Here is a 55144-nt window from a genome sequence, read left to right as displayed (position 1 = left end):
CGGCGTATCGAGGCCTGACATGGGCCAAGGTTAGAGCCCGACCGGGCCGTCTCCGGGTGAAACGAACGACTCGGCCGCCGCGGGTCAGCCGATGGCCCTGATCCGGATCGGTCCGCGCCAGCCGGCGTCCGGGTCGAGGACCGTGCCGCGCTGGCTGATCTCGACCACACCGTCGCGCGCCAGGTCGCGGGCGATATCCCTGGCCGGCTCCATCAGGTCGCGCCACCGCTCACCGCCGACGGCACGCGCGGCATCCGACGGGCAGATGGTCTTGTCCGGCCCCCGCTCCCGGGCCAGCGACAGGATCGCGCGTCGCAGCTCGAGGTTCTGGCTCACCCCTCCAGTGAACACCGGACCTTGAAACTAAATCTGTAACACGTTCTAATCTGATGTCATGAGCGACTCCCAGCTGCGCCATTTCCTGCACTCCGGCCACCTCACCGTGGGCGCGCTGAAGCGCCACAAGGACCGGCCGGTGCTGTTCCTCGGTGACACGACGCTGACCGGCGGCGAGCTCGCCGACCGCATCAGCCAGTACATTCAGGCCTTCGAGGCCCTCGGGGCCGGGACAGGGGCGGCGGTCGGCCTGCTCTCCCTGAATCGTCCCGAGGTGCTGATGATCATCGGTGCGGGCCAGACCCAGGGCTACCGCCGCACGGCACTACACCCTCTCGGTTCGCTGGACGACCACGCCTACGTGCTCTCCGACGCCGAGGTCACCTCGCTGATCATCGACCCGCAGCCGATGTTCGTCGAACGAGCGATCGGACTGATGCAGAAGGTCCCGTCGCTGCAGCAGGTCCTGACCATCGGGCCCGTCCCCGCCGAGCTGACCGAAGCCGGCGTGCAGGCCGTCGACCTGAGCGCCGAGGCTGCCAAGTACGACCCCACGCCGCTGGTCGCCGCCGACCTGCCTGCCGATCACATCGGCGGTCTCACCTACACCGGCGGCACCACCGGCAAGCCCAAGGGCGTGATGGGTACGACGCAGTCGATCACGACCATGACCACCGTGCAGCTGGCCGAATGGGAGTGGCCGGAGAATCCGCGGTTCCTGATGTGCACGCCGCTCTCGCATGCCGGCGCCGCGTTCTTCACCCCCGTGATCGTCAAGGGCGGCGAGCTGATCGTGCTGACCAAGTTCGATCCGGCCGAGGTACTCCGGGTGATCGAGGAACAGAAGATCACCGCGACGATGCTGGTGCCGTCGATGATCTACGCCCTGATGGACCACCCCGACAGCCACACCCGCGACCTGTCGTCGCTGGAGACCGTCTACTACGGCGCCTCGGCTATGAACCCGGTGCGCCTGGCCGAGGCGATCCGGCGGTTCGGACCGATCTTCGCCCAGTACTACGGCCAGTCCGAGGCGCCGATGGTGATCACCTACCTGGCCAAGAAGGATCACGACGAGAAGCGCCTGACCTCGTGCGGGCGGCCCACCCTGTTCGCCAAGGTGGCCTTGCTCGGCGAGGACGGCACCCCGGTGCCCCAGGGTGAGGTCGGCGAGATCTGCGTGGCGGGCCCGCTGCTGTCGGGTGGCTACTGGAATCTGCCGGAGGCCACCGCCGATACGTTCAAGAACGGCTGGATGCACACCGGCGACCTGGCCCGTGAGGACGAAGACGGTTTCTACTTCATCGTCGACCGCACCAAGGACATGATCGTCACCGGCGGCTTCAACGTGTTCCCGCGTGAGGTCGAAGACGTTGTGGCCGAACATCCTTCGGTGGCCCAGGTGTGCGTGATCGGCACGCCGGACGAGAAGTGGGGCGAGGCGGTGACCGCGGTGGTGGTGCTGCGTCCCGATGCCGCGTCCGACGAGTCCGCGGTGGACGTCATGATCGCCGAGATCCAGGCGTCGGTGAAGGAGCGCAAGGGTTCGGTGCATGTGCCCAAGCAGGTGGTCGTGGTGGATTCGGTGCCGGTGACCGCGCTGGGCAAGCCGGACAAGAAGGCGGTGCGTGCGCAGTTCTGGGAGGGTGCGGGCCGCTCGGTCGGCTGAGTTCTCCCGTCGAGGATTGGGGCGGGGCGCTCCGGGGTACAGATGCGCTGACAACGTAGGCATCCCGAGATAGGAACCCCGACGATGGACGACCGCGTCGCAGTCGCCTCCCGCCCCGCCTCCTCCGAGGCATTGAGCACCGGGGCGCTGTTCCTGTCGATGATCGGGATCATCGGGTTCGCCCTGACCATCGGAGCCTTCGGCCTGGAACGCATCGGTCTGACCTTCGGAGTCGGCCTGCTGTCGCTGACCAGCTTCGTGGTGAGCATGTTCTTCTTCCGGGCCGAGGCCGACGAGTTCGGTGAAAGCTGATCGGCGGTCGACCCATCCGTCACCCGATCTGCCGCGAATACCTTCATCAGGAAGGAGCGTGGCCGTGAATCTCGTCAAACTGGCAGGTCAGATCGTCGAATCGGTGCCGTCGTTGGTGGGCGTTCGAACCGTGGAGGAACCGCGCTACATCAGCCGCCCGCTCACCGGCAACGTCGAGATCAGGCGGTACGGCCGCCGCATCGCGGCGCAGACCACCGTCACCGGCGACCGCGAACGGGCCCTGAACGCCGGATTCCGCAAGCTGGCGTCCTACATCTTCGGCGGCAACCAACGCAGTACCGAGATCGCCATGACCGCCCCGGTGAGCCAGCAGGGCGGTTCACAGGAGATCGCCATGACCGCGCCGGTGAGCCAGCAGGGCAGCGCGAAAGAGGGCTGGACCATCCGGTTCTTCATGCCGTCGGAGTGGACGCTGGAAACCCTGCCCGAGCCCGACGACCCGGACGTCGACCTGGTGTCCGTGCCGCCCGAAACCGTCGCGGTCATCCGCTTCACCGGGGACCGCAGCCCGGCCGCCGTCGCCCAACAGGCCGCCGATCTCGTCGACACACTCGGCGCGAACGGCATCGAACCGGCGGGCGAGCCGATCGCCTGGTTCTACGATCCGCCCTGGACGCTGCCCTTCCGGCGCCGCAACGAGGTGGTCGTGCCGATCTAGGCAGATCGGCGGGCGAGAAAATGACGCGCGCCCGATCACCCCGTCACGGTAGACATGGGTATGTGCCCGAGCTGACCCTGCGCGCCCTGCGCGACGAGACCGACTACCAGGACTTCAACACCGCGATGGCCTGGGCCTTCCTGGAGGACCCCCAGCCCGACGACATCAGACTCGCACGTGCCTTCACCGATCTGGATCGGATGTTCGGGTTTCACGACGGAACCCGATGGGTGTCCACCGCCGGGGACTACCGCAAGAACGTGGTGCTGCCCGGCGGTGAACGCACCGATGTGGCCGCGGTGACCGGTGTCAGCGTCGCCTCCGACCATCGCCGCCGCGGGCTGCTGACCCGGATGATGCGTCACCAACTGAACACCATCCGTGACCGCGGCACCGAGGCGGTGGCGATGCTGTTCGCCTCCGAGACGACGATCTATGGCCGTTTCGGGTACGGGTTGGCGAGCCAGAACGCCACGCTGTCCGGCCCGGTGCGTGATCTCGGTTTCCGCCCCGACGTCGATCTCGGGGCAGGCACCGTGTCGCAGATCGACGTCGACACACTGCTGGACGTCGGACCCGCGATCTATGACCGGGCGGTGGCCGCTTTGCCTGGCCGGATGGATCGGCCGCGTCCGTGGTGGGACTACCAGGTCTTCGACAATGACGAGCGCCGCAAGGACAGCGGTAGCATCAGATTCGCCCTGCACCGTGAATCTGACGGTACGCCAAGCGGATTCGCTCTGTACCGGACGAAGTCGTCGTGGGATGCCACCGGCCCCACCGGAGAGGTGCACGTCGAGGAGGTCCGCGCCACCAATCCGCGTGCCTATGCCAGGGTCTGGCGATTCCTGTTGGAGATCGACCTGGTTCGACGCGTCATCGTCAAGGACGCCGCGGTCGACGAACCGCTGCGCGCGCTGGTGGCCGACAGCCGAGCGCTGCGCTGCGAGATCGCCGACGGCATCTTCGTCCGGCTCGTCGACGTCGAGCGGGCACTCGCGCTGCGCCGGTACGCCGCACCGGTGGATACAGTTCTGGACGTGCGCGACGAGTTCTGCCCGTGGAACAGCGGTCGGTACCGACTTCGCGGCGACGCCGACGACGCACACTGCGAAAAGACCGATGCGCCTGCCGATATCGCTCTCAGCGTGCGTGACCTCGGCGCGGTGTACCTCGGTGGGATCAGCCTCGCCCGACTCGCCGCAGCGGGTCTGGTCGAGGAACTGACCGCCGGGGCGGTGCACCGCGCGGCCGTCGGCTTCGGCTGGCCGGTGGCCCCCGCCATCCCCGACCACTTCTGAGAAAAGGACGGCCCATGATCCGCGCGGTACTCTTCGATTTCTCCGGCACCCTGTTCCGCCTCGAGGAACAGGACGACTGGTTCGACGGCATCACCGTCGACGAACAGGCGGTGCAGGGTCACGTGCAGGCCGAGTTGATGCGTCGCGTGACCGCACCGACCGGAAGCACGGTGCCCATGAACACTCAGCAGCAACACAATTGGGCCAACCGGGACTTGGAACCGCATCTGCACCGCGAGGCGTATCTGCACGTGCTGCGCGAGTCCGGTCTCACCGGCGAGGATGCGGCGGCCCTGTACCCGAAGCTCGTCGACCCGGCCTCCTGGACGCCGTACCCCGACACCACGGCGGTGCTGAACGGTCTGCGCGGCAACGGGATCAAGACGGCCGTCGTGTCGAACATCGCCTTCGACCTGCGACCTGCGCTGGCCGCCGCAGGCACCGGGGCCGACGAATATGTGCTGTCATTCGAGGTCGGTGTCGTCAAACCCGATCCGGCGATCTTTTCGACCGCGCTGCAGCGGCTCGGCGTGGACGCCGAAGAGACCCTGATGGTCGGCGACAGTGAGGAAGCCGACGGCGGCGCACGCGAGGTGGGTTGCGCCTTCGCCCTGGTGGACCCGCTTCCCACCGCTGCGCGTCCCGACGGGTTGCGCACCGCGCTGCGCTCACACGGCATCACGCTGTAGGGGCGGCTACCGCGAGTCGACGGACAACTGGTTGCGGTACCCGACGACGACGCTGGTGATGAGCGAGACCGCGATCACCGCCTCGGCGATGAAGAACGCGGAGAAGTCGATCAACGACCCGATCGGCGGATCGCCGGGTATGGCGTTGCGCAGCGGGACCATCGCGAACAGCAACGCGGCCATCACCGAGTACGCGCCGTACTCGACACCCCTGCGGGTGCGCACCACGTAGGAGGCCAGCACCGCGGCAGAGGCCGCCAGGCCCAGCATCAGCACCATGATGAACACGCCGAAAACCATGGTGGGCACGCTGCGTTCGGCCTTCAGGGTCAGTGACAGCCAGCCCTGGTCGGGTGACAGGGTCGGTGTCACCGCGAAGAACGCGTCACCGTTGGACACCGTCACCTCAAGCGGCAGCGGTGCGCCGTCGGCACCCAGGACCTGGATGGCCGGGAAGGATTGGTAGGTGTCGAACGGGAAGTCGGTGCTGCTGCCACCGATGGCGAACTCCTGGATCACGGTGTGGAACCGGTCGCCCTCGCTGAACTTCACGACGCTGGAGCGGCGCGAGTTGGTCTCGACGGTGATGTACTCGGTGAGCCCGTCGCTGACGCCGCCGACGGGATCGTCGCTGACATCGAGTTCCACCGTCATCGACTGGTCATGAACGTCGACCCGGGTGATGTACATCGACATCAGCACGACGTCGGGGCTGTCGGCGTCCTCGGTGCCGAAGGGAACCGAGGCCTGCTCGGTGTAGGAGCGGCTGGCCAGGAATCCACCGACGCTGCACACCATCACGATCGCGATGACGGCCAGGACCACCAGAATGCGGGCGCCACGACCCAGGCGGCCACCGGTCGACTTCATGGTCGGCACGCTACCGCCGGCGTGGCGTTCCCGTGCCTTGAGGCGTCGAACAGCAGAACGGCGGCCCTGCGAACAGGGCCGCCGTTTCCGACTGAGGGGTGATCAGCCACCCGGCTCCGCTACAGGTGCGGAGCCTCCTTGATCTTGGAATCCGGGGTGCCCAACGTCTGGCACCAGGTCTGAACGGCCAGCCGGGTGCCGCTGATCTCGACCTGCTGCGGGTCGGATCCCTTCTCGTCCTTGAGCATCTTGGTGACGGCCTCGTTCTGGGTCTTCTCATCGGCACCGGTGAAGTCCTTGCACGCGGTGTCACCACCGGTGACCGACGGTGAACAGCCGACCAACATCGCGGTCGCCGCACCAGCCGCCATCAATGCCGCCGCTGTACGCCTCATCGTGTCCTCCTTGTCATGGCGCCGAATCACGCCCCAAACACTTCGTCGCCGCGCTTTGTACCCCGCACTGTCTTCGGCGAAACACCGTGAATACAGTCGGGGAATGACTTTCGACCCTGCGCTGTGGCAGCCGGTCGCCGGCTTCGAGCTGACCGATATCACCTATCACCGGCACGTTGTCGACGGAAAGCCGCAACCGACGGTGCGGGTGGCCTTCGACCGCCCGGAGGTGCGAAACGCGTTCCGTCCGCACACCGTCGACGAGCTCTACCGCGTGCTCGACCACGCCCGGATGTCTCCCGATGTCGGGGTGATCCTGCTGACCGGCAACGGCCCGTCACCCAAGGACGGCGGCTGGGCGTTCTGCTCCGGCGGTGACCAGCGCATCCGCGGCCGCAGCGGGTACCAGTACGCCGACGGCGAGACTGCCGAGACGGTCGATCCGGCGCGGGCAGGCCGGTTGCACATCCTGGAGGTGCAGCGCCTGATCCGGTTCATGCCCAAGGTCGTCATCTGCCTGGTCAACGGCTGGGCCGCCGGCGGCGGGCACAGCCTGCACGTCACCTGCGATCTGACGCTGGCCAGCCGCCAGCATGCCCGCTTCAAGCAGACCGACGCCGACGTGGGCAGCTTCGACGGCGGGTTCGGCAGCGCCTACCTGGCGCGCCAGACCGGGCAGAAGTTCGCCCGCGAGATTTTCTTCCTCGGCCGCGCCTACGACGCCGAAACGATGTATCAGATGGGTGCGGTGAACGAGGTCGTCGACCACGATGAGTTGGAGAGCACCGGCCTGCAGTGGGCTGCCGAGATCAACGGCAAGTCCCCGCAGGCGATCCGGATGCTGAAGTTCGGTTTCAACCTCATCGACGACGGGCTGGTCGGCCAGCAGGTGTTCGCCGGTGAGGCAACACGGTTGGCCTATATGACCGACGAGGCCGTGGAGGGCCGGGATGCGTTCCTGGAAAAGCGCGATCCCGACTGGAGCGGCTTCCCCCGCTACTTCTGACGATTTCGGCGCGCTGACGCTCGGTGAGCGAGCGTTTGCGCGCCGAAATCGTCGGGGATGGAACCGGACGCAGCGCGCCTGCGTCCAAAGTCCTGTGCTCGAGGACTATCTGCGCGACCACGACGGTGTCATCACCCTCGCCCAAGCCGGCCGGTGCGGGCTCAGCCCGCAGGCCGTGCGCAGGCGCATCGATTCCGGTATCTGGCGGCGGTGTTCACAGGGGGTGTACTTCGTCGACGACCGCCCGTTCACCGATGCTGCCCGCATTCGTGCCGCGGTCTGGGGTTATGGCGATGGCGCGGTCGCCAGTGGCTTGGCCGCCGCATGGTGGTACGGATTCACCCAGTACCCGCCGGCGGTCGCCGAGGTCACCGTGCCCCGTAACAGCCATGGGCGCACCCACCCCGGCAGCCGCGTTCGTCGCCGTGACCTCGACCCGGCCGATGTCGCCGTGCACCGTGGCCTTCCCCTGACGGCGCGCCCGCTCACGATCGTGGAGGCGGCGGTGCGTCGGGGCGGTGGCGCCCGCATCATGGACCGTGCCCTGCAGGGCGACGCCGAGCTGCGTGATCTGTGGCGTGCGCAGTCGCGCAACAAGGGTCGCTACGGTGCACCGGCAGCGCGGCGCTTGCTCCTGGCCGCGGCGGACGGTTCTCGATCCGCCGCGGAACGATTGCTGATCAAGCTGCTGCGGCAGGCGGACATCACCGGCTGGCGGGCCAACTTTCCGGCGGGGCCGTACTTCGTCGATGTCGCCTTTGCCGAACGGATGATCGCGATCGAGGTCGACGGCTGGGCCTTTCACAGTGACCCGGACGCGTTCACCAACGACCGGCGTCGGCAGAACTACCTGATCGTGCACGGCTGGCAGGTGCTGCGCTTCACCTGGCTGGACCTCTCGGAGTACCCCGACCGTGTCATCGCGACCATTCTCTCTGCGATTTCGGCGCGCTGACGCTCGGTGAGCGAGCGTCAGCGCGCCGAAATCTAGACTGTCGCGGTGAGCAAGAACCCCCTGCGCCGGATCTCGGACGCGGTGCTGTTGACCAGCATGCGGCCCCCACTGACCGAGTACCTGGGCCGCGGCCCCGAGGTCGAACTGCGCGGCAAGCGCATCCTGATCACCGGAGCGTCGTCGGGGATCGGCGAGGCGTCGGCGCTCAAGCTGGCCAAGCTGGGTGCCAGCGTCATCGTGGTGGCCCGCCGTGCCGAACTGCTCGAGACCGTCACCGCGAAGATCCGTGACAACGGTGGTATCGCCGAGGCGGTCACCGCCGACCTGTCCGATCTGGACGCCGTCGACGCGCTCGCCGCCAAAGCCCTCGAAAGCCACGGCGGCATCGACATCCTGATCAACAACGCCGGCCGGTCCATCCGCCGCCCGCTGATCGAGTCGCTGGACCGCTGGCACGATCTCGAGCGCACCATGACGCTCAACTACTACGCCCCGCTGCGGCTGATGCGTGCCCTGGTGCCCGGCATGATCGCCCGCGGCGACGGCCACGTCATCAACGTCTCGACATGGGGTGTGATGAACGAATCCTCCCCGCTGTTCGGGGCGTACCAGGCCTCCAAGGCCGCGCTGACCGCGATCAGCCGGGTGGCCGAGACCGAATGGTCGGGAAAGGGCGTGCACTCGACGACGCTGTACTACCCGCTGGTGAAGACGCCGATGATCGAGCCGACCAAGGAGTTCGTTGCCATGCCCGGACTGTCTGCCGAGGAGGCCGCCGATTGGATGGTCACCGCGGCGAAGACCCGGCCGGTGCGTATCGCCCCGCGCATGGCGGTGACCGCCAAGGCGATCGACAGCGTGGCGCCGGGTCTGCTCGGCGTCTTCATGAAGCGCGGCGTCACCGATTCGTCGTAGACACTCGTCACCGATGCGGATCCTGGACTGGCTACAGCAGCGCGACCCCGAGTACGACGCGCTGCGCCGAGCCGCCAGGGCCGCGATCGTCGTGCCCCTCGCCGCGGCCGCCAGTTTCCTGGTCGCCGGCGACAGCCAGGCCCCGATGTTCGCCATCTTCGGTTCCGTCGCGCTGCTGATCATCACCGACTTCCCGGGGAACCGGGAGGCCCGCGCGCTGGCCTACGCGGGCCTCGGATTCAACGGTGCGGTGCTGATCACCGCGGGCACGCTGGTCGCGCCGTACCCGTGGCTCAGCGTCGGGCTGATGTTCGTGCTCGGTATGACTGTGATGTTCAGCGGGGTGCTCAGCGAAACCATCGCCGCCGGGCAGCGTGCCACCCTGCTGACCTTCGTGCTTCCCGCCTGCACCCCGCCGGGGCCCATCGATGAACGCTTGACCGGCTGGCTGGTCGCGCTGGCCGTGTGTGTGCCCGCGGCGTTGTTCCTGTTCCCGCCGCGGCATCACGACGACCTGCGCCGGCACGCGGCGGGAGTGTGCCGCGCACTCGCCGACTGTCTGGAGGGGGCGGGGTCGACCAGGGATGTCACCCGCGCGATGAACGCCCTATGGGCCAACTTCGTCAACGCCGACTTCCGGCCGGTCGCCCTCACGGCGGGCAGCCGGGCGCTGGTCCGCGTCGTCGACGACCTCGGGTGGCTGGCCGATCAGATCACCGACCACACCGGCGCGGCACTCGGCGATATGCGGCCGGCCATCGTCGCGGTGCTCCGCGACTGCGCGGCGGTCCTACAGATCTCCGATCCTCGGCTGCGCGCCACCCGGGGTGCCGAACTCAGCACCGCCCTCGACGAACTGCGCAAGGTCGCGCAGGGCCGCTACCGCGAGGACATCGAGCAGATTCTGGCGATACCCGATGACGAGACCGCCGTCGAGGTCGGGCGCAGCCTGTTGGGCCGCCGAACGTTCTCGGCGACGGTCGGGGTCACCGGGCGCATCATCCGCAACGCCGCGCTGGCCGATGCCCGGCCGGTCTGGGCGCGTGTGCTGGGCCGGGGCCTGCCCCGCACCGGCGCGGCGGACTGGGTGATGCCCGAGACCACCGCCGTCGCGCAGATCACCAAGGGATTCCTGGCCGGGCGCGCACTCGTGGTGCGCAACAGCGTGCGCACCGGCCTGGGTCTGGCCTTGGCCGTCGCGGTCACCCACGTGTTCCCGGTCGAGCACGGGTTCTGGGTGGTGCTCGGCGCGTTGTCAGTGCTGCGCAGCAGCGCATTGACCACAGGTACCCGGGTGCTGCGCGCCGTGGCGGGGACGGCACTGGGTTTCGCCATCGGGGTGGCGGTCATCGAACTGGTGGGCGTCGATCCCGTCGTCATGTGGATGTTGTTGCCGGTGGTGGCCTTCGGTTCGGCCTTCGTACCCGAGGTCGCCTCGTTCGTCGCCGGCCAGGCCGCGTTCACGATGATGGTGCTGATCATCTTCAACCTGATCCAGCCGTCGGGGTGGGCCGTCGGATTGATCCGGGTCGAGGATGTCGTGGTCGGGGCGCTCGTGGGTGTCGCCGTATCGGTGCTGCTGTGGCCCCGCGGCGCGTCCACCCAGGTCAGCAAGGCTGTCGGCCGGGCCCACGCCGCCGGTGCCGAGTTGCTCAAAGCCGGTGTGCTGCGGGTCATCCGGGGTGCTTCCGAAACGGCCGACAACCGTGTCTTCACGCTCAGCCGCCGCGCCCTTGAGGCCAGTCGGATACTCGATGACACGCTGCGACAGTATCTTTCGGAGAACGGCGGGCATGCCGACCGGCGTGCCCCCACGGTGCGTGCGGCCAATCGGGTGGTCCGGCTGCGTGCGGCCGCCGAGTTGATCGCCGATGTCATGCCACCGCCGCTCGGGGTGTACCCACGAGCGCGGGAACTGCTCGAAGAGCACGCCGCTGCAGTATGCGAGCAGGGTCTGTCGGGGCCGCCGATCAGCGATGATTTCGTATTGGCGCTGCGCGCCGAGAACACCCGCGACGAACTCGCCGTATCGGCGGCGCTGCCACTGCTGACCGTCGCGGCCCATCTAGGCGAGCTGGAGCTGCTGTATCCGCGTGGCTGATGTCAGGGGCGGGTGATGGTGCGCGGCGTCAACCCGAGCGTGCGCACGTGCTCGGCGATCTCACCCAGACTCGCCGTCCACACGTCGGTGTGCGCCACGACGTAGCGCATCAGGTCACCGAGTTCGGCTGCGCGCGAAGCCCTCCCGCTCAGGAACGGGTGATTGGTCAACACCCAGCACGCGCCGGCGCTCCGCAGCGCATCGAACTCCAGCTGCCACAGTTCGCGGGCCTTGCGCGGGCTCTCGATGGTTCCGCTATAGATGTCCGGCAGGTAGCAGTACTGCTCCCAATCGTCGAGTGCCCACTGGATCGGGATCTCGACCAGCGACCGCTCCCCCACCGCCAGCTCGTAAGGATGGTCGGAATCCATCAGCGACGAGTCGTACAGGAATCCGCGCTCGGCGAGCAGTTCCGGTGTCCGCCAGGACAGATCCCACATCGGCGCGCGGTAGCCACTCGGGCGCACCCCGGCAACCTCGGCCAGCGCCTCCAGTCCGCGGTCGAGCGCCTCGATCTCCTCCTCCAACGTCAGCGCCGTCGGCTGCTCGTGCAGATACCCGTGGTGGGCGATCTCGTGCCCCGCCGCCACGATCGACCGCACCGCCTCGGGATAGCGATGCGCGGTATGCCCCGGCACGAAGAACGTCGACCGGATCTGATGCCGGTCCAACAGATCGAGAATCCGCGGCATACCCACCAGCGGGCCGTAGGCCTGATGGCTCATCACACTCATCCTGGCGGCAACCGTTTCGTCGCCCCACAGCACCGCAGATTCGGCGTCCACGTCGAAGGTGAAGGCCGCAGCCGCCACTTTCCCGACAGGCCAGGGCATTTTCCCGTCGCTGCGCTCGCCCGGACCGAACTCAGACATCTTCGGCCATCAGGGTGATCAGCTCATACCCGATATTGGCCGCGGCCACCGCCGTCACATCGGCGCTGTCATAGGCCGGTGCCACCTCGACGATATCGGCGCCCACGATCTGCAGACCGCGCATCGCCCGCAGGATGGCCACCAGTTCCCGGCTGGTCATCCCGCCGATCTCCGGGGTACCGGTCCCCGGCGCGAACGCCGGGTCGAGAACATCGATATCGATCGAGACGTAGACCGGATGCTCACCTACCCGTTCTCGGATCCGTTCGATGACACCGTCGATACCGATCCGATCGATATCGCGGCAATGCACGATGGTGAATCCCAACGACTCGTCGTCGAGCAGATCGGCTCGATCATAGAGCGATCCGCGGATCCCGACGTGCGCGGAATGTCCCTTGACCAAGAGACCCTGCTCGGCAGCCCGGCGAAAAGGCGTGCCATGCGTACACGGCGCGCCGAAGTAGGTGTCCCAGGTGTCCAAGTGGGCGTCGAAGTGCACCAGGGCAACCGGACCGTGCACCCGATTGACGGCCTGCAGCGCGGGCAGTGCGATGGTGTGATCACCACCGAAGGTCAGTACCCGTTGTTGCGGGGTGGTCAGCAGGGCAGCGATACCCTCGCGCACCTCGTCGACCGCGGCATCGATATCGAACGGGTTGGCCGCGATATCCCCGGCATCGACAACCTGCGCCTGCGCGAACGGGCTGATATCCAGTGCGGGGTTGTAGGGCTTGAGCAACCTTGACGCCTCGCGGATGGCGGCGGGACCGAACCGAGCCCCGGGCCGGTAGGTCACCCCACTGTCGAACGGCACCCCGACGACGGCGATGTCGTACCGCGACACCTCATGGCGCTGCGGCAGGCGGGCGTAGGTCGCCAGCCCGGCGTAGCGCGGGACCTGCTGTGCGTTCACCTGCCCGACATGGCCCGACGCCGACCGCACGTATCTGTCCTGGCCGTCCACCGGCTGCCTTTCCGTCATGCTCTGCTCCTGGTCGATCCGCCGTTGCAGGAGATGATCTGCCCGACGACGGCCGCCAGCTCGAAGTCGGCGAGCAGTTCCACCGCGGCCGAGATCTCATCGGGTCGACCGATGCGGCCCAACGGAATTCCCTCCGCATACCGGGCGTGCATGTCCGCCAGGTCGATTCCCGCGGCATCGGCGTCGACCTGAAGTTGCGGGGTATCGGTGACCCCCGGCGCGACGGCGTTGACGATGATCCCCTCCGGCGCCAGTTCACGGCCGAGTCCCTTGACCAACGCGATCAACCCGGATTTGGCGGCCGCATACGCGGTGGCCATCGGCCATCCGGTGACACCCCATTCGCTGGCGATCACCACGATGCGCCCCTCGGCCCTGGCCCGCATGTGCGGCAGCACGGCCTGTATCAGGTGGTAGGTGCCACCGAGGTTGGTCTCGACGATGCGCCACCAGTCCTGCTCGTCGTGCTCTAGGAGCGGGGCCATCGTCATGTAGGCGTGGTTGGCCACCAACACATCGAGGCGGCCGGTGCGCTGCGCCACCGCGTCGGTGATGCGCAGACACTCCCCCGGATCGGAAACGTCACCGGGAACAGCGAATCCGCCGATACCCTCGGCCAGCGCGTCCAGCTCAACGCCGGGGCGAATATCGTTGATGGCGACCGTCATTCCCCGGCCGGCCAGCCGGCGCGCGTGCGCCGCGCCCATCCCCTGCGCCGCACCGGTGACCAGCGCGACCCTGCTCATATCACCGCTCCGGAGTTGACATTGACGACATCGCCGACGCTGAACGTCGCATCACAGACCAGGTATTCGACGCAGCGGGCCACCTCGGCGGGGGTGGCAAGCCGGCGCAGCGGCAGAGTGTCCAGATACTCCTGTGCCCGCCATGGGGAATCGGCATCCAGCAGCGGGGTGTCGGTAGGCCCTGGCGCGACGGCGTTGACCCGCACCCCGGATCCGGCGACCTCGGCGGCCAGGCTGCGGACCAGACCGATGATCGCCCCCTTGGCCGCGACGTAATGACTCTCCTGGTCACCACCGCCGACGGCGAGTTCACTGGCCACCGCGACCACCGCGCCCGATCCGGCCGCCAGCATGTCGGGCAGGCACGCGCGCGTCGCGTTGAACAACCCGCCGAGGTGCACCCGCAGCATGCGCCGCCAGGCCGCCGCATCGATCTGGTCGATCAACCCCGTCTCGTAGTAGCCGGCCGAGGTCACCAGCGCGGCCACCGGGCCCAGAGTCGAACGGATCTCGGCGACCGCATCGGCCACCGCGCCGTGATCGGAAACATCGACGGCCACAGCATGATCGGCGTCCGCACCGGCCGACAGGTCCAACGCACCGATCCGGTATCCGCGCCGGCGCAGCGCCCCGGCCGCGGCAGCGCCGATACCGCTGGCGGCGCCGGTGACGACGGCCACCGGGCTCGCGTCACTCATGGACGTCTGCCAATTCGTCACGGGATTCCACTTCGTCGATCACCGAGGCTTCGACGATACGCGAGCGCACTCCTGCCAGGATCGCGGTGCCGAGCACCAGCAGCACCGCGATACCGATCCACACCGACCAATCCAGGTAGCGCTGCTCGAAAGCCACTCGCGGCCAAGCGATGTTGACGAACTGGAGCACGGTCCACACGACGGCCACCACGGCGACGGGCAGGGTGGCCCGGCCCAGCGAGAAGTTGGCCGGCGTCCATGCCCGACGCACCAGCACGACCAGGAACCCGATGAGCGGGAACAGGAATGCCAGATAGAAGCCGCCGGCGGTGAAGTTGACCATCAGCGAGTAAATATCCCCGGCGACGATGCTGAGGCCGAACAGGGCGGCGCCGACCACCGTGGTGACCCCGATCGCCACCACCGGGATGCGGGCCGGACCGCGCAGCTGGGACAGCACGGCCGAGGCCGGCAACGCCCCGTCGCGCGCATAGGCCCAGATGACCCGCGACGCCGAGGTCTGCAGCGCCAGGAAGCTGGCCAGGAAGCCGATGACGAACATCACCTCGACCGGGCGCGCGATGCCGTGACCGAGTGCGACGGTGAGGGTTTCGTATACCGGGTCACCGACCGCACCCGCGGCGACGGCGTCGAGGTCGGGGATGGCCAGGATGATCGCGAGGCTGGAATACCCGACGACCAGCGCGATGAAGACCAGTGAGAACAGCACGGCCTTGGGCAGGTAACGGCGCGGTTCATGCACCTCCTCGGCGATCGACCCGGCACTCTCGAAACCGACGAACGACCACCCGATGAAGGCCACCGCCAGCAAGAACGGCCCACTGAGCCAGGTCCAGATGTCCACCTCGGGGCCACCACCGGTGAACAGCACCGACAGCGAGTTCTGCCGATGGAACAGCAGCAGCCAGGTGCCCAGCACCACCGAGCCGATGACCTCGGCGATGATGCTGCCGACCATGAAGATCTTCAGTGCCTGCCGACCGGCCAGGTTGACCGCGGTGCCGGCCAGCAGGATGGCCAGCGCGATGAGCGCCAGCGTCGTCCCCGAGGGCTCCTCGACACCGAAGATGTTGGCGGTGAAGCCGGCCGCGCCGAGGGCCACGGTAGCCATCGCGATGACCAGCGTCCACATGTAGGCCCAGCCCGCGAACCAGCCGTAGGTGGTGCCCAGCAGTCGGCGTGACCACTGGTAGATCGATCCCTCCAAAGGCCAGCGCGACACCAGCATCGCGAACACCAGCGCAACCAGGAACTGGCCCGCGAACACCAGCCCGAAGCCCCACCAGAAGCTCGGACCGGCCGCCGACAACGCCAACCCGAAGATCCCGTACAGCGCGACGATCGGCGAGATGAATGCGAAGGCGAACGCGAACGCCGACCAGAGGGAGAACTCGCGGCGCAAAACCTGTGGCTCGGTCATCAACGAACTATCACGCGCCCGGACGCACCGCCGCCATCGTTGGCGGTGAAGACGCTGCGAACCCACCACCGGTGCTGCTCACCGTTGGAGGATCGCACAACCGAACCGGGTGCACAGATGACAACGACGTTACGATCGACCGATGGCAGGGTCCGGTCCCGACGACGAGTCGCGTGCGCCGACGTTCGCCGACCTGCTGGAACGCTCGGGACTCGGGCTGCACCGTATCGACACCGGGCCCGCCGCGACGGACCGCCCGATCACCTGGTCGCACACCACCGAGCTGCGCGACCCGTCGCGGTATCTGCGCGGTGGCGAGTTGGTCTGCACGGTCGGCATCAGCCTGCAGGCCCCCGCCGACAGTGCGGCCTTCGTCGAGTCGGTGCACGCCGCGGGGGCGGCGGGCATCTGTTTCGGGATCGGCGATGTGCATGATGGGGCGCCGCAGGCCCTGATCGACGCGTGCCGCGACCACGGGTTGCCACTGTTGGTCGCACCGCCGGAGGTACCGTTCGCGACGGTCAGCCGCTATATCGCCGATTTCCGGTTCGGCGGTGCGGTCGCCACCGCCCGGGCCACCAACGCGCTTGTGCCCGAACTGCTTTCCTCACAGCGCCGCCGTGAGTCCAGTCGGGAGCTGCTGGACCGGGCCGGGCACGTGCTGGGCTGCTACTTCCTGCTGGAGCCCCCGGGAGCCCCGATCGAATCCGACGCGGTGGCCGCGGCGGCCGACGGGATGGGCACGCTGGTGTGGGTCGGCCGCGGCGATCCTCCCGAGGCGGCGGTACTGGAGGTCATCGCCCGGTTCCTGGCCGCCTCACAGGGCGAGCGCGATATCGAGGCTGCGCTCTCCCGTGAACGCATCGGCCAGCTGCTCTCACTGGTCGAACGACGCATGCTGCTCCCCGACGCACTTCACCAATTGTTGGACTGGCCGGGACTGGCGGCGCAGGACATCGACTGCTCGGCCTGGCCCGCCGGTGCGGGAGCGCTGTTGTCGATGGCCCTCCCCGACGCCCTGGTCGCCGACGCCCCGGAGGTGTGTCTGGTGCTCAGCGCAGGGACCCACAAGCCGATCGAGACGGCCGCCGATCTGGCCATGCCCTCCGGGCACGCGACGGCGGCACCCCTGAGCGAACTGGGCACGTCGATCAGCCAGGCCCGGGTCGCGCTGGATCTGGCCAGGCAGCGCGGCGGCAGCATCGGGCCCGACCAGCTGAGCACCTTCACCAGCCTGCTGGAGGGACTGCCGCCCAGTCGGCTCACCCCGTTCAAGACACAGTTGATCGACCCGCTGTTGGCACTCGATCGTGATCGTGGCACCCAACACATCCGCACGCTGCGGGTGTTCCTGGCCGCGAACGGCTCGCTGATCGACACCGCGCGCGAGCTGTTCCTGCACACCAACACCGTGCGGCATCGGCTGTCGCGGATCCGTCAGATCACCGGGCGCAACCCGTTGGACTTCGAAGACCAGGCCGCCTTCACCATCGGCTTGCGGGCCGCCGACCGGGGTGCCTGAGAGAGGCCGTCGCTGCCGCCGGAACGCGGGATCGCGTGATAGACACATGGGTATGGAGATCCTGGCCAGCCGGATGCTGATGCGGCCGGCCGACTACCGGCGATCGGTGGAGTTCTACCGCGATCGCATCGGGCTGGCCATCGCGCGCGAGTACTCCGGCGGCACCGTGTTCTATGCCGGCCAATCGTTGATCGAACTGGCGGGCCACGGTGGGCCGTCGGCGGGCGGGAGCCTGTGGCTGCAGGTGCGCGATGTCTACGCCACCCAGGGCGAATTGGCCGGCCGCGGCGTCGAGATCGCCCGGGCCGCGGTCCGGGAACCGTGGGGACTGCACGAGATGCACGTCACCGACCCCGACGGTGTGACGCTGATCTTCGTCCAGGTCCCCGACGACCACCCGTTGCGCAGGGATACCCGGAGCTGACGGTGGCCAAATCGGTATTGGGACGCGGCACGGCACGGACGCGGGTGCTGGAGGCCGCGCTGACATTGTTCGGCGAGCACGGTGTCAGCGGCACCACCCTGCAGATGATCGCCGACAGCATCGGGGTCGGTAAGGCCTCGGTGTACTACCAGTTCCATTCCAAGGAAGAGATCGTCGCCGCCGCGGCGCAACCGATGTTCGACGATATGGCCCGGGTGGTGACCATCGCCGAGGCCGTTGCCGATCCGCGCACCCGCCGCGAGATCGCGATCAGCGGTTTCATCGAGTTCAGCGTGCGCAACCGTCGGCTGGCCGCGGTGCTGGCGGGCGATCCGGTGCTGGAGAGCATGGTCGAGGCCCGCGAGGACCTCAGTGATCTCGTGGAGCGCTTCACCAATCTGTTGTTGGGCGGTGGGCACGGACCCGCGGGGCGGGTGGTCATCTCGATGGTCACCAACGGGGTCTACGCCGCGGTCACCGACAAGGCGCTCGAGGATGTCAGCGACGAGGATCTGCACCGCACGCTGCTGGCCGCCACCCAGCAGTTGCTGCGGGACCCTGCGTATTTCGACTGACGAGCCGCACTCACCAGATCCAGACGCCGGGATCGGCCGGCGGGTAGCCGGCACACACCGCGGTCCCGTGCGCGACAACGCCCTTGTTGTTGAAGAACAGCTTGGCCCAGTTCGGCCAGTTCCAGGCCAGCTGCTCGTAGAACGCGTTGGTGGCGGTGTCCTCGGAGTATTGCCGCCGTCCCGCATAGTCCATCGAGAAGAACCAGGTGATCCGATCACGGGCGGCCCGTTGCACTTCCGGGGATTTGTTGTTGTAGTCGATCATGTAGCGCTCGTAGTACACCGGATCGGTATCGCGTACCGCGGCCATGTACTGATCCACCGTGCAGGTGGTCTTGAGCATATTGCTCGGGATCGGATACTCGTCGGTTGCATCGGCGGCCGCCACCCCGGGAGCCAACGTCACCACGGCAGCCGCGGCGAGCCCAGCCAGCGCACACCTGTTACGGGACATGCTGTTCACACCCCCGCCTGGCCGGCCTGCGTCAACAGGTGCGCCAGCTCGGGGCAGTAGGCCGGGATACCGGCACCGACGAACTGCCAGGCCTGCTCGGTGCTCGACCCGGTCTGCAATTGGTCGTGCACGAACTCGGCCGAGGCGAACACGTCGGCATCCACCCCACGATGCAGGCGCTTGCACATGATCTTGGCGATCCAGGCGTTGAAATCCTTCTGCCCGTAGATGCCGTAGCTGTGCAACTGATCGGCGAAGGCCTCGTCGCGGTCGGCCTGGGCGACCGGCGCGGCAGCGAACGCCGTCACCACGGCACCGGCGGCCAACATCGAAGCGATCCGTGAATTCCTCATCACACCAACACATCCTGGGGTCGTCGTTGAATGGGTGGCCACGCCTGCGGCTTGGGACGTTGACGCACCTGCTGCGGCCACCAGAACCACCTGCCCATCAGCGCGGCGATCGAGGGTGTCATGAACGACCGGATCACCAGGGTGTCGAACAACAGGCCCAGACCGATCGTGGTGCCCACCTGGCCCATGATGGTCAGATCGCTGACCGCCATCACCATCATGGTGAACGCGAACACCATTCCGGCCGCGGTGACCGTCGAGCCGCTGCCACCCATCGCCCGGATCATGCCGGTGTGCAACCCGGCATGGATCTCCTCCTTGAGCCGCGACACCACCAGCAGGTTGTAGTCCGCGCCGACGGCCAACAGGATGATCACCGCCATCGGCAACACCATCCAGTGCAGCTCGATACCGAGCAGGTGTTGCCACAGCAGCACCGACACGCCGAAAGACGCACCGAGGGAAAGCACCACGGTCCCCACGATGACGGCCGCGGCCACGATGGCCCTGGTGAGCAGCAACATGATCAGGAAAATCAGGCAGATGGCCGCGATACCGGCGATCAACAGGTCGTAGCGGGTGCCGTCGGCCATGTCCTTGAACGTCGACGCGGTGCCGCCCAGATAGATCGTCGACCCTTCCAGCGGGGTGCCCTTGATCGCATTCTTGGCCGCGGTCTTGATCGGTTCGATCTTCTCGATCCCCTCGGCCGACATCGGGTCGCCCTCGTGATTGATCATGAATCGCACCGCGTGCCCGTCCGGGGACAGGAACTGCTCCAAACCCTTTGCGAAATCCGGGTTGTCGAACGCCTCGGCGGGCAGATAGAACGAGTCATCGTTCATGGCGTCGTTGAACGCCTTGCCCATCTCGGTCGAGGTCTCGCTCATGATGCGCTGCTGCTCCTGCATACCCGCCTGGGTCTGCTGCATGGTCAGCATCATTTCCTTCATGTTGACCATCGTCTGTTTCATCTCGGGCATGATCGCGATCATCTGCGGCATCAGTTCGTTGAGCCGATGCATCTGCGGCATCATGTCGTTCATGTTCGCGGTCATCACGTCGATGCCGTCGAGCACGTCGAAGACCGACCGGATGGACCAGCACATCGGGATGTTGAAACAGTGCGGTTCCCAATAGAAATAGTTTCGCATCGGCCGGAAGAAGTCGTCGAAGTTGGCGATGCTGTCGCGCATCTCCTCGAGATCGCCGACCATGACGTCCATCGAGGACACCATCTTGGACGTGGTGTCGGCCATCTGCTCGGTGATGGTCTGCATCTTGTCCATGCTGGCGATGGTCCGGTCCATATCGGCCACTTGATTGGTCATATCGGCGGTGCGATCTTGGTTGTACTTCTCGTTCAACCGTTGCAGCGTGCTGTTCTGGCTGATCATGTACGGGATCGAGGTGTTCTCGATCGGGGTGCCGTCGGGCCGGGTGATGGTCTGCACGCGCCCGATTCCGTCGACCTGGAAGATGGCCTTCGCGATCTTCTCGATCACCAGGAAGTCGGCGGGATTCCGTAGATCCCGGTCACTTTCGATCATCAGGATCTCCGGGTTCAACCGGGCCGGCGAGAAGTGCCGTTCGGCGGCGGCATAACCCTCGTTGGAGCTGATGTCATCCGGCAGATAGAGACGGTCGTTGTAGCTGGTCTTGTAGCCGGGCAGTGCCAGCAGGCCGATCAGCGAGACCGCGATGCTGGTGATCAGGATCGGTCCGGGCCAGCGCACCACGGCCGCACCGACCTTGCGCCAACCCCGCACGCGGGTAGCGCGTTTGGGATCCAAGAACCGTCCACCGACGGTGATGATGGCAGGCCCGAAGGTCATGGCCGTGATGATCAGCACCAGCATGCCCACGGCCAGCGGCACTCCAAGGGTCTGGAAGTACGGCAGCCGGGTGAAGCTAAGACAGAACGTGGCACCGGCGATGGTCAGACCGGAGCCGACGATCACATGGGCGGTGCCGCCGAACATGGTGTAGTAGGCCTGCTCTCGATCCTCACCGGCGCTGCGCGCCTCCTGATACCGGCCGATGAGGAAGATCGCGTAGTCGACCGAGATCGCGATGGCCAATGTCACCAGCAAGCCGGTGGCGAACGTCGAGAGACCGATGACCTCGTAATACCCCAGCGCGGCAACCGCGCCCCGCACCGTCAGCAGGCTCACGGCCACCATCACGATCATCAGCACCATGGTCATGACGGAGCGGAAGATGATGAGCAGCATCACGATGATGACCAGGAAGGTCAGCGCCTCGATCAGGCGCATACTGCCGTGGCTGGCCTCGGTCTGCTCGGCCGTCATGGCCGCCGACCCGGTGACGAACACCTGCACACCGTCGGGCGGCGGCATGCTCTCGACGATGTTCTTGACGGCCTCGATGGACTCCAGAGACTTTGCTTCGCCCTGGTTTCCGGCCAGGTTCGCCGAGACGTAGACGGCCTTACCGTCACCGCTCTGTACGCCGGTCGCGGTGAGCGGGTCGCTCCAGAGATCCTGGACGTGCTCGACGTGGGCCGTGTCGGCCTCCAGCTTGGCGATCAGCTCCGAGTAGTACCGTCGGGTGTCCGCGCCGAGCGGCTGCTGCCCCTCCAGCACGATCATCACCGAGCTGTTGGATTCGTACTCCTGGAACACCTTTCCGATGTGCTCGGTGGCGATGACCGCGGGCGCTTCCTTGGGGCTCATCGACACCGAACGCATCTCGCCGACCGCTTCCAGCTGCGGTACCGCGACGTTCAGGAAGACCGCAACGGCGATCCAGCCGAGGATGAACGGCACCGCCAGCTTGCGGAACACCCTGGCGACACGGCCGAAATGTGCTGTCTGATGCGGTGATTGCACCGCGATGGGCCCGGTGGGTGCGTCACCGCCGTACCCCATAGGCGGCTCGCCGCCGTGCCCCATAGGCGGCTCGCCGCCGTGCCCCCCGCTCATGCGGACTTCACGATGCAGAAGGTCTGGACATTGGTGCCGGAGACGGTGCGCTCGTCCTTGAGCTCACCGTCGACGAGCACGCGGCAACCCAGGAAGCTCGTCTTGCCCTGCGCCACGATGTTGGCCGCCGCGGAGGGCTCGGTGGTTTGCAGGGTGACCGACCACGGCAGGACCGCGCCGTCCACCCGTTGCGGTTCACCGGCGAGGTCGACGTAGTTCACGTCCACAGCTGCACCTTCCGGACCGAAGATTTCATAGGTCACCACTTTCGGATCGAACGGCTCGGGGTCGTTGGCGAAGTTCACCGGCGTCACCAACGGGGGGTCGGAGGCGAAGACTCCGCGTATCCGGTCCACCGAAAAGCCGCCGATTCCGACGACCACGACGACCACGAGCGGTAACCACACCCGTTTGAGCAGCTGCATTCTCCCGACGTCCTTCCGCAGTGCCGACCAACACATGAGCCGATGACGCACCTCGGCCATCGGACTCACACAAGTTATACAGTTGGCCAACTTCAAGCAAGCCGAACGGCTAATTTTGGCAGGACCCATGCTTGAATATGGACAAGTCGATCGGCATACCGCGAAGGGGGCCAGATGCTCGGCGGACGCACCACCGCGCGCGGACAGGACACTCGGACCGCGCGCGAGCGGGTCATCGACGCCGCCGTCGAACTGTTCGCCGAGCACGGCGTGCAGGGCACGTCACTGCGCATGATCGCCGATCGGCTCGGCGTCGCCAAAGGTGCGGTGTATTACCAGTTCCGGTCGAAGGACGACATCGTCCTGGCCCTGCTGACACCGCTGTTCGATGCCTTCGCCGGGGTCGTCGAACACGCCGAGGCGCAACCGTCACCGCAGGGCCGTCGCGATACCGCGATCCGCGGCCTGGTCGACGTGGCCGTCGACCACCGGCGCGCCGGCTGCCTGTTCCGGGGTGACCCGGTCGTCGACGAACTGGTCACCCGGCACGGCGAGTTGGAGGCACTCGCGGACCGGCTGCGGGCCCTGCTGTCCGGTACCGAAACCACCGACGCGCAACGAGTGGCACTGTCAGTGGCCTGCACCGGGCTCTACTTCTGTACGACCGACCCGGGGTTGCGGGACATCCCGGCGCCCCACCTACGCGAAATCCTGCTGCGGGACTTCCGTGCGTGTGTCAGCGGGCCGGAGCCGGCGCCAGCGGCCAGCCCACCGAGGCCAGCCGCGAGGCAACCTGATGCATCTCTTCGGGGTTCGGTTCCTTGTCGGTGACGAGCTGGATGGCTCCGCTGATCTCGGCCTCGGTCACCGGGCTGATGCCGTCACTGGAGCGCAGCACCGACTTGGCCGCAGCCACGACCTCGTCTTCGCTCAGCGAGCGCTTGAGCAGTGCGAGCAGCGCGAAGTAATCGGTCGGTGGGACACCCTCGGGATAACCCTGGTGCAGCCAGTTCAGCACATTGTCGAGGACGTTCTTGTTTTCCGTCATCGCAGTCTCACTTCTTCGGCAGGAACGGGAACAGGTCGATTCCGGTGTGGTGGATGATCGTCGCCCTGGTGATCCACAGCACCGCGGTGAGGATCACCCATCCGACGAAGACGAACAGCCCGATACCGAGGAACTTGAACGCCGGGTTCGGCGCCGCGGCCGTCGCATCGCCACCGGCAGGACCGTCGGCACCGCGCGAGTAGGCCACCAGGCCGAGCGCGAAGACCGCAGGCAGACCCGCACCGAGCACCAGTCCGACACCGAGCACTTTGAGGATGCTCTCCAGGTAAGACATGTGAAATCCTTTGATTCAGTGAACTATCGGGGCCGGCTCAGACCGATGCGGTGGGCTTGGCGACGGCGTCGTCGCGCAGATCGGCCGGGATGACCGAGTTGGTCGAGTCGTCCCAATCGGCGTTGACGTTGCTGTGGTCGACCTTCTGCTGCTGCGCGCGCCACCACATGTAGCCCGAGAGCGCGACCAGGATGGCGAAGATGAGACCGTCGCCCACCAATGCCGAACCGGTCAGCGTCTTGACCCCGTGGGACAACCAGTAGGACAACGCGCCGACCAGGCCTGCGGCGGGCAGCGTGATCAGCCAGGCCACCGCCATCCGGCCGGCCACCGCCCAACGCACCTCCGCACCCGGCTTGCCGACACCGCTGCCCAGGATGGAGCCGGTGGCGACGTGGGTGGTCGACAGCGCCATACCCGCAGCGCTCGAGCTCAAGATGATGGCGGCCGAGGAGGCCTCGGCGGCAAAACCCTGCGGGGACTCGATCTCGACGAGGCCCTTGCCGAGTGTCCGGATGACCCGCCAGCCGCCCAGGTAGGTACCGAGGCCGATGGCCACCGCGCAGCTGAAGATGATCCAGAACGGCAGACCCTGTTCCTTCACGTCACCGGTCAGGTGGCCGGTGGTGATGAGCGCCAGCGCGATGACACCCATCGTCTTCTGCGCGTCGTTGGTGCCGTGCGAGAGCGCGACCAATGAGGCGGTGGCGATCTGCCCCCAGCGGAAACCGTCCTTGCGCCGCTTCTCGGCGACGTTGCGGGTCAGTCGGTAGACCAGCCAGGTGCCGCAGCCGGCGACCAGGCAGGCGATCGCGGGGGCGGCAACTGCCGGGATGAGCACCTTCTGGGTGACGCCGGACCAGTTGACCCCGGCCAGCCCGAGCGCGGCAAGGCCCGCACCGATCAGTCCGCCGAAGAGCGCATGCGACGAGCTGGAGGGGATGCCGAACAACCAGGTGAGCAGGTTCCACAGGATGCCGCCGATCAGGCCGGCGAAGATGATCGTCAAACCCGTCGAGGCATCGATACCGGGGAGCAACTGGCCGGACTTGCTGTCCTGGACCTTGAGCACCGAGGTCGTGACGGTGACCGCCACCTCGACCGAGAGGAACGCGCCGATCAGGTTCAGCACACCGGCAAGCAGAACCGCGGTCTTCGGCTTGAGCGCGCCCGTGGCGATCGAGGTGGCCATCGCATTGCCGGTGTCGTGAAAGCCGTTGGTGAAGTCGAATGCAAGTGCCGTGGCAATCAGTAGCACCAGGATGATCAGCTCTGCGCTCATGGCCCTAATCCTGAGACATCCCTCAGCATTTCGCGTAATTACGGACAACTTGCCCGTCATCGCTGAGCTGGGATTTCAGCTGTTTCGGTGACCGTGTTCACCAAACGTTCATCTGGACGCCGCGTCCCGTTCCGACTGGCGGGCCGACGCAGCGGATTGGGCTGGTATCTGGCAGGCTTCGGATGCGTGAACGGTTTCCTGGCGCGCATCGCCGCCTGGCTGACCGCCGGCTACCCGGAAGGGGTGCCGGGGCCCGATCGTGTCCCGTTGATGGCGCTGCTGACCCGCAGGCTGACGAACGAGGAAGCCGAGGCCGTCGCCCGGGATCTGATGAACCGTGCCCACCTCGACGGTGCGCCCGTCGATCACATCGACCTCAAGGTGATGATCACCGAGATCACCGACGAACTGCCCCGCGCCGAGGACATCGAGCGGGTGCGGCGCCGGTTGGCCAGGCAGGGCTGGCCGCTCGATGATCCGCGCCCGCCCGAACCCGAGGACCCGCCATCACCATCCTGACTCCGCTGCCCGTCGGCACCGGTTCCGCGGCCACGACGATCCTGCCGGAGCTGGAGGCCGCCCTGCGCGGGACCGCGGCGCGCCTGCCGGTGCCGGCAGACGATGCGCGCCAACGTGACCTGCTGACCGCCGCGCTGCGCGCGGGAGAGCCCATCGCCGACGATATTTCGGTCGTGGTGTCGACATCGGGAACCACCGGCACGCCCAAGGGTGCCCAGCTCTCGGCGGCCGCGCTGATCGCCGGGGCGACGGCCACCCATGACCGGCTCGGCGGCGCCGGAAACTGGTTGCTCGCCCTGCCCGCCTACCACGTGGCGGGGCTGCAGGTGCTGGTCCGCAGCATCGTCGCGGGCGGCAGCGTGGTCGCCCTGCCCGCGAGCTTCACCCCGACCGACCTGGTCGCCGCGGTCGCCCGGATGGGGCGGGGACGGCGGTACACCTCGCTGGTGGCCAACCAGCTGGACAAGGCGCTGGCCGATCCGGCTGCCACCGCGGCACTGGCCGAACTCGATGCCGTGCTGATCGGCGGCGGCCCGCTGCCTGCCGGGATACGCGAGCGTGCCGCCGCTGCCGGGATACCGGTCGTGCGCACCTACGGCATGAGCGAGACCGCCGGCGGCTGCGTCTACGACGGGCAGCCCCTGGACGGTGTGCGGATCCGGCTCGACGATGGCCGGGTCGTGCTCGGCGGGCCGGTGGTGGCCTCGGGATACCGCAATCCGGTGACACCCGACCCGTTCGCCGAGCCCGGCTGGTTTCGCACCGACGATATCGGCGTCCTCGACGACGCCGGGACGCTGAGCATCCTGGGCCGCATCGATGATGCGGTGAGCACCGGCGGACTCACCGTGCTGCCACAGCTGGTGGAGAATGCGCTGGCCACCCACCCCGCCATCGCCGAGTGCGCGGTCTTCGGGGTGCCCGACGAGCGGCTCGGCCAACGGGTCGTCGCCGCGATCGTGCCGGCACCCGGACATGGCGCACCGGATATCGACGCGGTGCGCACCCACGTCGGACTGACGCTGCCCCCCACGGCCGCGCCCCGCGAGCTGCACATCGTCGACGCCCTGCCCCGGCGCGGTATCGGCAAGCTCGATCGGCGCGCCCTGATCGAACGCTTCGGCGGGCATGATGGAGCGGGTGAGCGCAACTGAGGTGACCACCGTCGAACAACTCCGAGCGATCGTCGGGCACCCGCACCAAGCGGTGGCCGACAAGGTGTCCGGCGTGCTGGCCGATGTGCACCGGGTCTGGCTGCAGAACTCGCCGCTGTGCTTCGTGGCGACCACCGATGCCGATGGCCGCGTCGATGTCTCGCCCAAGGGTGATCCGCCCGGGTTCGTGCACATCATCGACGACTCGACGATCGCCATTCCCGAGCGTCCCGGCAACAAACGGGTCGACGGTTATCTCAACGTCCTGCAGAACCCGCATGTGGGCACGCTGTTCGTGATCCCCGGCCGCGGTGACACCGTCCGGGTCAACGGCACGGGCCGAATCGTTTCGGACGCAGACTATTTCGATGCGCTCGCGGTGCAGGGAAAACGACCGATCCTGGCCCTGGAGATCGCGGTCGAAGAGGTGTTCTTCCACTGTGCGAAGGCGTTTCTGCGTTCGGATGCCTGGAAGCCCGAGACCTGGAACCCGGAGTCGGTGCCCAGCACCGCGCAGCTGGCCAAGTCCTTCAAGGCCGAACAGTCACTTGCCGAGCTGGAGGCCTATTACAGCGAGGACAACTACCGCAAGCAGCTCTACTGATCGGGCGCGCGCACCAGGACGGCCCTGGTGTAGAGCAGGTGAAAACCGCTGCGCTGCACGTTCTGCTGCGATGTCGAGCCCGGCGAGGTGGTGACCACCGCGATATCGGCACCCGCGGTGGCGGCATCGCGCAGCCGGACCGCAAGTAACGCGGTCTGGATTCCGCGCCGCCGGTACGCCGGTGCGGTCGCGGCTCCCGTCAGTTGTGCCACTCCGGAGGTGAGGCGCAGGCTGCCACCCCCCACGACCCGCCCGTCGCGCATCGCGACATAGGCGGTGACGCCCGCGGTGGTGAAATCCCTGTGCGCACGCTCGATCACGTCACGGCCGAACTCCTCCGGGCTGGGCACCCCCGCACCATCGGGATGCGCGAACCCCTCGGCCATCACGTCCACCCAGGCGTCGATCTCCTCCGAGCGCGCCGGCCGGATCTCCATCTCGTCCGGAATCGCCTGTGCGACACCATCGAGGGCCCGACCCAGCACATCCTCGAATGCCAGCACGCGGTACCCGCGACCGGCGAGCAACGCCAGGATCTCCGGATCGGCCAGGTTGCTCAGTTCGACCACGGTGGGCGCGCCACGCTCGCTGTTGGCCTGTTCGACCGCGCCCAGTTCAGCGCCGGTGGGTACCCCCGCGAAACCCAGGCCGGCCACCTTGTTGAAGGGTGCGTCCGGTTCACCGTAGGCGGCGACCCCGCCTGCCACCGGTATCGCGAAACCGCCGGTGCCGCGCCGCATGGCCGCGGCCACCGCGGCGCTGATCAGTGCGGCCTCGGCATGTTCGATACGCCGGGCCAACTCGATGCCACAGAACGGGACACTCACGGCGCCACACTCTGTCAGGACAGCGACATCAGCGCCACATAAATAACGGTGCCCGCGAAGATGGACAACAGCGCGTGCCGCCGCCACAGCTGCAGACCCACCGTCACAAGGATCGCGATCAGCAACCAGAGTTGTTGACCTCCAGTGGCTTCCGGGGCATCACGCACGGTGTAGAGGGCCAGCATCACCATCACCCCCAGCGGCATGTGCAGGCTCAGGTACCGCACCACGGCGCTGTGGCGCATGGGCGCAAGCGCGGCGAACGGCAGTGCCCGCAGCGCCCAGGTGAGCGCGGCGGCCACCCCGACCAGCAGCGCGATATACGCGGTGTCAGGCACGGGTCACCCTCATTCGCACCACCAGCAGGACGGTGAATGCGGCGAACGCCCACAGCAGCATCTGCTCCGGCGCCAGCAGCCAGGCACCGACCGCACAGACAATCGCAGCCAGCGCGGTGCCACGGTCCGGGTGTTGCCGGTACGCCTCGATGGCCAGGACGATGAACAGCGCGGTCAACGCGAACTCGAGCCCGCTGAGCCGATCGATCGGCAGCGCCGACCCGAGCAGACCGCCGAGGCCCGCCGACAGGGTCCAGGTGAGGTGCAGACCGCACTGCATGCCGAGGATCTGCCGGGAGGTCCAGGTGGCGGCTTCCGGGCTGACCGCGACGGCGAACGCCTCGTCGGAGAGCACATAGGTGCTGTACGCCTTGCCGGCAAGACCGCGCACCCGGTGCAGCGGGAAGGACAGCGCATAGAACACGTGCCGCGAGTTGACGATCAGCGTCGTCAACGCCACCACGGCCACCGGGGCCGCGGTGGCGGCCAGCCCCACCATCAGGAACTCCAGCGAGCCGGCATAGATCACCGCGGCGAAGACCGGGGCCCACCACCACGCCAGTCCGGCGTGTACCACCAGGAATCCCAGCGCCGCACCCAACGGCAGGAATGCCAGCCCGATCGGGGCCGCCACACGCACAACCGACATCGGTTCAGTTTGGCAGCCCGCCTTCGTGGGTACTTCGACCGATCATGCGTACCGCATTCATCGCCCAGATCGATCGGCTGACAGCCGATCTGGGTGAGATGTGTGCGCTGGCCGCCGTCAGCGCGGTCGATGCCACGGCCGCCGTTGTGCACGCAGATGTCGACGCCGCACCCCGGGTACGTGCCACCTTGCACCGGCTCGACGAGCTGAACAGGCGCATCGACAGGAGTGCGTTCGCCCTGCTGGCTCTGCACGCGCCGGTGGCGCACGACCTGCGGGTGGTGATGTCGGCGTTCTCCATCGCCGCGAATGCCGACCGGATGGGCGCGCTGGCGGCGAACATCGCCAAAACCGGTCCCGCCCCGGAAACGGCGCGCGACCTGTTCGCCGAGATGGGCGAGCAGGCCATCACGCTGGCCGAAACCGCCTGCCGGGCCGTGCTCGGCGATGACGCCGCCGAGGCCGAGCGCCTGCTGCGCGACGACGCCGTGATGAACGACCTGCACCGTGAACTGCTCACCACCGTCTTGACCGATGGCTGGCCACACGGTGTGCAGTCCGCCTCCGATGTCGCGTTGCTCGGTCGGTTCTACGAGCGGTTCGCCGACAACGCCGTCGAGATCGCGCGCAAGGTGATCTTCCAGGCCCGCGGCGAGGCCCCACTGGCCGATCCCGCATTGCACTGATTTGCATCAGATCTGCGCTCAGAAATGTGTCCCGAACCACCGTTGTCGCGCGTGTCGGTGCCCACAAATAACTGTCACGGATGTTAATAGAGTGATTTTTGTGAATAATGGGAACTCATGAGGTGCCGGTAGAGGGCCGGCGCCACCCCGAGGAGAGAAATGGCCGCGCGACTCCCGACCATGCTCGCCACCGCCGGACTGGCGCTCATGTTGCTGCTCAGTCCGGCCACCGCCGCGACCGCATCGGCCGCCCCCGAGTGCTCCGACGTCGAAGTGGTGTTCGCCCGCGGAACCGACGAACCGGCCGGTATCGGCAAGGTCGGCAAGGCGTTCGTCGACTCGCTGCGCCCCATGCTCAAGGGCAAAACCATTACCACATACGCCGTGAAATACCCCGCCAGCTGGGACTTCATGAAGGCGGCGGTGGGCGCCAACGATATGAGCAAGCGGGTCCAGACCATCGTCGCGCAATGCCCGGACACCAAGATCGTGCTGGGCGGCTACTCCCAGGGCGCCGCCGTGGTCGACGTTGTCGCGACCGCCCCGATCGCCGGACTGGGCTACACCGCGCCGCTGCCCGCGGCCGCAGTCCCGCACATCACCTCGATCGTGGTGTTCGGCAACCCGTCGGCGCGGATCGGCAATCCGCTGACCCGCATGAGCACGATCTTCGGCGCCCGCACGGCCGATCTGTGCGCCCCGGCGGATCCGGTCTGCTCACTGGGCAGGGACTGGGACGCTCACGTCCAGTATCCGGAATCGGGCCTGGTCAAACTGGGTGCCGAATGGACCGCCAAGCTCGTCAAAGCGGCGAAGCCGGCAACTCGGCAAGCGGAAGCAGCGGATACAGCGAGTGCGTCCCGCGCAGCCCCTTGAGTTCGGTCTCCCGCGGTGACCCGAGCGCGATATCGTCCAGATCGCCGACCGCGGCGGCCACCGGCTCGCTGACCAGGATCTCCCCGCCGTCGGCCTGACCGGCGACCCGGGCCGCCATCGCCACGTCGAGTCCAAACAGATCGTCGCCGCGCCGTACCGAGGTGCCCATGTGCACACCGATGCGCACTCGGATGGACTCCCAGCGCGACGAGTCGGCCAGCGCCTCCTGGATGTCGGCGGCACACCGCACAGCGTTCTCCGGGTCGGCGAAGGCGATCATGAAACCGTCGCCCTGATTCTTCACGACGTGTCCGCCGTGCTTGGCGACCCGCGATTCGACCAGCTTGTTGTGCTTGCCGAGCAGTCGGACCCAGGCCCGGTCCCCCATCGCCGCGTTGGCCTCGGTGGAGCCCTCGATATCGGAGAAGACGATGACGACCCGGCCGTCCGCGGTGAGGCGGGCCAGATCCGGCCGCTCCACCCTCGCCCATCCGGCCAGGTCCTCGATCGAGTTGCGGACGGTGGCGCCCAACCCCTTGGTGATGATCATGTCCGCCGTCTGGAACACGGTCTTGATGGCCATCGGCGCCACCCCGCGCCGCCTGCGACGGCGCCGCCCCTCCTGCTCGGCCAGCAGTTCGGCCAGCTGCGCGCGTGCCCTGCCGAGTTGACGGCGGGTCACGAGGAACAGCACCAGGAAGGTGATCAGCGCCGCGCCGAGCAGTGCGACGACCACCAGCAGGACGATCTCGGTTGGCGGCACGCCTCGATTATCGCCCGGCGTCGCCGTCAGTCGGGTAGCGAGCCGCTCAGCCGTTCGGTCGCGGCCAGATAATCCTCGATGAACTCCAGCACCACATCGCGGGCGGGCTTGACCTTGGTCATCAGGCCCACGCCCTGGCCGACGAAATACGTCGACAGCGCCCGCGCACCCTCGTGCCCCTGATCGGCCAGGGCATCGATGCGCCGCAGCACCGGCTCGGAGAGCATGTTCTGCAACGGCAGCGGCAGCGGCTGCTGCCCACCCGGGTTGGGTGCCCAGGCATCGGTCCAGTCCGAGCGCAGCTGCCGCGAGGGCTTACCGGTGCGACCGGCCGAGCGCACGGTGTCGCGCGAGCTGGCGGCCAGCATCTTGGTGACGGTGTGGGGTTCGGTCTCGGCTTCCTCGGTGGTCAGCCATACCGAGCCGGTCCACGCGCCGACGGCCCCCAGCGCGACGGCGGCGGCCATCTGCCTGCCGGTGACGATGCCGCCCGCGGCCAGGACCGGGGTCGAACTGCCGATCTCGGCCAACGCGTCGAGCACCTCGGGCACGACCACCAGCGTGCTCACCTCGCCGCAGTGCCCGCCCGCCTCGGTGCCCTGCGCCACGATCAGGTCCACACCGGCGGCGGCCTGCTTGACGGCATGTTCCTTGGCCCCGACGAGCGCGGCGACCGGAATCCCGCGCTCACGGCCGGCCTCGATCATGTAATCCGGCGGCACACCGAGCGCGTTGGCCATCATCTTGATCGGATGACTCATCGCCACCTCGAGAAGCTCGGCACCGTTGCCGCCGGACAGCACGGGCTTGCCGGTGCGCACCCGGGGATCGGGTTCGATACCGTGGTCGGCCAGCAGCTTGTTGACGAAGTCGCGGTAGCTCTCCGGGATGCGCGAGGCCAGATCGTCGCTGGACAACGTCTCGCCCTTGCCCTCGAACTTGGCGGGCACGATGATGTCGATGCCATAGGGCTTGCCGTTGACGTGCTCGTCGATCCAGGTGAGTTCCTGGTCCAGCCGCTCTGGTGAGTACGCGGCACCGCCCAGGACGCCGAATCCGCCGGCATTGCTGACCGCGGCGACGACATCGCGGCAGTGGCTGAAGGCGAACAGCGGAAAGTCGATGCCGTAGGCGGCGCAGAAGTCCGACGTGGATGTGGGTGCCATCCGCCCATTATGGACACGTGTCAAGTTGGTTCGGCACCGGGTCCACCGCGGGCGCCCATAGTGTGGAGCCATGCGCATCGGCCGACGCGAACTCGTGGCGTTGACCATCGGAGTGATCGTGCTGGTCGCGGCCTTCGTGGTCCCGCACCTGGATCTCGGCACCATCACACCGCTGATCAACAGCACACCCGAGCGGATCCGCGATTTCGCGCAGACCGCGCCGATCTTCGGATGGTGGGATCCGCACGTCGGGTGGGGTTCCCTCGGCGCCGTGCTGATCGGTGCCGCCGCGGTGCTGTGGGGCCCGACGGTAGCTGCGCGCCTGCCGTGGCGGGCGCTGGTGGCCGTGGCGTGGGGCACCTCGGCGCTGTGGGCGTTCTCGCTGGCCATGATCGACGGCTGGGAGCGCGGCTTCGCCGGGCGCCTGACCGCACGCCACGAATACCTGCGCCAGGTGCCGAGCATTACCGACATACCCGAGGCGCTGCGCACCTTCTCGTCCAGAATCCTCGATTATCAACCGGATTCGTGGATCACCCACGTCTCCGGCCATCCCCCCGGCGCGCTGCTGACCTTCGTCTGGTTGGACCGTATCGGGTTGGGCGGCGGCGCCTGGGCCGGAATGCTCTGTCTACTGGTCGGATCCAGCGCCGCGGCCGCCATCCTGATCGCCCTGCGCGCCGTCGCCGACGAATCGATGGCGCGCCGGGCCGCGCCTTTCGTTGCGGTGGCGCCGACGGCGATCTGGATCGCGGTATCGGCCGACGGGTACTTCGCCGGGGTCGCGGCCTGGGGTATCGCGCTGCTCGCGCTGGCGGTGCACGGCACAGCGCGGTGGCCCGTGCCGACGGCGGCCGCGGCAGGGCTGCTGCTGGGCTGGGGCATCTTCCTCAATTACGGATTGGGGTTGATGGCGGTGCCCGCCGTCGCGGTGCTGATCACCGCACCCAGCGTGCGGGCGGCGCTGCGCAGCCTGGGGGCGGCCGCGCTCGCCGCGCTGGCGGTGGTCGCGGCGTTCTACGCGACCGGTTTCTGGTGGTTCGACGGCTACCTCCTGGTGCAGGAACGATATTGGCAGGGCATCGCCAACGACCGCCCGTTCCAGTACTGGGGCTGGGCGAACTTCGCGTCGACGATCTGCGCCATCGGACTCGGCAGCGTGGCCGGCCTCGGCCGGGTACTCGACATCACGGCGTTGCGCAGTCGGTCGGGGGTGCACGTGCTGCTGACCGGCGCGTTGCTGTCCATCGTGCTTGCCGACCTGAGCATGCTGAGCAAGGCCGAGACCGAACGCATCTGGCTGCCGTTCACGGTGTGGTTGACCGCGGCGGCCGCGCTGCTCCCGGTCCGCTCACACCGCTGGTGGTTGGGGCTCAACATCGTCGGCGCGCTGGCGATCAATCACCTGATCTTCACGAACTGGTAGCCGCCGCAACAGGTGAGACGCCGGTACGCACAACCACACCACCGCCAACGCCGTCCACAGCCCGAGCGGATAGTTGCGGTCGAGCACGCTCGGATTGTCCGGCCGCAGACCCGGGCGGTCGTACACCGGGATCGCCAACATCACCAGCACCACGCTGCACAGGCCGGCCACCGCGACCGGTGATTGCCATGCCTTCGGGATCACCCGCCGTCCGACCCAGCCGGCCGCCACGCAGAGCGGTGCGAACACCAGGTCATGGATGGCCACACCCACCACCGCCCAGATGAGGATGCGGGCGATGACCGCGGGCGGGTTGTCGGACAACAGCACGACCCCGTATCCCGCCAGGATGACACCGGTCAGCGCGAGGATGACGCGGATGAGCGTCATCGCAAGACCTCGATGCGTGACAACCATTTGGTCTGCAGCACTCCCGGCCTGCTCGCCGCGATCAGCCGGCACGGGTAACCGTGGTCGAGGTTCAGTGTCTCGCCGTTGATCCGGAGGGCCACGAGCGTCCGGGCGTCCCGCACATGCCGTGCAGGCAGCACGGTCCGCGAGTACGGTCCCGGAGGCTCCAGCGACACCATCCGAACATCGGAATCGGTGTCCGCACCGACGGCGGCAAGCAAGTCGGCCAACACCACACCGCTCCACTGCGCGCCGGCGCTCCAGCCCTCCACACACGCGATGGGCAGGTGCTGTGTCGTCTGGGGCATGGCCCGCAACTCATCGAGGGTGAAGGTTCTGGCACGCGAGCCGTCGACCACGGTCAATCGGTAATCCGAGGCCGAGGCGGTCGTCACCACACCCGCGGCCAACGCCGTTCGGTTGACCGGAACTCCTTGTGGCCCTTCGCCGGAACGTGGCGCGAGCACCGAAACCCGCCGCAGCAGCGGGACGGTCTGACCGACCGTCGCGACGGTGGCGACCGCCACGGCCAACCAGGTACCGCGCAGCACGGTCCGCCGACTCGGCCCGGTGCGTGCATACCCGGCCCCTCCGTCCTTGTCGACGGATTCCCCGAGCGCCCGGCGGATGACGGGCAGCTTCACCGCGAGGTGCACCAGCACCGCGCCGGCCGCGACATAGGCCATCGCGTAATGCACCGGCGGGAAGTAGAACCCGAAGACGTACCACTGTGCGATGTTCAGGAGCCCGGTGCTCAGCTCGAACAGGATGGCCGCCACGAGCACCAGGATGGATCCACGCTCCAGCAGCCGGACCAGTACACCGAGTCTCCCGCGGCTCCTGCTGCGCACGAACAGCTTGGGCCACACCGACCACAGCTTGACCACCACCAGCGGGATCGCCGCGATACCGCAGGCGACGTGCAGTCCCTGGGTGAACCGGTACAACCACACCGGCGCCACCGGCCAGCCGAACCACGGTGACGGATGCGCGATGGCGTGGCTGAGCAGGCCCGTCACGAAACACACCGCCACCGTGATTCCCAGCGCGATGCCGACCCGTGCGGTCACGGCGACATCGCGCCCGCCGGTCACCGGGTCACCAGTCTCGCGATCACCCGATCACCGATGGGATGCACTGTGCGCAAAGTGAACCCGACATCGGCACCGATACGCGCGGCACAGTCCAGACCCACCGACGCCCATTTGAACCACGGACCGATATCGAACGCCGATTCCAGCCGCACCCAGCGGGAGGTGACCCCGGAGGCCGACGCATCGAATTCGACGAGACACTCACCGCGGGCCCGCAGCATCTCCCCGGCACGGCGCAACACCCGCCACGGATCACCGCCGAGGCCGATATTGCCGTCGGCGAGCAGGGCGGTGTGCCAGCGGCCCACGCCCGGTAACGGGCCGAACATGTCCCGGCACAACGCGGTGACTCCACTGCTGCGCGCCAATTCGACCGCTGCAGAGGACTTGTCGACGCCGAGGGCGGGCAGGCCGCGTTGGGCAAGGCCGACGAGCAGACGGCCCGGCCCGCACCCGAGATCGATGGTGGGCCCGGAACACAATCCCACGATGGCCTGATCGAAGACCTGATCGGTCTGCCCGCCCACCATCCAGTGCTGAACCGGCAGCTGGGTGAGTTCACCGTCTTCGTCGCGGATCCAACATCGACGGCCGTCCAACGCCTCGTCATAGAGCTGTCCGTGCATCTCAGACCCCCACCATCCGGGTCGCCTCGGCGAATCGTCCACCCGCCGGGCACACGACCCGCACCCGGTCGATATCGGCGATCGTGTCGACATCGGAGAGCTCGGTGGCCAGCGCCACGTCGAGGCCCTGGGCGCGCAGGGCGGCCAGCGTCAACGCACCCGTATCCGGCTGCGACATCGGAACATCGCGCAGGCAACGTGCCATCGTGGCATCGCGCACGCCCAGCGCCCACCAGCCGCCGTCCTCGGCCATCCCGAGCACGGCATCGGATGCCTGCAGGGCCGTGACGCACTCGGCGAGCAGGTCCGGACTGACCTGCGGGGTGTCCATCCCGATCTGCACGATCGGCGAACCGGGCGCCGCGGCATCGCCATGGGCATGCACCAGGCGCTCGGCGAAATCGCCTCCGCGCTGGGTGATCACGGTGAAATCGAGCAGGCGGCGCCTGATCTCGTCACGGCGGCGCGCCCGCGACAGGTCTCCGGTCATCGCCACCACACGGCGCTGCCCCGCGAGGGCGGCGACCGCGTCGAGGGTGTCCAGCAGCGCGGCCGCGGCGATCTCGGCGGCCACCTGCGCACCCACGTCGGCGGCCAATCGTGTCTTCGCCAAACCGGGAACAGGAGCTTTGGCCACCACCAGGACGGTGGCGGTCGGACTCACATCGCCCGCCAGAAGTCCAGTGCGGCAACGGCACTGCCCCGTACCGAGCCGCTCACCTTGGATTTGCCGCCGGTGCGCGGACCGTAGCCGACATCACGCTCGACCACCTGCCACCCCGCCTGCGCGGCGCGGACCAGCAGCTCAAGCGGGTAGCCGGAGCGTCGGTCGGTGACCCCGAGGCCGAGCAGGGCGTCGCGACGGGCAACCCGCATCGGCGCGATATCGTGCACCGGCAACCCATAACGGTGGCGTAGTCGCCAGCACACCGCGGCGGTTCCGAGGCGCGCGTGCCAGGGCCACCGCAGACCGGGTGCCGCGCGCCGGCGGCCGATCGCCATATCCGCACCGTGGTCGAGTTCGGCGACCAGCGCGGGCAATTCCCGCGGGTCCAGCGAACCGTCGCCGTCGAGGACCGCGACGACGGGTGTGGTGGCCGCCAACACGCCGGCGTGCACGGCCGACCCGTAACCCGGGCGTTGCTCGGTCACCACCATCGCGCCATGCGCGCGCGCCACCACCGCGGTGCCATCTGTGCTGTTGTTGTCGACCACCAACGCCGTATACCCACTCGGTGTGGCCGCCAACACACCGGGCAACGACTGCGCCTCGTTCAGGCAGGGCAGAATCACAGTGACCTTGGAGTCGCCCGCATCGCTCATACCCCGACGCTAGGCTTGCATCAGCCGTCACGCCAGGGTGGCCGGTCGCGGAACTGCGCTAATCCCGAAGTGGCGCAAAGGCAAATTCGGTGAGCCCGGCATCGGGATCCACCGCCGCGCGGAAGCCGAGCACGGCGTGCGCGCGCGCCGGGTCGGCGACGATATGCCGCACGTCGCCATGCCGGTACTGCCCGGTGACCTGCGGCGCCGCGGCGCCGCGCGCAGCGCTGAGCCTGGTGGCGACATCCAGGATCGACACGGGCCGACCGGAACACACATTGACGGGATGAAACCCGTCCAGGTCGGCCTCCACCGCGGCGAGGTTGGCCGCGGCCACATCGTCGACATGGACGAAGTCGCGCATCTGCCCGCCGTCCTCGAACACCTGGGGCGCACCGCCGGCCTCCAGCTGCGACCGGAAGATCGCCGCCACGCCGGAGTACGGGGTGTCGCGCGGCATGCCGGGGCCGTATACGTTGTGATAGCGCAGCGCGACCACCGAACCCCCGACGGAATCGTTGAACGCCAGCGCATAGTGCTCTTGGGCGGTCTTGCTCGCCGCGTACAGGCTCCGCGGTTTCAGCGGCGCTTCCTCGTCGACCAACCGCCAGCGCAGCGGTTCACCGTCGATCGGGCAGCGATGGTCGAAGATGCCGCTGTCGAGGTCCTCGCGGGTGCGCGCAAGCGGCTCGACCTGACCGTGCTCGGGGCAGTCGTACCCGCCCTGGCCGTACACCACCATCGAGGACGCCAGCACCAGCCGCGAACATCCGGCGGCGTACATCTGCGCCAGCAGCACGGTCGTGCCGTAATCGTTGTGGCTGCCGTAGGACGGGGCGTCGGCGGCGTCGACCCCGGCCCCCACCACGGCGGCCTGGTGACACACCACGTCGATGCCGGACAGCACATCGGCCACCGCGTCGGCGTCCCGGATGTCGAGCCGACGGCAACCCGGCGGCGGTGTGGCGCCCTCCCGGTGGGCGGCACCCAACATGGTGTCGACGGCGACGACATCATGGCCCGCCTCGGTCAGCCGCGCCCAGACCCGGCTGCCGATGAAACCGGCCGCGCCGGTGAGCAACACCCTCATGGCAGGTCGAACGGCAACGACACGCCTTCGTGTGCCAGACAATGCGTGCAGGTGCGTTCGGGCGCGACACCGGCGATCGCCTCGTGGACCAGCTGTTTGAAGCCGCTGATGTTGCGCTCGAACTCGGCGAACACGTCCACCGCGCGCACACCGGCGCCGGCTTCGACACCGGCATCCAGATCGGTGACCAACGCTATTGACGCGTAACACATTTCGAGTTCCCGAGCGAGCACAGCCTCGGGATAGCCGGTCATGTTGATCAGGGTGAAGCCCTGACCGGCGTACCACCGGCTCTCGGCGCGGGTGGAAAAACGCGGGCCCTGCACCACGACCATGGTGCCGCCGTCGACCACATTCGGGAGATCCGCGGCCACCGCACGCAGCGTCGGGCAGTACGGGTCGGCGAACCCGACGTGGATACCGCCGGAGTCGAAGTAGGTGTCTCCCCGGCCGTTGGTACGGTCCACCAGCTGGTCGGGGACCACCATGGCGCCCGGGCCCAGTTCGGGGGTCAGGCTGCCGACCGCACACGGTGCGAAGATGCGGCGCACGCCGAAGGCACGCAACGCCCACATGTTGGCCTGATACGGCACGGTGTGCGGCGAGAATTCGTGCTTCAGACCGTGCCGGGGCAGGAACGCCACCTCGTGGCCGGCCACCTCGCCCACCGTGACGGGCGCACTGGGTTGACCGAACGGGGTGTCCAGATCGATGGTGCGCGCGTCGGCGCCGAAGAAGGTGTAGAAGCCGCTACCGCCGATGACGCCGATCACTCGTGCGGCTCACCGTCCAGCTCGGCGCGTTCGGCGGCTTGGCGGGCGGCATCGCGGATCGCGAAGGCGTCGGTGGCCAGGCCGCCGAGGGCGCCTGCCACGTCCTTGACGGCGGTGGTGATGATCGACGCGACCTCCCCCACCGTGGAGGCCACGGACTCCACGCCCTCCTGCAACGCATCCTTGGCGATTTCGGTCTTGCTGAGTCGGTCGGTCATGTGATCAGTTTCATGCGCACCACACGATGTGACAAGGTGCGCCGCGTCACCCCTGTTCAGGCCCCTGGTCGCCGGCCATGCAACGATGACCCGCGTGGCTAGCTTCGCGCAATGGGTGTCCGGCGCCCGCCCCCGCACGCTCCCCAATGCGATCGCGCCCGTGATCGCCGGCACCGGTGCGGCCGCCTGGCTGGGCTCCGCGGTGTGGTGGAAGGCGCTGCTGGCACTGGTGGTTTCCGTAGCCCTCATCATCGGCGTGAACTACGCCAACGATTACTCCGACGGCATCCGCGGCACCGATGACGTGCGCAGTGGGCCGATGCGGCTGGTCGGCTCCCGGGTCGCCACGCCGCGTGCGGTGCTGACCGCCGCGATCATCAGTCTCGCGATCGGCGCGCTGGCGGGACTGGCGCTGGCCATCGTGAGCCAGCCCTGGCTGATCGCCGTGGGTGCCGCCTGTATCGCGGGCGCCTGGCTTTACACCGGCGGTTCCACGCCGTACGGCTACCGCGGACTCGGTGAGGTCGCCGTGTTCGTCTTCTTCGGTCTGGTCGCGGTGCTGGGCACCCAGTACACCCAGGCGCTGCGGGTCGACTGGGTGGGCATCGTGCTGGCCGTCGGCGTCGGGTCGCTGTCCTCGGCGGTGTTGGTGGCCAACAACCTACGAGATATCCCCACCGACACCGAGTCCGGGAAGATCACCCTGGCGGTGCGCCTCGGCGACGCCCGCACCCGCCTGCTGTTCTCCGGCCTCGTCGTACTCACGTTCGCGCTGACCCTGGTGCTGATGTTGGCCACCCCGTGGGCAGCGGTCGGATTCCTGGCGGTGCCATTGGCCGTCCGAGCGGCGGCCCCGGTGCGCAACAAGCTCGGCGGCGCGGCGCTGATCCCGGTGCTGCAGTTCACCGGGTTGACGATGCTGGTGTGGTCGGTGGCCGTGGCGGCTGCGCTGGCGCTCGCGTAACGGCGGCGAGAGAGACGTTTCTGCGCTCTCACGACGCTGCAGACCACAGAAACGTCACTCTCACACTTTCTTCGCATTGGCCCGCCGCACCGCCCAGAACACCACCAGCAGCGCAAGGCCGAGCAACGGATAGCCCATCCCGATCCGCGCCACCGCCAGCCACCCCGTGTGGCCACCGTCGTACAACCATTGCTGCACAACGAATCTCGCCGCAAACAAGACCACGAACGCCAGGGTCGCGATATCGAACGCCCGCACCACCGCCGCGTCGGTTCGCCAGTTCGGATCGGGCCCGCTGCCGCGCAACAGATTCCAGATCACCCCCACCACCGGACGACGGAGCAGCACCGAGACGGTGCACGCGACCGCGCAGAGCAGGCTGATCCAGATACCGGGCAGGAAGTAGTCGTCCGCCGAACCGGTCACGTAGGCGATCCCGGCCGCGAGGCCGACACCGAGCAGCCCGGACACTGCAGGCTGGATCGGTTCGTTGCGTAACCGTCGCAGCGCGACCAAGCCGACCGACACCGCCAGCGCGACCACGACCGCGGCGGTCAGGCCCGCGACGGCGTCGACGATGACATAGGCGAACGTGGGCACGGCGGCATGGACCAGCCCGGAGACGCCGCCGACCCGCTCGAGGATGGTCGGTTCCCGCTCTGCGGGGTCGCATGGTTGTTCGGACGCGCATTGTTCGGACACCGGCATATCGCACACTCGGACGTAACGGCACAGTCAAGTCGACCGGATGGGCCAAGATGGACCCGTGGCGTGGAGCACCCGGGAAATCGCCGACCTCGCAGGCACCAGCCTGCGCGCGGTGCGGCACTACCACCAGGTCGGACTGCTGCCCGAACCACAGCGCCGCTCCAACGGCTACAAGCAGTACGGCGTCGCGCACCTGGTGCGGTTGGTGCGCATCAAGCGACTGGTGGACCTGGGTTTCTCGCTGCCTCAGATCGCGGCGCTCCGCGATACCGACGAACATCCCGAACAGGCGTTGCGGGAGCTCGACGACGAACTGGCGGCCACCATCGCGCGGCTGCAACGGGCGCGCGACGAGCTCGCCGAGATCCTGACGCACTCCGCGCCGACCGACCTGCCCACCGAGTTCGCCGCACCGACCGCGGCGGCCACGATGACCGATTCCGACCGCAAACTGGTGGTCGTGCTGAGCCGGGTGCTCGGCCCACGCGGGCGCCAGGCCTACGCCGACCTGATCGGCGACGCTCGCGAGGATCCGGCGGCCACCGAATTGGACTGCCTGCCCGCCGACGCCGACGAGGCCACCCGCGCCGACCTCGCGCAGCGCCTGGCGCCCTATATATGGCAGGTCCGCCAGGACCATCCCGCGTTGCGGGAGGCCCGCGACGACGCACCGCGGGGTGCGCGCTTCGCCGAGAAGACCATCGGCGATGCGATGGCCGATCTGTACAACCCCGCCCAGCTCGATGTACTGCGCCGCGCCGATCAGATCGTGCGGGCCCTAGAGGCCGAGGGTGGGCAGCGGTAGCGGCGCGAGCCGGTAGGTGGGCGGCTCGCTACCGTGCAGGTGCCGCACGAAGTAGTCCCAGGTGCGCCGCAGGAAGTAGTGCTGCCTACCGATGAGCGCGTGCTCGGCGCCCGGGATGATGATCAGGTCGAAATCCTTGTCCGCCTTGATCAGTGCGTCGGCCAGTCGCATGGTCATGTACGGGTGCGCGTTGTCGTCCAGTTCACCGTGGATCAGTAGCAGCTTGCCCCGCAGGTTTTCGGCCAGGCTCGCATTCGAGATCGCCCGCTTACCCTCGGCACTGACGTCACCGTGGTAGTGCTCGGCCCACATCGCCAGGTTGACACCGTTGTCGTGATTACCCGAGGTCGCCACGGCAACGCGATAGAAGTCGGGGTACATCAGCAGCGCCCGCGCGGCGGCGAAGGCACCCGCGGACTGGCCGGTGATGCCGACGCGGGTGGTGTCCAGCCAGCGGTGCCGGTGACCGAGCTGCCGGATGGCGGCCACATGGTCATCGAGGGCGCCGGCATTGCCGAGGTCGCCGTAGGAATGGTCGTGAAAGGCCTTGTCGCGTCCTGCGGTTCCCCTACCGTCGATGGCCACCACCGCGAAGCCGAGGGCGGCGTAGGCCTCCGGTTCGCCGTGGTGCATGGCATCGAAAACCGGTTCGGCGCGGTAGTTCTGCGGTCCCGGATAGGTGTGTTCGACGATCGGGTACCGCCGCTGCGGATCGAAGTCGTGGGGTCGCCACAGCAGCCCGTAGATCGGCGTCTGACCATCCGCGGCGACGGCGCGGAACCGCTCCGGTGGGCGCCAACCGAGCGCCTCCAGCGCCTCGGTACCTGGTTCCTCCAGGACGACCACCTCGCGGCCATCGCCATCGAGGACCACCGACCGCGGCGGCCGGCTCGGTCCGGATGCCCGGTCCACGAGGTAACCGCCCTCGGCCGGGGCCACCGCATCGTGATCGAGGGAATCGTCGGTCAGCCGGGTGAAACCCTCACCGTCGAAGCCGATCCGGCAGATCTGCCGGACGTACGGATCATCGTCGACCAGCCCGCCCGCGACGAACCACACCTGCCGGGCATCCTCGTCGACCCAGAGCACCGAGCGAACGAGCCACTGCCCCTGTGTGATCCGAGAACACTCGGCACCATCCGCCGAATAGAGGTACAGGTGACCCCAGCCGTCGCGTTGTGACCACCACAGCACCTCGCCGGTGCTCAGGATGCGCACCATGTGCGGGTCACCCAACAGGACGGCCGGATCGACCCGGGTCAGGCCCGTCTCGCTGATCAGCGCGGTCCTCGCGCCGGTCGTCGGGTCCAGCCGATGCAGCTCCAGGGTGCGGGCGTCGCGGGAGTGGTGCAGGTAGTAGACGCAACCCTCGTCGCCCCACCAGGCGTAGACCAGCGCGGTGTTGTGCATGATGACCCTCGGGACATCCTGCTGTCGAACCACTGTGCGGTCACGCACGTCGAGGACGTTCCACGACATCGTCGCCACGGTCTGCTCACCGGGCATGCTGTATTTGGTGCGATGCTCGACCGGCCGGCCACCGTCGGGCGGGCTCGATTCGACGAGCACGAGCTCGGGAACCTCACGTTGATCGATGCGCTGCACCAGGATTCGCGTCGAGTCCGGCGACCACTGCAGCACCGCCGGGGTGGGCAGGCCGAGCAGCCGGAACAGCGAGCGCATGCCGGTCGTCCCTGGCAATCCGCCGTAGTCGAAATCGGGTTCGGCATCGTCGGTGAGCGCGAACTCCTCCCCGTCGACGCCCCGCACCCAGATGTTCCCGTCGCGACGGAACGCGATCCACGTGCCGTCCGGTGACGGCACCTCGCCGGGCACGGGTGCCGGCGCGGTGGAGGGCGTCAGCTGTCCATCGGCCCACTGCCACCGCGTGCCGAAGGCACTGAACACCACCGAGCCGTCAGCGCCGATCTCCACCCCCGAGATGGGCAGCTGGGCACCGGTGGCGGGCTGCCCGGCAGCCACCGACAGTGCTGCTGCCAACCCGTCGTGATCGAAGGCCTCGGCGCGGGTTCGGCGATCCGGGTCGACCGTCACGTAGCAATTGCCCACCTGGTACCAGAAGCGTTCCCCCGCGGCCAGCCATTGCGGCACGAGCTTGCTTCCGGGCACCCGCCGCGCACGGTAGGGGGCCAGCATCTGTTCGGCACGCGCGTAGTCGGAGTCGCTCAACGTCGTCACGACGGCCATGCAACACCCGGACGCTACGGCACACTCAAGTCAGGTGGTGTCCTCGCCGCGCAACCGGGCCTGCAGGGTCTCCTTGTCCCGGCGGCGTTGCTCGTCGAACTCGGCGATGCTCAGCGTCGCCCGGCGGCGCAGCGGCGCGAACACCCAGATACCCAACGGCAGCGCCAGCACGATGGCGAACAGCACCGCCACGACAACGGGGAACTCGCGCAACCCGATCAGATGTCCCGCACCGAGGATCACCGCGGTCAGCACGGCCGCCAAGGCCAACCGCGCCACAAGATAGGCTCCGACGTCACGCAGCATCCGGGTACCCGGCCGAGAATCAGACACGGCCCGAGCCTACCCAGCGGGCGCGTATATTCGGAGTAAGGAGGTTTTCGTTGCAGTACTTACTCCTGGTCCTGGTAGTGACCGGGCTAGCCCTTGTGACATGGCGTCTGTTGCGCGCGTCGGCAAACCGCCCGCGCCCCCGCGTGATCGGGCCCGATGACGACCCCGATTTCCTGCGCCGGATCAACCCCGGCGACAACCCACGCAGCTAGGCGAGCCCGGGGAACCCGGCGGGGCTTAATTGCCGGGAACCCGGCGGGGCTTAATTGCCGGGGAACCCGGCGGCCACCACCGCGGCCAGCCGCAGCAACGCCTCACGCGTCTGCGGCTTCAGCCTCTCCAACGAAATCTCCGCACCCTCCTCGAGATGAGGGTCGAAGGGCAACTGCTGAACCGCACGGCAACGCCGGGCGAAATGATCGACGACCTTCTCCAGATCCACCTTGCCCGACCGCGGACGCACGCCGTTGACCACTGCCACGGCACCGCGCACCAGATCCTGATGGCCGTGCGCGTCCAACCAGTCCAGGGTTGCCGACGCCGACCGCGCACCATCCACCGATCCGGAGCTGACCACGATCAAGACATCGGCCTTCGACAGCACTGCGGCCATCGCCGAATGCAGCATGCCGGTGCCGCAGTCGGTGAGCACCAGGCTGTAGTACCGCTCGAGCAGATCGACGGTCCGGGTGTAATCCTGCTGACTGAAGGCCTCCGAGACAGCCGGATCAGATTCGGAGGCAAGCACTTCCAGCCGGCTGGCGCCCTGTGAGGTGTAGCGCCGGACATCGCTGTAGCTGGCGATCCCCTCGGCATCGCGCAGCAGGTGCCGCACGGTCGCCGGGGTTTCCAGCGGCACCTTCTGGCTGAGCGTGCCGCGGTCGGGATTGGCGTCCACCGCGATGACACGGTCACCGCGGGTCGAGGCGAAGGTGGCGCCGAGCGTGGCCGTGACGGTGGTCTTGCCGACTCCCCCCTTCTGCGAGAGCACCGCGATGCGGTAGCAGCCGCGCAGCGGTCGGGCGGCCTGCTCACGTAGCGCCAGCTGATTGGTGACCTTTGGGCTCTCACCGGGGTTGATGAGCTTGAACGAGGCCAGATACACCCAGCGGCGCCAGCCGCTGCTCGGTGCCTGCTCCGGTTGGCCGAGCAGCGCGACGGTGGACAGATCCAAATACGGCGCGGGCAACGGCAGCGGGCTCGTCTGCGGGGGCAGGTCCTGCGTCAGCGCGGGGAAGCCGCGAGGGGGCGTCGGCGCCGTCCACTCCGGCGGCACCTCGCGCGCCGGATCGACAAAGCGCTGCTGCTCACGGAAGCTCACGTGCTGCTGTTCGCCGCCGAAGGACACCGGTCAGCCCACCCCCGCATACGAGTGCAGGCCCACGGTCACCAGATTGATGAAGAACAGGTTGAACACCATCGCCACGAAGCCGACGACGTTGATCCAGGCGGCCTTCTTGTCCCGCCAGCCCGCGGTCGACCGGGCGTGCAGATACGCGGCGTAGACGACCCAGGCGATGAACGACACCGTCTCCTTGGGGTCCCAGCCCCAGTACCTGCCCCACGCCTCCTCGGCCCAGATGGCGCCGAAGATGACGCCGAACCCGAAGACCGGGAACGCGAAGATGGTGGTGCGGTAGGCGATGCGGTCGAGCAGCTGGGCATCGGGCAGCTTCTCGATGACACGGCCGAGCCCATTGTCCTTCTCGGCCAGCGGAGACATCTTGAGCAGGAACAGCAGGCTCGCGACGCCGGCCACCAGGAACACCCCGGATCCGAGGCTCACCACCGAGACGTGGATGGGCAGCCAGTAGGACTGCAGTGCGGGCATCACCGGCGCGGCGTGGGTGTAGAGCCACTTCCCCGACACCGTCAGCAGGATCAGGGTGGGCGCCAGCACGAAAACCCACAGCACCCGGTATTGCGGCTTGCGCAACACCACCGCGGCGGCGACCAGGCCGGAGAAGCAGGTCAGGTTGATGAACTCGTACATGTTGCCCCACGGCACCCGCGCCGTGGACAGGCCGCGCAGCACGATGCAGGTTGCCAGCAGCGCGATGCCCGCGTAACTGAGCGCCACCCCGGCACGGCCGATGCGTTCGTCGGCCGAACGGACCGGCGCCTCGACGACACGGCCCGGGGTGTCACTGGTCGCGTCGACGTTGAAGGCGGGCCCGCCGGCGGCACCCACCAGTTCCCGCGCCTCGACCTTGCGGCCGCGGGAGTAGGCGAGTTCGACGGCCAGCAGCAACAGTGCGAGCGTCAGCACCACCACCGACGATGTGAACGCCCAGTCCGAATAGCGGGCCAGGCCGAGGTCGATGTCGGTGCTGTTCACGTGTTCATTCCTTTACTGCGAGCAGCCGGTCGGTCAGCTTCTCGAACTCGTCGCCCCACCCGGAGTTGTCGGTGCGGGCGAGTCCACCCAGCTCGACGCTCACGGTACCCGCCGCAGCGGGGGTAATTCGAACCCAGACGCGGCGTCGCCGCACCACCAGCGACACCAGCAGCCCGCCCATCATGGTCAGCGCGAACACCAACACCCACACCTGGGCGGGATCGTGGGACACCTGCATGTTGATGAACGGCACCGCGCCGTCGAAGCGGACGGTGGTGCCGTCGTCCAACCGGGTCTCCTGCCCGGCGGTGAGGTTGACGCGGGCTTCCTTGTTCAGCCGCCCCTGGCCGATCAGGCGGGGGTCCAGATCGAAGATGGACTGGGGCCGTCCGGTGTCCAGCCCGGCGTCACCGCGGTAGATGTCGACGGCCACCGCGGGCTTGTTCAACGCCGGGAAGCTCGAGGACAACAGGGTGCCGTGCAGGAACTCCGTCGGCGCGAACAGGCCCTGGATGGCGATCTGATGTTTACGACGCTCGTCGGGGTCGGGATAGGTACCCGCCGGCGGGTCGACGCGCACCACGCCGGAGGACAACAGCGTCAGCGGATCGTCGGGCCGGAACTGCACGGTGTTGGTGCGGGTCTGCCCGTCCGGGAACGTGACGGTGAAGGTCGGTGCGTACCCGTGGCCCTGCAGATAGATGCGGTCCCCGGCGATGCGCAGCGGATGGTTGACCTCGAGGCGGTAGTCGTTCCACACATCGTTCTGCAGGTCCTCGCCGGCCTGGTACTCGATGTTGGCGGCGAAGCTGACCGCCTGCCCGCTGGGCAGGTAGTCGGCGTCGAAGTCGTTGACCTTGACGCAGATCGGGTACAGCGAGGTGCCGTCGACGGTGTTTCCCGCCCGGAACGAGTCGAATGCCGCGGGCGATGCCGAGCAGAACCCGGGTCCGCCGTTGGCGATGACGATGACGTTGCCCTCGTAGCCGAACAGCTTGCCCGCGGCGATGGCGACCAGCAGACCCAGCAGCGAGAAGTGGAAGACGATGTTTCCGAACTCGCGCAGATACCCCTTCTCTGCTGAAACCTCGGTGACGCCGTCCTCGGTCGTGCGGGTGGTGCGCCGCCATCCCTTCAACCGCTCGTCGACCCGTGCGGCCACCTGGCCTGCGTCCCCGTCGATATCGGCTTCGTGGTGTTTGGGCAGGCGGCTCAGGTTGCGCGGGGCGGGCACCGGCACCGCACGCAGACTGCGCACGTGTTCGAGCATCCGCGGGGTCAGACAGCCCACCAGCGAGACGAACAGCAGGACGTAGATCGAGGTGAACCAGAAGCTGGAGAAGACGTCGAAGGCCTGCACCCGGTCCAGCCACGGCCCGAGGGTCGGGTGATCGGCCAGATACTCGTCGACCTTGCCTGCGTTGAGGCTGCGCTGCGGCAACAGCGCGCCGGGGATGGCTCCGAGGGCCAACAGGAACAGCAGCACCAGCGCGGTGCCCATCGAGGTCAGCGTCCGCCAAGTGTTGCGGAACAGCGCCCAGATGCGCTGGAGGACTCTCATATCGGCAACCTCACATCGCTGACGAACGCATCGCGCACCCAGGCCACGAAATCACCCCACAGTCCGGTGACCAGCGCGATCCCGACGCCGATCATGAGCACACCACCGAAGATCTGGATACCGCGGGTGTGCTCGCGCAGCCAGCTCATCCCGCGCACCGCCCGCGCCGACCCGAAAGCCAGCAGGACGAACGGCAGTCCGAGGCCGAGGCAGTACGCGATCACCAGGGTGATACCGCGGGCCACCGCGGATCCCTCGGTGGCCGAGGACACCGCGATCACCGCGGTCAGCGTCGGCCCGAGGCACGGCGTCCAGCCGAGGGCGAACACCGCGCCCAGCAGCGGTGCCCCGCCCAGGGTCGAGAGCTGACGCGGCGCGAACCGGGTATCGCGCTGCAGTGCGGGCACGAACCCGATGAACACCAGACCCATCGCTATCGTCACGACGCCGCCGATGCGTTGCAGCAGTTCCTGATTGGTGATCAGCGCGGTCGTCATTCCCAGCACCGCGACGCTACCGAGCAGGAAGACCGCCGTGAAACCCGCGACGAACAACCCGGCCGCGCCGGCCACCCGCCACCGGCCTGGGCCGCCGGAGATGGCGGCGAGATAGGACAGATAGCCGGGCACCAGGGGCACCACACAGGGCGAGGCGAAGGAGACCAGACCGGCCAGCAGGCTCAGCCCGACTGCCAGCAGCAGCGGGCCGCCGGTGATCAGATCGGTCAATTCTCTGCAGCCAACCGCTCGACGACCGGCTGAAGATCGGTATCCAGCAGCTCGCGCAGGAACACCGCGGCGACCCGATGCTGACGGTCCAACACCAGCGTCGACGGTATGACGGTGGTCGGGTACTTACCGCCGAAGGCGATCATGGTGCGCATCGACGGGTCGTATATCGACGGGAAAGTGATTCCTCGGTCGGTGACGAAATCGACTGCAGCGGTGCGGTTGTTGTCACGCACGTCGATTCCGAGGAATTGCACCCCCCGGTCCCGGGTGGCGTCGTACACCTGCTGCAGGTGCGGCATCTCCGAGCGGCACGGGCCGCACCACTGTCCCCAGATGTTGATCACGACGACCTTGCCTGCGAAATCCGCCAGCGAGAGCGTCTTGTCCGGATCCATCAGATCCGGTCCGGCCAGTTTGCCTGGCGTGCCCCGTGATTCGGGCGGATCGTAGAAGATGTCGGTCTTGCCACCCGGGGCGACGAATTCGAAGGTGCCACCCTGGGCGACGGCGTCGTCACCGGTCGCGCAACCGGTGAGCACCACCATCAACACCGCCAGCGCGGACAACCACCTCACTAGATTCCCCAGGGCTCCGTGTAGCTCCACCGGATGAGACGGTCGTCGTCAAAGGTGAACGAGGTGATGGACGACAGATTGCACAGCCGGCTGTGCGGTAACGGCAGATGCGCCAGCGAACGTCCGGTCATGGCTCGGCGCAGCGTCTCCACCGGCAGTTGGTGGCTGACGCACACCGCCTCGTGGCCTTCGGCTTTCCGGCGCGCCCGGTGCATCGCCGCGGTCATCCGCGGGGCGATCTGGTCATACGGCTCACCCCAGGACGGCTTGCGGGGATTGCGCAGCCGCGGCCAGTTGCGCGGGTCGCGCAGCGCGCCGTCGCCAGGGGCGACCCGCTTACCCTCGAAATCGTTCCAGGATTCGATCAGATCGTCGTCGGTGTCGATGTCCAGCCCGTGCGAGGCCGCGATCGGTGCCGCGGTCTGCTGCGCGCGCTCCAGCGGAGAGGCCACCACATGGGTGATGTCGTGTGCAGCAAGCCAATCCGCGGCCGCCTGGGCCTGCAGCCTGCCACGCTCGGACAGGTTGTACCCGGGCAGCCGGCCGTAGAGCACCTTTTCCGGGTTGTGCACCTCACCGTGGCGCATCACGTGCACGGTGGTCCGGACTGCGGTCACTGCTTGGCCTCGGCGGCGGCGCGGGCGGCGTGCGGCAGCGCCTCGGCGATCTTCTCGAAGGCGTTCTCGTCCAAGGCTGTCGAGACGAACCAGGTTTCGAAGGCGCTGCACGGCGGGTAGATACCGGCATCGAGCAGGGCGTGGAAGAAGGCCGGGTAGCGCCAGGTCTCGGTGGCCTTGGCGGTGGCGAAGTTCGTCGGCTGCTCCGCACCGAAGAACACGGTGAGGAAGTTGCCGGCCCGCGAAATGTGGTGTGCCACCGATGCTTCGGTCAGCGCGGTGGCGAGCAGCGCGTGTAGCCGGTCGGCGTGGGCGTCGAGGGTCTGATAGACGGTGTCGTCGGCGGCCCGCAGGGTGGCCAGTCCGGCGGCCATGGCGACCGGGTTTCCCGACAGCGTGCCTGCCTGATACACCGGACCGAGCGGGGCGAGGCGCTCCATGACCTCGGCGCGGCCACCGAACGCGGCCGCGGGCAGCCCGCCGCTCATGACCTTGCCGAAGGTGAAGAGGTCGGCGTCCACCGGATCCAGGCCGTACCAGCCGGCGCGGCTGACCCGGAAGCCGGTCATCACCTCGTCGGAGATCAGCAGGGCCTCGTGCTCGGCGGTGATCCTGCGCAGTGCCGCGTTGTAGCCGGGCAGCGGTGCGACGGTGCCCATGTTGCCCGGGCTGGCTTCGGTGATGACGCAGGCGATCTGTTCGCCGTGGGCGGCGAAGACCTCTTCGACGGCGGCGACATCGTTGTACGGCAGCACGATGGTGTCGGCGGCGGCCGCACCGGTGACCCCTGGTGAGGATGGCAATCCCAACGTGGCGACCCCGGACCCGGCATCGGCGAGCAGCGCGTCGCTGTGGCCGTGGTAGCAACCGGAGAACTTGACGATCTTGGGCCTGCCGGTGAAACCGCGGGCCAGCCTGATGGCGCTCATCGTCGCCTCGGTGCCGGAGTTGACGAAGCGGATCCGCTCGACCGGGCCGACCCGGTCGATGATCTCGCGGGCCAGTTCGGTCTCGGCGGGGGTGGGCGCGCCAAAAGACAATCCGTCGGCGGCAACCCGCCGCACGGCCTCGACGACCTCGGGCCGGGCGTGGCCGAGGATCATCGGCCCCCACGAACACACCAGGTCGACATATCGATTGCCGTCGGCATCGGTCAGCCAGTAGCCGCCGGCGCTGGTGATGAAGCGGGGCGTGCCGCCGACGGCACTGAATGCGCGCACCGGTGAATTCACCCCGCCGGGGATCACCGAGGAGGCATCGGCGAACAACGCAGCCGACGCCGATACGGACGACAGGGTGCTGCTCATGGCTTCCAGTCTCCCAGCCCGAGCAAACCCGTCAACTACAGGGTGTAGTGGGCTGCGGCCGATAACCGATCTTTCGGTCCTTTTCCCAGGTCGCGGGGCCATATGATCCACACATGCGATTCGCGCGCCGACGTGCCGAGTTCAACCGACGTTTCGTCAACCCCGTCGTGCGGCCGTTGGCCGGGCACCTGCCGCTGTGGTCCGCGGTCGACCATGTCGGCCGGCGGTCGGGGCGGCGGTACCGCACCCCGGTGACCGCCTTCCCACCACCGACGGGGTGGCGATCCTGCTGCCCTACGGCGTCGACACCGATTGGATCCGCAACCTGCAGGTCGCCGGAACGGGCTCCGTGATGATCGGTGGCCGCAGCCTTCAGGTCCGCGATCCGCGTGTGGTGTCGAGGGACGAGGCCGCCGCCGTCACCCGTCGGCCATGGCAGCGGCTGCTGCGGACCCTGCCGGTCAAATCCGCGGTGCTGCTCACGCGCTCCAGCTGAGCACCGCACCCTCGCCGCGCGTCATCATGCTGCCGGGTTGAACACGCAGCCGGTACGGCGTGAGGCGCAGCACCGCGAAGCTCGGTGACGTCGGCGAATCCCAACCGGGGATGATCGTCGGGTTGTAGCCGAGCGGTTCCGGGGCGTGCACGAACTTGTCCCAGACCGCGGCGCGTGTCTCGTCATCGAGATACCACTCGACCAGACAATCGGCGCTGCACGTGTCCTGGTTGGGTGCCCAATAATTAACCGAGACATAGGGATGCACCGCGAGATGGCTCTTCTTCACCGGCGACGGCACCGTGGCGACCCACCCCAACAGGTCGGTACCGTCCCACTCCCACAACGGATGCAGCACCCGGCTGCGCGGTTTGCCGTCGGCGTCGACGGTGGCCACCGAGGCCCAAACGATCGAATGGGCCATGCTCACGAACGCGGGCGCAGTCTCGGAGAGAGTCACTCCGTCACTGTAGGTGCCTCGTCCTTGCCGTAGATCGGATTTCCGTCGTCGTCCAGCCAGTCGTTGACGGCGGTTCCGGTGACGGTGCCCTTACTGCCGGGCAGGACCGCCGTGGGGCGGGGTTCGTCGTAATCGCCGAAGATGTCCTTGTTTTCCGGGTCGGCGTCCGGGTGATCCGTCTTCTCGGGATCCGGTGCGTGTGTCATCAACCCCGGCTGCCCGCTTCTGTGAGCTACGAAACACTCACGCCGACACTGATCGCAGTGCGGCGGGCAGACTGGGCAGGAAATGCCTGGTGGCGAAGGCACGGACCTCGTCGGCGGTCTGCAGCGGCTGCACGCTCGGCAGCAACAGGACCATCGCCGCGTAGCGCAGGATGGTGTCGGCCAGATCGTTGACCGCGGGTGCGCCGATCCGTTCCGCGAAACCCTCGGGGAAGATGACCCGCAGCGCGGCGGCCATCCGCTCCACCGCCGCACCGTAGTGCCGATGCAGCAGTTCCTGGGCGAGCGCCGGGTCGTCGACGATCATCTGATTGAGCACCCGGTGGCGGCGAAACCGCATGATGGACAGCGTGAACGCCTCGACATGGTAATTTGCCTGCGGCTTGGTACTTTTCAACTCGGCGGCGATATCGGCGAACAATGCCACGTTCTCACGCTCGATGACGGCGCCGACGAGCTCGTCGCGGTTGGCGAAGCGGCGATAGATGGTGGTGCGGCTGACCCCGGCCCGGCGCGCGACGTCGTCCAGGGCGACCTTGCGGAAGCCGTGGCGTTCCAACTCGACCAGCGCCGCGTCGAGGATCGCGGTCCCGGCGTCAGCCGCGGGCATAGCCGGCTTGGGCGAACTTGCTGTAGCGCACCGACATCGGCAGCCGGTCCCAGATCCAGTTGACCGGCCGCGAGCGCCAGAAGGCGGCGAAACGCTGGTAATTGCGCTCCTGACGTTCCGTCCACGGCAGCCCCAGCAGGTCTCGCGCCCGCGGCGGGAGGCCGCCGGTGGTCAGGAACGCGGCGACGGGATCGAAGACCTTGGCGATGATCTTCCATGCCGTGGGGTTGACACCCTTCGGGCACGGAAATCCCTTGGTGACGTAGCCGACGCCATACTTTGCCGATTTGTGCGGTACCGCAACCTCATTCATCATCCGGTCCCAGTACTGCACGAATTCGGCATAGGTGGCCGGCATCGGGCGGTCACTCACGCCATAGCGGCGGTACCAGGTCTTGGATTCCAGCCAGATCTGTTCACGCTCGGCATCGGTGAGACGCTTCACGAAGGTGTCCGCGAAGTAGTAGATCTGCTCGACGAAGGTGGCGTGCGCCCAGTAATAGGTCTCGGGGTCCAGGGCGTGGTACCGGCCGACCGGCTGACCGTCGGGGCCGGGCATCGCGCCCTTGATATCCGTGTGGAAGTCGCGCACCTGGGTGCCCGCGTTGTTGTCCTCGGAGCCGTAGACAGTCTTGAAGATCGGCGGGATGGTCCGCTTGAGCCGTTCGGCGGTATCGGAGAAGAAGGTCGAGTGATCGAGCACGCCCTGACCGAGTTCGGCGAGCATGTTCTGCAGGACAGCGGGCCGGGGGCCGATGAGATACATCCGGTTGTCGCCGAAGTATTTCCACACCAGGGAGTCGGGACCCAAGGGCAGCGCGTCGTCCAGAGCCTCAGGCGTGTTTTCGGCCAGTTCCGTCATGCGAAACAGTGTTACAGATTTTGCACTTTGTTCCAACACGATGTGGCGGGGGTCATATTTTGACTCGCATCGGCACCCAAGCTCGCGATCGGCCCACGCCAGTCGCGCGCATCCTTCGTGAGGCAACGACTCATCGCACAGACCGCAGATCCCATGCCGACCACCGCCCTTTCCGCACCTTGACCAGGCCTTACAGGTTTATCCACAGGCGCCTCGATCGGCCTTGTCATGTCGGTGTCCGCGGGTAGACTCGCTCATATGTTCGAACGATCGGGGTTGTCGGGGTTGAGCGATGAGGCGCTCATCGCCGAGGTCACCGATGCCACCCGCGCTGAGGCGGCTGCGGCGGCCCGGCGGTTGGCTGCGATCGCCGAGGTCACCGCACGGCACTGCGAGGACGAGGACGAGTCGTCGGCGTTGAGGTTGATCGATGGATGGGCACTCGCCAAGGCCGAGATCAGTGCGGCCTGCACTCTCAGCCCGCGCGCTGCCAGTGCCCAGATGCGCAT

The 55144-nt window shown here is 67.8% G+C and carries 65 protein-coding genes and 2 pseudogenes (1 of these 67 cut by a window edge); 24 read left to right on the top strand and 43 right to left on the bottom strand.

Annotation, left to right across the window (positions count from 1 at the left end):
* Together G154_RS10105 and G154_RS10100 are read right to left on the bottom strand one after the other, a co-directional pair.
* Positions 1-21: the 5' end (the start) of an amidohydrolase gene (locus tag G154_RS10105; RefSeq protein WP_019513889.1), read on the bottom strand. 1602 nt of this gene lie to the left of the window's left edge; the window shows 21 of its 1623 coding nt (coding positions 1-21); the start codon lies at positions 19-21; its stop codon lies off the left edge, out of view.
* 63 nt (positions 22-84) lie between these two features.
* Positions 85-336, bottom strand: a complete 252-nt coding sequence (locus tag G154_RS10100) for a DUF3253 domain-containing protein (protein ID WP_019513888.1) — start codon at positions 334-336, stop codon at positions 85-87.
* A gap of 58 nt (positions 337-394) precedes the next feature.
* Between G154_RS10100 and fadD8 the strand changes: the two genes are divergently transcribed.
* The 5 genes from fadD8 (at position 395) to G154_RS10075 (ending at position 4986) form a co-directional block, all read left to right on the top strand.
* Positions 395-2005 (top strand): fatty-acid--CoA ligase FadD8, encoded by a 1611-nt coding sequence (gene fadD8, locus G154_RS10095; RefSeq protein ID WP_019513887.1) that lies wholly within the window; start codon positions 395-397, stop codon positions 2003-2005.
* 84 nt (positions 2006-2089) lie between these two features.
* Complete coding sequence (locus G154_RS10090; RefSeq protein WP_019513886.1) at positions 2090-2317, top strand: hypothetical protein; 228 nt, start codon at positions 2090-2092, stop codon at positions 2315-2317.
* A 64-nt stretch (positions 2318-2381) separates the two neighbouring features.
* Positions 2382-2996, top strand: a complete 615-nt coding sequence (locus G154_RS10085; RefSeq protein ID WP_023985291.1) for a heme-binding protein — start codon at positions 2382-2384, stop codon at positions 2994-2996.
* Positions 2997-3058: 62 nt separating this feature from the next.
* Positions 3059-4297, top strand: coding sequence for a GNAT family N-acetyltransferase (locus tag G154_RS10080; RefSeq protein ID WP_019513884.1), 1239 nt, complete (start codon positions 3059-3061; stop codon positions 4295-4297).
* Positions 4298-4311: 14 nt separating this feature from the next.
* Complete coding sequence (locus tag G154_RS10075) at positions 4312-4986, top strand: HAD family hydrolase (RefSeq protein ID WP_019513883.1); 675 nt, start codon at positions 4312-4314, stop codon at positions 4984-4986.
* A gap of 6 nt (positions 4987-4992) precedes the next feature.
* On the opposite strand, the gene G154_RS10070 is transcribed toward G154_RS10075, so the two are convergent.
* The gene (locus G154_RS10070; RefSeq protein ID WP_019513882.1) at positions 4993-5856 is read right to left on the bottom strand and encodes a DUF4436 family protein; all 864 of its coding nucleotides are present in this window, start codon (positions 5854-5856) and stop codon (positions 4993-4995) included.
* Between the two features lie 119 nt (positions 5857-5975).
* Entirely contained in the window at positions 5976-6251 is a 276-nt protein-coding gene (locus tag G154_RS10065; RefSeq protein ID WP_023985289.1) for a hypothetical protein, read from the bottom strand.
* A 103-nt stretch (positions 6252-6354) separates the two neighbouring features.
* On the opposite strand from G154_RS10065, the gene G154_RS10060 reads away from it, so the two are divergent.
* From G154_RS10060 to G154_RS10045, 4 genes are all read left to right on the top strand, one after another.
* Positions 6355-7257, top strand: a complete 903-nt coding sequence (locus G154_RS10060; protein WP_019513880.1) for a 1,4-dihydroxy-2-naphthoyl-CoA synthase — start codon at positions 6355-6357, stop codon at positions 7255-7257.
* A 94-nt stretch (positions 7258-7351) separates the two neighbouring features.
* Complete coding sequence (locus G154_RS10055; protein ID WP_019513879.1) at positions 7352-8212, top strand: DUF559 domain-containing protein; 861 nt, start codon at positions 7352-7354, stop codon at positions 8210-8212.
* 45 nt (positions 8213-8257) lie between these two features.
* The gene (locus G154_RS10050) at positions 8258-9127 is read left to right on the top strand and encodes an SDR family oxidoreductase (RefSeq protein ID WP_019513878.1); all 870 of its coding nucleotides are present in this window, start codon (positions 8258-8260) and stop codon (positions 9125-9127) included.
* A 13-nt stretch (positions 9128-9140) separates the two neighbouring features.
* Positions 9141-11228 carry an FUSC family protein gene (locus G154_RS10045; protein ID WP_019513877.1) on the top strand — a complete coding sequence of 696 codons (2088 nt, stop codon included), beginning with the start codon at positions 9141-9143 and terminating at the stop codon, positions 11226-11228.
* Positions 11229-11230: 2 nt separating this feature from the next.
* On the opposite strand, the gene G154_RS10040 is transcribed toward G154_RS10045, so the two are convergent.
* From G154_RS10040 to G154_RS10020, 5 genes are read right to left on the bottom strand one after another with little or no spacing between them, the layout of a single operon-like run.
* A complete protein-coding gene (locus tag G154_RS10040; RefSeq protein WP_019513876.1) occupies positions 11231-12100 on the bottom strand; it encodes a polysaccharide deacetylase in 870 nt (289 codons plus the stop codon).
* Complete coding sequence (speB, locus tag G154_RS10035) at positions 12093-13085, bottom strand: agmatinase (RefSeq protein WP_023985287.1); 993 nt, start codon at positions 13083-13085, stop codon at positions 12093-12095. The genes G154_RS10040 and speB overlap by 8 nt, the downstream gene beginning before the upstream one ends.
* A complete protein-coding gene (locus G154_RS10030; protein ID WP_019513874.1) occupies positions 13082-13831 on the bottom strand; it encodes an SDR family NAD(P)-dependent oxidoreductase in 750 nt (249 codons plus the stop codon). Before G154_RS10030 ends, speB begins: the two co-directional genes overlap by 4 nt.
* Complete coding sequence (locus G154_RS10025; protein ID WP_019513873.1) at positions 13828-14529, bottom strand: SDR family NAD(P)-dependent oxidoreductase; 702 nt, start codon at positions 14527-14529, stop codon at positions 13828-13830. The genes G154_RS10030 and G154_RS10025 overlap by 4 nt, the downstream gene beginning before the upstream one ends.
* On the bottom strand, positions 14522-15970 hold the full coding sequence (locus G154_RS10020; RefSeq protein WP_019513872.1) for an amino acid permease: 1449 nt from the start codon (positions 15968-15970) through the stop codon (positions 14522-14524). The genes G154_RS10025 and G154_RS10020 overlap by 8 nt, the downstream gene beginning before the upstream one ends.
* 142 nt (positions 15971-16112) lie before the next feature.
* On the opposite strand from G154_RS10020, the gene G154_RS10015 reads away from it, so the two are divergent.
* Genes G154_RS10015 through G154_RS10005 form a run of 3 tightly spaced genes read left to right on the top strand, consistent with a single transcriptional unit; the run spans position 16113 to position 18491 of the window.
* The gene (locus G154_RS10015; RefSeq protein ID WP_019513871.1) at positions 16113-17492 is read left to right on the top strand and encodes a PucR family transcriptional regulator; all 1380 of its coding nucleotides are present in this window, start codon (positions 16113-16115) and stop codon (positions 17490-17492) included.
* A 52-nt stretch (positions 17493-17544) separates the two neighbouring features.
* Positions 17545-17916, top strand: coding sequence for a VOC family protein (locus G154_RS10010; protein WP_023985285.1), 372 nt, complete (start codon positions 17545-17547; stop codon positions 17914-17916).
* 2 nt (positions 17917-17918) lie between these two features.
* A complete protein-coding gene (locus G154_RS10005) occupies positions 17919-18491 on the top strand; it encodes a TetR/AcrR family transcriptional regulator (protein ID WP_023985284.1) in 573 nt (190 codons plus the stop codon).
* 10 nt (positions 18492-18501) lie between these two features.
* Here G154_RS10005 and G154_RS10000 read toward each other — a convergent pair whose 3' ends face one another.
* The 4 genes from G154_RS10000 to G154_RS09985 are packed head-to-tail and all read right to left on the bottom strand — an operon-like array spanning position 18502 to position 22668.
* Positions 18502-18945, bottom strand: a complete 444-nt coding sequence (locus G154_RS10000; RefSeq protein ID WP_023985283.1) for a DUF5078 domain-containing protein — start codon at positions 18943-18945, stop codon at positions 18502-18504.
* 5 nt (positions 18946-18950) lie between these two features.
* Positions 18951-19298 (bottom strand): DUF732 domain-containing protein, encoded by a 348-nt coding sequence (locus G154_RS09995; RefSeq protein WP_023985282.1) that lies wholly within the window; start codon positions 19296-19298, stop codon positions 18951-18953.
* Complete coding sequence (locus G154_RS09990) at positions 19298-22189, bottom strand: RND family transporter (RefSeq protein WP_019513866.1); 2892 nt, start codon at positions 22187-22189, stop codon at positions 19298-19300. The genes G154_RS09995 and G154_RS09990 overlap by 1 nt, the downstream gene beginning before the upstream one ends.
* Before the next feature lie 50 nt (positions 22190-22239).
* Positions 22240-22668 carry an MmpS family transport accessory protein gene (locus tag G154_RS09985; protein ID WP_023985281.1) on the bottom strand — a complete coding sequence of 143 codons (429 nt, stop codon included), beginning with the start codon at positions 22666-22668 and terminating at the stop codon, positions 22240-22242.
* A gap of 174 nt (positions 22669-22842) precedes the next feature.
* Between G154_RS09985 and G154_RS25960 the strand changes: the two genes are divergently transcribed.
* Positions 22843-23499: a TetR/AcrR family transcriptional regulator gene (locus G154_RS25960; protein ID WP_081649972.1), complete on the top strand. Its 657-nt coding sequence runs from the start codon at positions 22843-22845 to the stop codon at positions 23497-23499.
* On the opposite strand, the gene G154_RS09975 is transcribed toward G154_RS25960, so the two are convergent.
* The 3 genes from G154_RS09975 to G154_RS09965 are packed head-to-tail and all read right to left on the bottom strand — an operon-like array spanning position 23405 to position 25293.
* A complete protein-coding gene (locus G154_RS09975; protein ID WP_019513862.1) occupies positions 23405-23716 on the bottom strand; it encodes a DUF3349 domain-containing protein in 312 nt (103 codons plus the stop codon). The genes G154_RS25960 and G154_RS09975 overlap by 95 nt on opposite strands.
* Positions 23717-23723: 7 nt before the next feature.
* On the bottom strand, positions 23724-24011 hold the full coding sequence (locus G154_RS09970) for a hypothetical protein (RefSeq protein WP_019513861.1): 288 nt from the start codon (positions 24009-24011) through the stop codon (positions 23724-23726).
* Positions 24012-24048: 37 nt separating this feature from the next.
* The gene (locus G154_RS09965) at positions 24049-25293 is read right to left on the bottom strand and encodes an inorganic phosphate transporter (RefSeq protein WP_019513860.1); all 1245 of its coding nucleotides are present in this window, start codon (positions 25291-25293) and stop codon (positions 24049-24051) included.
* A 186-nt stretch (positions 25294-25479) separates the two neighbouring features.
* Between G154_RS09965 and G154_RS09960 the strand changes: the two genes are divergently transcribed.
* From G154_RS09960 to G154_RS09950, 3 genes are read left to right on the top strand one after another with little or no spacing between them, the layout of a single operon-like run.
* The gene (locus tag G154_RS09960; RefSeq protein ID WP_023985280.1) at positions 25480-25812 is read left to right on the top strand and encodes a DUF3349 domain-containing protein; all 333 of its coding nucleotides are present in this window, start codon (positions 25480-25482) and stop codon (positions 25810-25812) included.
* Between the two features lie 41 nt (positions 25813-25853).
* A complete protein-coding gene (menE, locus tag G154_RS09955) occupies positions 25854-26966 on the top strand; it encodes an o-succinylbenzoate--CoA ligase (RefSeq protein WP_234713054.1) in 1113 nt (370 codons plus the stop codon).
* Positions 26944-27570, top strand: a complete 627-nt coding sequence (locus G154_RS09950) for a pyridoxamine 5'-phosphate oxidase family protein (RefSeq protein WP_019513857.1) — start codon at positions 26944-26946, stop codon at positions 27568-27570. The genes menE and G154_RS09950 overlap by 23 nt, the downstream gene beginning before the upstream one ends.
* Here G154_RS09950 and G154_RS09945 read toward each other — a convergent pair.
* Genes G154_RS09945 through G154_RS09935 form a run of 3 tightly spaced genes read right to left on the bottom strand, consistent with a single transcriptional unit; the run spans position 27564 to position 29384 of the window.
* Positions 27564-28397, bottom strand: coding sequence for a GNAT family N-acetyltransferase (locus G154_RS09945; protein WP_019513856.1), 834 nt, complete (start codon positions 28395-28397; stop codon positions 27564-27566). The genes G154_RS09950 and G154_RS09945 overlap by 7 nt on opposite strands.
* Positions 28398-28411: 14 nt before the next feature.
* A complete protein-coding gene (locus G154_RS09940; protein WP_019513855.1) occupies positions 28412-28735 on the bottom strand; it encodes a branched-chain amino acid transporter permease in 324 nt (107 codons plus the stop codon).
* Positions 28728-29384 (bottom strand): AzlC family ABC transporter permease, encoded by a 657-nt coding sequence (locus G154_RS09935; protein ID WP_019513854.1) that lies wholly within the window; start codon positions 29382-29384, stop codon positions 28728-28730. Before G154_RS09935 ends, G154_RS09940 begins: the two co-directional genes overlap by 8 nt.
* Before the next feature lie 44 nt (positions 29385-29428).
* Here G154_RS09935 and phoU point away from each other — a divergent pair, with 44 nt between their 5' ends.
* The gene (gene phoU, locus G154_RS09930) at positions 29429-30070 is read left to right on the top strand and encodes a phosphate signaling complex protein PhoU (RefSeq protein WP_019513853.1); all 642 of its coding nucleotides are present in this window, start codon (positions 29429-29431) and stop codon (positions 30068-30070) included.
* Between the two features lie 180 nt (positions 30071-30250).
* Complete coding sequence (locus G154_RS09925) at positions 30251-30946, top strand: cutinase family protein (RefSeq protein ID WP_069566728.1); 696 nt, start codon at positions 30251-30253, stop codon at positions 30944-30946.
* On the opposite strand, the gene G154_RS09920 is transcribed toward G154_RS09925, so the two are convergent.
* Both G154_RS09920 and G154_RS09915 read right to left on the bottom strand, forming a co-directional pair.
* The gene (locus G154_RS09920; RefSeq protein ID WP_019513851.1) at positions 30873-31709 is read right to left on the bottom strand and encodes an adenylate/guanylate cyclase domain-containing protein; all 837 of its coding nucleotides are present in this window, start codon (positions 31707-31709) and stop codon (positions 30873-30875) included. The two genes, G154_RS09925 and G154_RS09920, sit on opposite strands and share 74 nt — an antisense overlap.
* A gap of 26 nt (positions 31710-31735) precedes the next feature.
* Entirely contained in the window at positions 31736-32875 is a 1140-nt protein-coding gene (locus G154_RS09915; protein WP_019513850.1) for a nitronate monooxygenase, read from the bottom strand.
* A gap of 70 nt (positions 32876-32945) precedes the next feature.
* Between G154_RS09915 and G154_RS09910 the strand changes: the two genes are divergently transcribed.
* Positions 32946-34301: a hypothetical protein gene (locus G154_RS09910; RefSeq protein ID WP_019513849.1), complete on the top strand. Its 1356-nt coding sequence runs from the start codon at positions 32946-32948 to the stop codon at positions 34299-34301.
* On the opposite strand, the gene G154_RS09905 is transcribed toward G154_RS09910, so the two are convergent.
* From G154_RS09905 to G154_RS09870, 8 genes are read right to left on the bottom strand one after another with little or no spacing between them, the layout of a single operon-like run.
* Entirely contained in the window at positions 34227-34691 is a 465-nt protein-coding gene (locus G154_RS09905) for a hypothetical protein (protein ID WP_019513848.1), read from the bottom strand. The genes G154_RS09910 and G154_RS09905 overlap by 75 nt on opposite strands.
* Positions 34688-35806: a molybdopterin-dependent oxidoreductase gene (locus tag G154_RS09900; RefSeq protein ID WP_019513847.1), complete on the bottom strand. Its 1119-nt coding sequence runs from the start codon at positions 35804-35806 to the stop codon at positions 34688-34690. Before G154_RS09900 ends, G154_RS09905 begins: the two co-directional genes overlap by 4 nt.
* A complete protein-coding gene (locus G154_RS09895; protein ID WP_019513846.1) occupies positions 35803-36432 on the bottom strand; it encodes an SAM-dependent methyltransferase in 630 nt (209 codons plus the stop codon). Before G154_RS09895 ends, G154_RS09900 begins: the two co-directional genes overlap by 4 nt.
* A gap of 1 nt (position 36433) precedes the next feature.
* A complete protein-coding gene (locus G154_RS09890) occupies positions 36434-37096 on the bottom strand; it encodes a DUF2064 domain-containing protein (RefSeq protein ID WP_019513845.1) in 663 nt (220 codons plus the stop codon).
* The gene (locus G154_RS09885) at positions 37093-37755 is read right to left on the bottom strand and encodes a glycosyltransferase family 2 protein (protein ID WP_019513844.1); all 663 of its coding nucleotides are present in this window, start codon (positions 37753-37755) and stop codon (positions 37093-37095) included. Before G154_RS09885 ends, G154_RS09890 begins: the two co-directional genes overlap by 4 nt.
* Positions 37756-37813: 58 nt before the next feature.
* Positions 37814-38845 (bottom strand): NAD(P)-dependent oxidoreductase, encoded by a 1032-nt coding sequence (locus G154_RS09880; protein ID WP_019513843.1) that lies wholly within the window; start codon positions 38843-38845, stop codon positions 37814-37816.
* The gene (locus G154_RS09875) at positions 38842-39618 is read right to left on the bottom strand and encodes an S-methyl-5'-thioadenosine phosphorylase (protein ID WP_019513842.1); all 777 of its coding nucleotides are present in this window, start codon (positions 39616-39618) and stop codon (positions 38842-38844) included. Before G154_RS09875 ends, G154_RS09880 begins: the two co-directional genes overlap by 4 nt.
* Positions 39615-39836 (bottom strand): hypothetical protein, encoded by a 222-nt coding sequence (locus tag G154_RS09870; RefSeq protein WP_019513841.1) that lies wholly within the window; start codon positions 39834-39836, stop codon positions 39615-39617. The genes G154_RS09875 and G154_RS09870 overlap by 4 nt, the downstream gene beginning before the upstream one ends.
* A gap of 94 nt (positions 39837-39930) precedes the next feature.
* Between G154_RS09870 and G154_RS09865 the strand changes: the two genes are divergently transcribed.
* Positions 39931-40800: a 1,4-dihydroxy-2-naphthoate polyprenyltransferase gene (locus G154_RS09865; protein WP_023985278.1), complete on the top strand. Its 870-nt coding sequence runs from the start codon at positions 39931-39933 to the stop codon at positions 40798-40800.
* A gap of 60 nt (positions 40801-40860) precedes the next feature.
* Here G154_RS09865 and G154_RS09860 read toward each other — a convergent pair whose 3' ends face one another.
* Positions 40861-41502 (bottom strand): DUF3159 domain-containing protein, encoded by a 642-nt coding sequence (locus tag G154_RS09860; protein ID WP_157884738.1) that lies wholly within the window; start codon positions 41500-41502, stop codon positions 40861-40863.
* Positions 41503-41548: 46 nt separating this feature from the next.
* Here G154_RS09860 and G154_RS09855 point away from each other — a divergent pair, with 46 nt between their 5' ends.
* Entirely contained in the window at positions 41549-42313 is a 765-nt protein-coding gene (locus G154_RS09855) for a MerR family transcriptional regulator (protein ID WP_019513838.1), read from the top strand.
* On the opposite strand, the gene G154_RS09850 is transcribed toward G154_RS09855, so the two are convergent.
* Together G154_RS09850 and G154_RS09845 are read right to left on the bottom strand one after the other, a co-directional pair.
* Positions 42287-44521, bottom strand: a complete 2235-nt coding sequence (locus tag G154_RS09850) for a DPP IV N-terminal domain-containing protein (RefSeq protein WP_019513837.1) — start codon at positions 44519-44521, stop codon at positions 42287-42289. The two genes, G154_RS09855 and G154_RS09850, sit on opposite strands and share 27 nt — an antisense overlap.
* Positions 44522-44551: 30 nt before the next feature.
* Entirely contained in the window at positions 44552-44854 is a 303-nt protein-coding gene (locus G154_RS09845; protein WP_023985275.1) for a DUF4229 domain-containing protein, read from the bottom strand.
* 50 nt (positions 44855-44904) lie between these two features.
* Between G154_RS09845 and G154_RS27090 the strand changes: the two genes are divergently transcribed.
* On the top strand, positions 44905-45066 hold the full coding sequence (locus G154_RS27090; RefSeq protein WP_090558896.1) for a hypothetical protein: 162 nt from the start codon (positions 44905-44907) through the stop codon (positions 45064-45066).
* A gap of 50 nt (positions 45067-45116) precedes the next feature.
* On the opposite strand, the gene G154_RS09840 is transcribed toward G154_RS27090, so the two are convergent.
* From G154_RS09840 to hemL, 7 genes are read right to left on the bottom strand one after another with little or no spacing between them, the layout of a single operon-like run.
* Positions 45117-46202 carry a MinD/ParA family protein gene (locus tag G154_RS09840; protein ID WP_019513835.1) on the bottom strand — a complete coding sequence of 362 codons (1086 nt, stop codon included), beginning with the start codon at positions 46200-46202 and terminating at the stop codon, positions 45117-45119.
* Between the two features lie 3 nt (positions 46203-46205).
* Positions 46206-47192 (bottom strand): c-type cytochrome biogenesis protein CcsB, encoded by a 987-nt coding sequence (ccsB, locus tag G154_RS09835; RefSeq protein WP_019513834.1) that lies wholly within the window; start codon positions 47190-47192, stop codon positions 46206-46208.
* 4 nt (positions 47193-47196) lie between these two features.
* The gene (locus tag G154_RS09830) at positions 47197-48753 is read right to left on the bottom strand and encodes a cytochrome c biogenesis protein ResB (protein WP_019513833.1); all 1557 of its coding nucleotides are present in this window, start codon (positions 48751-48753) and stop codon (positions 47197-47199) included.
* Positions 48750-49481, bottom strand: coding sequence for a cytochrome c biogenesis CcdA family protein (locus G154_RS09825; protein WP_019513832.1), 732 nt, complete (start codon positions 49479-49481; stop codon positions 48750-48752). The genes G154_RS09830 and G154_RS09825 overlap by 4 nt, the downstream gene beginning before the upstream one ends.
* Entirely contained in the window at positions 49478-50029 is a 552-nt protein-coding gene (locus G154_RS09820) for a TlpA disulfide reductase family protein (protein ID WP_031601315.1), read from the bottom strand. Before G154_RS09820 ends, G154_RS09825 begins: the two co-directional genes overlap by 4 nt.
* A 29-nt stretch (positions 50030-50058) precedes the next feature.
* The gene (locus tag G154_RS09815; protein ID WP_031601314.1) at positions 50059-50646 is read right to left on the bottom strand and encodes a histidine phosphatase family protein; all 588 of its coding nucleotides are present in this window, start codon (positions 50644-50646) and stop codon (positions 50059-50061) included.
* A 26-nt stretch (positions 50647-50672) separates the two neighbouring features.
* Positions 50673-51983, bottom strand: coding sequence for a glutamate-1-semialdehyde 2,1-aminomutase (gene hemL, locus G154_RS09810; RefSeq protein WP_019513829.1), 1311 nt, complete (start codon positions 51981-51983; stop codon positions 50673-50675).
* Between the two features lie 113 nt (positions 51984-52096).
* On the opposite strand from hemL, the pseudogene G154_RS09805 reads away from it, so the two are divergent.
* Positions 52097-52479: pseudogene (locus G154_RS09805) on the top strand (nitroreductase family deazaflavin-dependent oxidoreductase).
* Here the strand turns inward: G154_RS09805 and G154_RS09800 are convergent.
* The 4 genes from G154_RS09800 to G154_RS09785 are packed head-to-tail and all read right to left on the bottom strand — an operon-like array spanning position 52463 to position 54635.
* Entirely contained in the window at positions 52463-52903 is a 441-nt protein-coding gene (locus G154_RS09800; RefSeq protein ID WP_045546428.1) for a pyridoxamine 5'-phosphate oxidase family protein, read from the bottom strand. The pseudogene G154_RS09805 and the gene G154_RS09800 sit on opposite strands and share 17 nt — an antisense overlap.
* A gap of 32 nt (positions 52904-52935) precedes the next feature.
* Positions 52936-53145: a hypothetical protein gene (locus G154_RS09795; protein WP_019513826.1), complete on the bottom strand. Its 210-nt coding sequence runs from the start codon at positions 53143-53145 to the stop codon at positions 52936-52938.
* A 37-nt stretch (positions 53146-53182) separates the two neighbouring features.
* Positions 53183-53773 carry a TetR/AcrR family transcriptional regulator gene (locus G154_RS09790; protein WP_019513825.1) on the bottom strand — a complete coding sequence of 197 codons (591 nt, stop codon included), beginning with the start codon at positions 53771-53773 and terminating at the stop codon, positions 53183-53185.
* Complete coding sequence (locus G154_RS09785; RefSeq protein ID WP_019513824.1) at positions 53760-54635, bottom strand: oxygenase MpaB family protein; 876 nt, start codon at positions 54633-54635, stop codon at positions 53760-53762. The genes G154_RS09790 and G154_RS09785 overlap by 14 nt, the downstream gene beginning before the upstream one ends.
* Before the next feature lie 258 nt (positions 54636-54893).
* Between G154_RS09785 and G154_RS09780 the strand changes: the two are divergent.
* A pseudogene (locus G154_RS09780) lies at positions 54894-55144 on the top strand (HNH endonuclease); the annotation flags it as partial.

It is taken from the genome of Mycobacterium sp. VKM Ac-1816D (assembly GCF_000416385.1).
Lineage (GTDB): Bacteria > Actinomycetota > Actinomycetes > Mycobacteriales > Mycobacteriaceae > Mycobacterium > Mycobacterium neoaurum_A.
This window is presented reverse-complemented; position numbering and strand designations above follow the sequence as displayed.

Coding starts and splice junctions, on each gene's coding strand:
- G154_RS09820 (WP_031601315.1), bottom strand. CDS start 50,029: ATGGTGGTGCTCACCGGTTGCGCGACCGGTGACGACGCCGTCGCCCAG.
- G154_RS10075 (WP_019513883.1), top strand. CDS start 4,312: ATGATCCGCGCGGTACTCTTCGATTTCTCCGGCACCCTGTTCCGCCTC.
- G154_RS09830 (WP_019513833.1), bottom strand. CDS start 48,753: ATGAGAGTCCTCCAGCGCATCTGGGCGCTGTTCCGCAACACTTGGCGG.
- G154_RS09935 (WP_019513854.1), bottom strand. CDS start 29,384: ATGTCGGTTGTGCGTGTGGCGGCCCCGATCGGGCTGGCATTCCTGCCG.
- G154_RS10015 (WP_019513871.1), top strand. CDS start 16,113: ATGGCAGGGTCCGGTCCCGACGACGAGTCGCGTGCGCCGACGTTCGCC.
- G154_RS09895 (WP_019513846.1), bottom strand. CDS start 36,432: ATGCACGGACAGCTCTATGACGAGGCGTTGGACGGCCGTCGATGTTGG.
- G154_RS25960 (WP_081649972.1), top strand. CDS start 22,843: ATGCTCGGCGGACGCACCACCGCGCGCGGACAGGACACTCGGACCGCG.
- G154_RS09925 (WP_069566728.1), top strand. CDS start 30,251: ATGCTCGCCACCGCCGGACTGGCGCTCATGTTGCTGCTCAGTCCGGCC.
- G154_RS09950 (WP_019513857.1), top strand. CDS start 26,944: ATGGAGCGGGTGAGCGCAACTGAGGTGACCACCGTCGAACAACTCCGA.
- G154_RS10040 (WP_019513876.1), bottom strand. CDS start 12,100: ATGTCTGAGTTCGGTCCGGGCGAGCGCAGCGACGGGAAAATGCCCTGG.
- G154_RS09855 (WP_019513838.1), top strand. CDS start 41,549: ATGGGCCAAGATGGACCCGTGGCGTGGAGCACCCGGGAAATCGCCGAC.
- G154_RS09880 (WP_019513843.1), bottom strand. CDS start 38,845: ATGAGGGTGTTGCTCACCGGCGCGGCCGGTTTCATCGGCAGCCGGGTC.
- phoU (WP_019513853.1), top strand. CDS start 29,429: ATGCGTACCGCATTCATCGCCCAGATCGATCGGCTGACAGCCGATCTG.
- G154_RS10025 (WP_019513873.1), bottom strand. CDS start 14,529: ATGAGTGACGCGAGCCCGGTGGCCGTCGTCACCGGCGCCGCCAGCGGT.
- G154_RS09905 (WP_019513848.1), bottom strand. CDS start 34,691: ATGACGCTCATCCGCGTCATCCTCGCGCTGACCGGTGTCATCCTGGCG.
- G154_RS10060 (WP_019513880.1), top strand. CDS start 6,355: ATGACTTTCGACCCTGCGCTGTGGCAGCCGGTCGCCGGCTTCGAGCTG.
- G154_RS09990 (WP_019513866.1), bottom strand. CDS start 22,189: ATGGGGTACGGCGGTGACGCACCCACCGGGCCCATCGCGGTGCAATCA.
- G154_RS09815 (WP_031601314.1), bottom strand. CDS start 50,646: ATGCGCCACGGTGAGGTGCACAACCCGGAAAAGGTGCTCTACGGCCGG.
- G154_RS09915 (WP_019513850.1), bottom strand. CDS start 32,875: ATGGCACCCACATCCACGTCGGACTTCTGCGCCGCCTACGGCATCGAC.
- G154_RS10030 (WP_019513874.1), bottom strand. CDS start 13,831: ATGAGCAGGGTCGCGCTGGTCACCGGTGCGGCGCAGGGGATGGGCGCG.
- G154_RS09910 (WP_019513849.1), top strand. CDS start 32,946: ATGCGCATCGGCCGACGCGAACTCGTGGCGTTGACCATCGGAGTGATC.
- speB (WP_023985287.1), bottom strand. CDS start 13,085: ATGACGGAAAGGCAGCCGGTGGACGGCCAGGACAGATACGTGCGGTCG.
- G154_RS09850 (WP_019513837.1), bottom strand. CDS start 44,521: ATGGCCGTCGTGACGACGTTGAGCGACTCCGACTACGCGCGTGCCGAA.
- G154_RS09800 (WP_045546428.1), bottom strand. CDS start 52,903: ATGGCCCATTCGATCGTTTGGGCCTCGGTGGCCACCGTCGACGCCGAC.
- G154_RS09870 (WP_019513841.1), bottom strand. CDS start 39,836: ATGACCGACCGACTCAGCAAGACCGAAATCGCCAAGGATGCGTTGCAG.
- G154_RS10065 (WP_023985289.1), bottom strand. CDS start 6,251: ATGAGGCGTACAGCGGCGGCATTGATGGCGGCTGGTGCGGCGACCGCG.
- G154_RS09985 (WP_023985281.1), bottom strand. CDS start 22,668: ATGCAGCTGCTCAAACGGGTGTGGTTACCGCTCGTGGTCGTCGTGGTC.
- G154_RS09975 (WP_019513862.1), bottom strand. CDS start 23,716: ATGACGGAAAACAAGAACGTCCTCGACAATGTGCTGAACTGGCTGCAC.
- G154_RS10010 (WP_023985285.1), top strand. CDS start 17,545: ATGGAGATCCTGGCCAGCCGGATGCTGATGCGGCCGGCCGACTACCGG.
- G154_RS10020 (WP_019513872.1), bottom strand. CDS start 15,970: ATGACCGAGCCACAGGTTTTGCGCCGCGAGTTCTCCCTCTGGTCGGCG.
- G154_RS09995 (WP_023985282.1), bottom strand. CDS start 19,298: ATGAGGAATTCACGGATCGCTTCGATGTTGGCCGCCGGTGCCGTGGTG.
- G154_RS10090 (WP_019513886.1), top strand. CDS start 2,090: ATGGACGACCGCGTCGCAGTCGCCTCCCGCCCCGCCTCCTCCGAGGCA.
- G154_RS10000 (WP_023985283.1), bottom strand. CDS start 18,945: ATGTCCCGTAACAGGTGTGCGCTGGCTGGGCTCGCCGCGGCTGCCGTG.
- G154_RS09970 (WP_019513861.1), bottom strand. CDS start 24,011: ATGTCTTACCTGGAGAGCATCCTCAAAGTGCTCGGTGTCGGACTGGTG.
- G154_RS09965 (WP_019513860.1), bottom strand. CDS start 25,293: ATGAGCGCAGAGCTGATCATCCTGGTGCTACTGATTGCCACGGCACTT.
- G154_RS10045 (WP_019513877.1), top strand. CDS start 9,141: ATGCGGATCCTGGACTGGCTACAGCAGCGCGACCCCGAGTACGACGCG.
- G154_RS09790 (WP_019513825.1), bottom strand. CDS start 53,773: ATGCCCGCGGCTGACGCCGGGACCGCGATCCTCGACGCGGCGCTGGTC.
- G154_RS09885 (WP_019513844.1), bottom strand. CDS start 37,755: ATGAGCGATGCGGGCGACTCCAAGGTCACTGTGATTCTGCCCTGCCTG.
- hemL (WP_019513829.1), bottom strand. CDS start 51,983: ATGAGCAGCACCCTGTCGTCCGTATCGGCGTCGGCTGCGTTGTTCGCC.
- G154_RS09785 (WP_019513824.1), bottom strand. CDS start 54,635: ATGACGGAACTGGCCGAAAACACGCCTGAGGCTCTGGACGACGCGCTG.
- fadD8 (WP_019513887.1), top strand. CDS start 395: ATGAGCGACTCCCAGCTGCGCCATTTCCTGCACTCCGGCCACCTCACC.
- G154_RS09795 (WP_019513826.1), bottom strand. CDS start 53,145: ATGACACACGCACCGGATCCCGAGAAGACGGATCACCCGGACGCCGAC.
- G154_RS10070 (WP_019513882.1), bottom strand. CDS start 5,856: ATGAAGTCGACCGGTGGCCGCCTGGGTCGTGGCGCCCGCATTCTGGTG.